Consider the following 56287-nt stretch of genomic DNA (forward strand, 5'->3'; position numbering starts at 1 on the left):
CGCGTTGGTCGGCGCTGGCGATCACCAGATGACGATCCCACCGTTCACGCCGAGAGCACGCCCTACCGCAATCTGGATGTGCGCTAGACGGGACGCGACCGCATCCATCACCATCAGATGTGTCGCATCTGGCCACGGCGGATACGGGAACGGGGCGATCACGCTGAGGTTGTCGCTGAGCCTGGCACATTCACCCGCGAACTGCAGTACCTCCTCAGGCTCGACCCACAGATTGTCCTCGGCCAGGATCGGAAAGAACCGCGCGCCCAGCTCGCGGACGGCCGCATTACCCCACACCTCGGTGCGCCAGCGCTCGAACCCGGCCAGGTCCATCCAACCCTCCGGCGCGTCGAGCAACAACGTCTCGCCGTCCTGGCGAACGAAGACGTGCACGGTCAGGCTCACGGAGGCCACTGAATCACACCCGCAGGTATCGGTCCAAAGAGGTTTTCGGTTTTGGCCGCCTTACGATCTAGATGAGGCGACATCCGAAGCTCCCTCTGCTTACGCGAACATCCTGTGCCGCAATGGCACTCGTGCTGTCGACCGACCCGTAAGCGGCAAGAGCGGACGTTTCAACTAAGTGCCACTGACCGCTAGCTCAGGGAATCCGATATCCAATGCTGCCGATAGGCTCCAGCAGCATGGACGTCTACCTGCTATGGCACATCCATCATGCGCGCCCGTCGGACGGGTCTCCGGTACGTCATGTCGACGAGGATGGAGATCTTGAGTGGGATGAGCAGGAGGGCGATCAGATCAAACTTTTGGGTGTCTACTCGACTGAGCAGCTCGCAGAGGAACGGATTCGCACGGCGCGAAGCCTCCCAGGCTTTCGAGACGAACCCGACTGCTTCCAAATCGCGAGGAGCGTGGTCGACAAAGACGAGTGGACCTCGGGCTACTTCACCTATCACTACTGAGCCACTGTTCTCCGCAAGTTGAGTGCTCGACATTCGGCAGTTCAGTGCGTTCGGCGAGGTACAGATGACCTCGGTTCGATGATCCTCGGCTGCGCCGGGTCGACGGCTTCGAACCGTCTGCCACGCGGCGTGACCGGATGCCTGAGCCTCCCTTTTCAGTCGAGTTTTACCAGCACACACTCGTCCAGATCAGCTGCGAGTCGATACAACTGTGCGTACTGAGTCAGCAGTTCAAGGAGGTAATCGAGCTCCCACGGACCCTTGTAAACGCCGGACGCCTCCATTGCTTCAGCATCGAACAGCTGGGCAGCGCTCCCAAGGCTGTTCTCAACGAACTCCGCCGCAGTCCGAGCAATCGGCGGCCGGACAAATCGGAGCGGAATCCCTTGCGTTGCAGTCGCGCCCGAAGCAAAGGGCTCAGCTCCGAACACTGCAATCTCGGCCAATCCGCTCGGATTGCGCCCCTCCTGGTTCCGGCGGTTGGGCGCGAGCAACCAGTACACCGCATCCCAAGCGCGGGTGGAGAAGGTCCGGTCCAGAATGCCAGGCCGTTCGGTCACGATCTGGCGAGCGACCGGTGCCAGCTCTAGCCAGATCGGGTCGTCCCAGTACGGCGAGTTCGCGACATCGTCGGTGGCCAAGCGACCGAAACTCTGAATGGCGTCCTCGGCCGCCTCGCGATCCCGCATCGCGCGCTCCAGCAGCGGTTCGTAGGGAATTGCTCGGTATCGAGCATCGAGGGACATCCCAAGATCATAGTATTCGCTGGTAGAGCGGTACCGTCACCACCGTGTCATCGGCAGTGCAGTGCGTACGGCCCGCTCGGTAGGGCCCGGTGTCGAGGTTCATCGCTTCGGCCGAGCAATCGAGCAGCGCGCCCGCAGGGGCCAATTCGAACTATGCCTCTGGGATCGACAGTCATCACTGGTCGTGTTCAGCGTCCTCAACCCGGCGTGGCATCTAATACCGAATACCGCTGCAGCACAGCAGGTTCGGCGGCCGATCCGAGTTCGAGACCGTCGTCGATCAGTGGGAAACCGTCCTCGCCGATCGCGACGATGCCGTCGGCGGTGTGCTGGAATGCGATGGGTCCGCCCTCGCGGCCCGGATTCTTATCTGGCGTGCGTGTGGGCCGCCGCGGCTGTGCGGTCATCACTGCGCCTCACCTTCTACGGCAGGGACGTCAATGCGCGGGAACGTCTGCTCGGTGTCGACCGCGACAACGGCGACCAGGCGCGCGAGTTCGGGCGGCACTTCGCCATTGTCGAAGTGGCTGACGCTCGGAACGAACACGGCCTGAGCTTCAGCGCGGCTTATGGCGATTCGCAAGCGGTACATCGGACGGTCCGTGTAGGGGCCGAGTACCAGCGTCTTGCACAGGTCGTATCCGAATCGTGCTGAGAGACTGCGGAGTTGGGTCTCGTCCCGATCTTGACGTGAGCCTGAAATGTCCGATCGCAGATATCCGATTGCCCGCCTTTTCGACATCTTTACCCCTTCGGCGTGAGGGTTCCGCTGCCGGAAGGACCTGTAGCCAATCCAGCGGCGTCGCCCGTTGTGCAATTGCCACCGCTGTAGGCAGATCGGCCCCACGATGGCGAACCGGCACGGGGTACGAACCGCCTGGCAGCGGGTGTGATGCCGACCGTATGGCCGACACGGGGGCCGCTTCATTCCGTCATACTGAGAACCAGAGGCGATATACGGAAACCGGTATAGAGTGCGTGCTACAGCGAAACTCGCTGGGGCCCAACAGCCAATCTCGGATCGACCGCCAAAGCAACGCTGACGTAGCGGAGTACCGAATGCCGACGACGACCGGGACGACCATTCGACGGATACGGCTGTCGAATGGAATGACTCAGGCCGAACTCGGCGCGCTCATCCACTTCACACAGCCGGGCGTCTCCCAACTCGAGCACGATGGGCCCGCGGTGCACGATCTCCGTGTTCTGCGTCGGGTGGCGAAGGCGTTGCAGGTACCGCTGTCCATGCTCGTTGCGGAAGACGAGGAAGTCGAGGCCACCCACCGCACGTTCGTCACAGCGGGCCCGGGCGGTGCAGGCGCGGGTGCTGCCACAGGGCACCGGCCGACGACTCCGGTCGCTCCGGGTGGCCGGGTGGCGGTCGGGATCACCGACGTCGAGCGAATCACCAAGGGCATAAACCAAATTCACAAGACACAGTTGATGGTCGGCGGTGACCAGCTCTGCGAACTGGCCGTCAACGAAGCGCGATATGTCGAGCACCTTCTCGACCATGGCACCTATACCGACAAGGTCGGGAAAGCGCTGACCAGCGCAAGCGCGGAAATGATGACGGCCGCGGGCTGGATCCACTACGACGCGGGCAGATCGAGCGACGCCAATCGCTACTACGCCGATGCCGCCAAGGCAGCGACGGCCGCGGGTGACGGCATCGCCGCCGCGCACGCTTGGATCAATGCGTGCCTGCTGTCGTATCGCGAAGGGGCGCGTCCGAAGGAAGGGGTGAAACTGGCAGAGGCCGCCCAGCTCGCCGCTAGACGTGAGGGCGGCCCGAAGTTGCGTGCACTGGCCGCAATCCGCGAAGCGGAGGCGTACAGCGTGATCGGCGACCGCTCTGCCATGGCGGCCGCGGTCCGCCGCGCTCATCGGGCATTCGATTCGACGCGCGGCCTCGATCCGGGATACCTCGAATTCCTGTCCGCGGCACAACTGAGCGGCCTGACCGGGCTGGCCTTCATGAGGATCGGCGACTACGCGGAGGCGGCGAACTACCTGAAATCGGCGATCAAAGGCACCAGCGCCTACCCCCGGGAGCGGACAGCCTGGCAAATCCGGTTGGCGCAGAACTACGTACGCGCTGGCGACGTGGCCGACGGGTGCGCAGTGCTGATCGACAATCTCGACGAGATCAGCACCGTGGAATCGGAACGTCTACAGACCGCGATCGCCGAATTCGTGTCGGAGGTACGGTCCCATCCCGCCGTACCCGAGGTGTGCGAGTTCCTGGAACGTTGGACCGCGCTTTGAGCGGTCTATCTCCCGGTGCCCAGGTAGCGCGCGGTGCGCTCTGCGAGCGTGCGATATCGCCGCACCATGTCCTCGTACGACAGGCAGTATTCGCGGGTCGACGGGTAGCCCTTGGTCTTCGGCGCTGGCTCGGTAAATGTTGTGCCGGAGGGGAATTGCTGCTTCGTGAGGTCGACGCTTCGACCGTCGATCACATTGAAATAGTGCGAGAAGGTCTCACCGCCGGGCAGGGTAGCCACCGAGTGGTAGATCTCGCCACCGAGGTAGTCCTGAACCACGCACGCCGTCACCGCGCACTGCCCCTTCGCGCGATTGCTCGCACTCCACACTCGAGATCTGCTCGTATCTGCCGCCCAAGACAGCTCGAGCGCGTCCCGGAGAGCCTCCACGGTAACGGTGCCGCCCACACCCACGAGGATACTGAGGGCCGTGCTTCCTCGAACGAGACGATTCAGCCAGCGATCTCGAAGGCTATGACGCTCCTGAGGTCCTGGCGGCCTTGTCGAGGATCGCAAGTACCGACGATGACGAACTCGTCCTGGCATCGGCGGGTGAGTCGTTGGCCGGATTGGCTGGACACTTAGCTCTTGGCGGGCGTGCGAGAGGTCGAGAAGACCCCAGTCCCTTGATCTTCGGCTGCGCCGAGTCGATGCCTTCGAACCGCCCGGTTGCGCCGTAATCTCCTGCGTTCGGCGGCGAGGCCGATTTGGTCAGTGCGGGATGCAGCCGATAGTGCATTGCGGTTTCCGTATATCTCCCGGTTTGGGCGGGATCGGACCGGCCATAAGCGTTTCGTATCTCTAACCTTCTCCTATGGTGTCGATTGACCGGCTGGTTGCATTCGCAGCGATGTCGTTTGTGCTGCTTGTGATTCCGGGGCCGAGTGTGTTGTTTCTCGTTGGTCGGGCGTTGGCGCACGGGCGACGGGTGGCGTTGGCGACTGTGGCGGGTAGCGCGATCGGCGCGTATGCCCTGGTGACGGCGGTGGCCTTTGGTGTGGGGGTCGTCGTGGAACGGTCTGCATTCGTGTTCACGGTGCTCAAGCTGGCCGGTGCGGGGTATCTGATCTATCTGGGGGTCCGGGCGTTGTGGCAGGGCCGGTCGCTGCGGGAGACCGTTGCGGTGGAGGGGGTCTCGCGGTCGGTGGCGCGTTCGTTGTGGGAGGGCTTTGTTGTCGAGGTGAGCAATCCGAAGACGATCGTGTTCTTCGTGGCGGTGCTGCCGCAGTTCGTCGACCGTGACCGAGGGTTTGCGGCCGGTCAGATGCTGGTTCTCGGTGTGGTTTTCACTGTTCTTGGTGTCTTTACCGACAGTGTGTGGGGATTGGCTGCCTCGAGGGCGCGGGTGTGGTTCGGTCGCTCGCCGCGTCGGTTGTCGGTCGTGGGCGGTGTCGGCGGACTCACGATGATCGGTCTCGGTGTTACCGTCGCCGCGACCGGCCGCACAGACTGAGGCTCTCGCGGCTGATCACGTTGTGCGGGCGGGTTGGGGATGTCTCACGCGAGCACTCGTGGGGCACGGGGGGCGGGTGGGGCGGTTAGCATGTGTCGGGATTGGGTCTCGAGGGGGGCGGATGCGGCAGATTTTGGTGGCGGCGATGGTGGCGTTGGCGGTGTCGATTTCGGTGACGCCGTTGCTTATTCGGGTGTTCACTCGCCGACGGGTGGGGCAGCCGATTCGGGAGGATGGGCCGCGGAGTCATTTGGCCAAGCGGGGGACGCCGACCATGGGTGGGTTGGCGATTTTGTTGGGGATGTGGTGTGGGTATTTGGCCGCGCATGTGATCGGGCATCGGGGCGGTGAGACCGGGCCGACGGCTTCGGGGCTGCTGGTGTTGGGGTTGGCGACCGCGTTGGGTGCGGTGGGGTTTCTCGACGACTACATCAAACTGTCCAAGCAGCGCAGTCTGGGGTTGACCGCGTCGGGCAAGTGGGTCGGACAGCTGTGTGCCGCGGTCGTATTCGGGGTGTTGGCGTTGCAGTTCCGCGGCGGGGGCGGGTTGACGCCGGGCAGCAGGCAGATTTCGATCGTGCGCGACATCTCCACGGTGTCACTGGGGTTGATCGGATTCCTGGCCGCGGCGTGCATTCTGGTGGCGGCGTGGTCGAACGCGGTCAATATCACCGACGGTCTCGATGGTTTGGCGGCGGGCTCGATGGGGTTGACGCTGGGCGCGTATGTGTTGATCACGTTCTGGCAGTACAGCCATTCGTGCGCGCTCAAAGCGGTGCCGGGCTGCTATACGGTGCGTGATCCCCTGGATTTGTCGATCGTGTGCGCGGCCGGGGCGACGGCGTGTGTGGGATTCCTGTGGTGGAACGCGGCTCCGGCGAAAATCATCATGGGTGACACCGGCGCGCTGGGGTTGGGTGGGCTGCTGGCCGGATTGTCGATCACCAGCCGCACCGAGTTGTTGATGGTGGCCGTGGGCGCGTTGTTCGTGGCCGAGATCCTCTCGGTGCTGGTGCAGATCGTCATGTTCCGCACCACACGCACCCGGTTGTTCAAGATGGCTCCGTTCCATCACCATTTCGAACTGACCGGCTGGCCCGAAACCACCGTCACCATTCGATTCTGGCTGCTGGCCGCGATCGCCTCGGCCACCGGCCTGATCGCCTTCTACGGCGAGCACCTGTCCACCACCGGCTCACAGCTGCCCTGAAACACCGTGTGGCCCACCCGGAAACGCCTTCCGGATGGGCCACACGAATTCCTCGAGTGCGCGCTCAGTGCACGACCACGGCCGCGTCGGTCGCGTCCGCGGGCACGGCGGGTTTGCTGCGCGGCAGGAAGAACGCCGGAATCAGCGTGGCCACCAGGATGCACAGCGACACCACGAAGGTGTGGGCGAACGCCCGCGCCGCCAGATCGAAACCCTCGCTGAGCAGCGACTGCGGCAGATGCGCGAGCTGCTCGCTGTGGCGCGAGCCGATGGCCGCGTTGGCCAGCGACGGATCCGCGACCCCCGGCGGCAGCGCAACCCCGCGCGAGCCGAGGGTGTCGCCCCGGTTGAGCAGGGTGGTCAGCACCACCGAAATGGTGGCCGTGCCAATGGATCCGGCGGTCTGGTTGACGATGTTCATCAGCGTCGAACCGCGCGCCACCTGCGCGTGGGTGAGGGTTTGGATGGCCGCGGTCATGGTCGGCATCATGGTGCAGCCCATGCCCAGACCCATCACGAACAGCACCGCGCACAGCATCGGATACGGGGTGCTGGCACTGACCTGGGTCAGGAAGGCCATGCCAATGGACATGACGGCGATACCGGTGAGCACGATCTTGCCCGGACCGATCTTGTCGACCAGTCGGCCCGCGATCGGCATGGTCAGCATCGCGCCCAGGCCCTGCGGGGCGATGAGCAGACCGGCCATGAGCGTGGACTCCCCGCGCACCTGCTGCAGATAGGTCGGCAACAGCAGACCGGATCCGAAGAACGCCATGGCGAAACACGTCATGGTCAGCACCGCGAAGCGCAACGACTTGTTCTGGAACAGATGCAGATCGATGAGCGGATGCTCGGTGCGCAACGCGTGGAACACGAACGCCACCAACAGGATCAGCCCGATCACCGCCGGGATGAGCACCTTGGCCGAGGCCACCGTGCCCTCACCGGGAATCGAGGACACACCGTAGAGGAACGCGGCCAGGCCCGGCGAGGCCAGCAGCATGCCGACGAAGTCGAAGGTCTGCGACGGTTCGGGGTTGTCGCGCGGGAAGACGATGAACGCCAGCGCCAGCGCGATGATGCCGATGGGCAGGTTGATCAGGAAGATCCAGTGCCAGGAGAACGAGTCGATGAGCCAGCCGCCGAGGATGGGGCCCATGATCGGGCCCAGCAGCATGGGCACGCCCAGCACCGCCATGACACGGCCGATGCGCTGCGGTCCCGCGGCGTGGGTCATGATCGTCATGCCCAGCGGCATGAGCATGCCGCCACCGAGGCCCTGGATGACGCGGAAGGCGATGAGCGACTGAATGTTCCAGGCCGTTGAGCACAGCACCGAGCCGATGACGAAGAACACCAGCGCCATCATGTAGAGGCGTTTGGTGCCGAACCGGTCGGCGGCCCAGCCGGTCAGCGGGATGACCGTGGCCAGGGCGAGGGTGTAGCCGGTCATCGACCACGCCGCGATGGCGGTGGTGGTGTGGAATTTGTCCTGGAAGGTGGGGATGGCGACGGTCACGACGGTCACGTCGAGGATCGACATGATCGCGCCGAGCACCACGACACCGGCGATTTTCAGTACGCCGATGTCCAGCTTGTCGTCGGCGGAAGCGGCCGCCGCGGTATCCGGAGGAGTGGTCACCGCTTCAGCCTGCCAGCCGGTCGGTGACGAAACCAGCACATTTTCGCATCGGCGTGAGACAGCGACGCCGCAGCGTTGCGCGCGACCTATTCATCGGGCATCCCCCACGCGCCGCCCTCGGTGTGCAATTCCTCCGCACCCGCGTCGGCCGCGGCTTCGGCGCGCAGATCGAATTCGGAAGGATCTCCCGGATTCGGTTCGCGCACATCGCTTCTGCCCTTGGAATCGGTGGGATCCACCGGGATACGCTCGCCGTCCATGCGTTGGTCCTCTCAATAGGATTGGATTACCGCCTCGAGGCCGCCACCGATCATACCGAGCGCTAGCAATCTCTCAGCAATGTATCGGCGGCGCAGGCCGATCCGCCTCGCCCGCGTACGCTGGGCTTTCTCAGCGATCGATGCGAGGAGTTCACCTGCGATGACCGACCCGGTGGTGGGCTTGACCGGTACGCTGACCTCGCCGATCCGGGGCAAGGGATCTCTCGGGGAGGTGCGCATCGCCATCCGAGGGGGAACCGAGCTCTATATCGCGCGCGCCGAGGAGCCGTTGGCGGCCGGTGTCACCGTGCTCGTGGTGGCCGCCCATCCGGGGCGCGTGGTCGATGTTGTTGCGTGGATTCCCCTTCCGGGCGATCGATAGATCGACAAGGTCCTTTTCCACCCACAGAGGGAGACAGCGATGTTGGGTTACCACGTACCGGATCCGGACGAGGCGATGCTGGTCAGCGGTGGCCGCCACGGCGTCAAGGACGGCGGCGCGCCGTTCAAGGTGATCATCGGGCACGGCACCTGGGTGATGCCGTTCTTCCGCAAGGTGCGGTATCTGTCGCTGGCCATGTTCGAGGCCGAGATCGGTGAGCGCTGCGTGACCAAGCAGGCCATCCAGCTCGATGTGCGGGCGGTGATCGCGTTCAAGGTCGCCAATGACACCCAGTCGATCGTCAATGCCGCCCAACGGTTCCTGTCCGAGCAGGAACGCGAGATGAGCGTGCTGACCGGGCGCATCTTCTCCGGTCATCTGCGCTCGATCGTGGGCTCGATGACGGTGGAGGAGATCATTCGCGAACGCCAGAAGCTCGCCGACGAGGTGCTGGTGGCCTCCAAGGTGGAGATGAGCAATATCGGGCTGTGGGTGGACTCGTTCCAGATCCAGCACATCGACGACGGCAACCTCGGCTACATCGCCGCCCTGGCCGCCCCGCACAATGCCGCGGTGCAGCGCGACGCTCAGATCGCCCAGGCCGCCGCCGCGCAGCTCGCGGCCCAGGCCGAGCAGGAGTCCCAGCGCAAGCAGGCCGAATACCAGCGTGAGACCGCGATTCTGCGCGCGCAGTACCAGCGCGATATCGACAAGGCCAATGCCGAAGCCGCGCAGGCCGGTCCGCTTGCCCAGGCCAACGCCTTGCAGGAGGTGCTCACCGCCCAGGCCGAGCAGGCGCGCAAGCAGGCCGAGCTGCGCGAGCAGCAGTTGCAGGCCGAGGTCGTCAAACCGGCTCTGGCAGAGGCGGAACGGGTGCGCATTCTGGCCGAGGCCGAGGCCGACCGCACCCGCATCCAGGCCGAGGCGGCGGCGTCGAACAATCGGATCGCGTTGGACCAGTTGCTGATCGAGCAGTTGCCCGAGATCGTCAAGCAGGCCTCGGTGGGGCTGTCGAAGGCCAATCTGACCGTGCTCAACGGCCCCGACGGGGTCTCCGAGATCGTCAACGGGATGGTGGGCCAAGGCCTGACCGTCTTCAATTCGTTGCAAAAGGCACTTTCTTCCAACAATGATCAGCCCGCGGACTAGAGTGACCGCGAGAGGGACGCGGCGACGAGGAGCGGGTGTTTAGGTGTCCATCGGGAAATTGGTGTCGTTCGACAGCTCTCGGGGTTTCGGGTTCATTCGTCCAGAAGACGGGGGGCCGGACGTGTTCGTGCACGTCAACGACATCGGGCTGGACGAGGACGAACTGCGCCAGGGGCGGGTTTTCGAATTCGATGTGACCGAGGGCGATCGCGGACCCAAGGCGATCAACCTGGCGGTGGTGCCGGGGCAGAACGCCGCGTCCACCGCCCGGCACAAGAACAAGGATCATCGCGGGAGCGGGCAGCTCACGGCCTCGGAGCATCGACGGCTGATCACGGAGTTGTTGCTGGACGCGTCGCCGCAGTTGACGGCCGGGGAGATCATCACGATCCGGGATCGGCTCACCGCCTTCGCGGATCAGCACGGGTGGCTCGAAAACTGACCGGTTCGCATTACGATCGGGTGCGGTGCCACCGCGAACCGAGGAGGTCGTGTGCAACTGCCCGTCATGCCACCGGTGAAACCGATGCTGGCCAAATCGGTCTCCGAACTGCCCCGCGAACCCGGACTGCTGTATGAGCCGAAGTGGGATGGGTTCCGCTGCATCGTGTTTCGCGACGGCGACGAGATCGAGCTGGGTTCGCGCAACGACCGGCCCCTGACCCGGTACTTCCCCGAACTGGTGGAACTACTGGGTCAGGCGCTGCCGCCCAAGTGCGTGGTGGACGGGGAGATCGTGGTCGTCACCGAGAACGGCCTGGACTTCGACACCCTGCAGCAGCGCCTGCATCCGGCCGCCTCGCGGGTCAACAAGCTGGCGGTGGAGACACCGGCCAGCTTCGTCGGCTTCGACCTGCTCGCGCTCGGCGACGAGGATTTGACCGAGCGGCCCTTCGCCGAACGGCGGGCGCTGCTGGAAACCGTGCTCGACGGCCAGTTCTCGCGCACCCACCTGACCCCGATCACCGCCGACGCCGACACCGCCGCCGACTGGTTCACCCGCTTCGAGGGTGCGGGATTCGACGGGGTGATGGCCAAGGCCGCGGATCTGCCGTATCTGCAGGACAAACGGGTGATGCTCAAGATCAAGCACGAGCGCACCGCCGACTGCGTGATCGCCGGATTCCGCTGGCACAAGGACGGGCAAGGCGTCGGGTCGCTGCTGTTGGGGCTGTTCGACGACGAGGGCAATCTGCATCATGTGGGGGTGGCGTCGAGTTTCACCGCGGCCCGGCGCAAGGAGCTCGTCGACGAGCTGGCCCCGTTGCGGGAGAACGCCCTCGAGAATCATCCGTGGCGCTCGTGGGCCGATGCGGCCGCGCAAGCCAAGGCCGAGGGGAAGATGCCCGGCGGGGTGAGCCGCTGGACCGGCGGCAAGGATCTGTCGTGGGAGGCGCTGCGCCCGGAGTTGGTGGCCGAGGTCCGCTACGAGCACGTCATGGCCGGGCGACTGCGCCACGGCGGGCGGCTGGTGCGTTTCCGCTCCGACCGCACCCCCGAATCGTGCACCTACGCCCAGCTCGACGAGGTGGCCCCGGCGGAGCTGGCCGATATCTTCGCCGAGGCCAGAGCGGGGAAAGGGTCGGCGCGGTGAGCGATTCGCTGCAGCTCGAGGTGGCCGGGCACAGTGTCACCATCTCCAATCCGGGCAAGGTCTACTTCAGCAGACGCGGGGAAACCAAGCTCGATCTGGTGAATTACTATCTGGCGGTGGCGGATCCGATCATGCGGACCATCGGCGGGCGGCCGGTGTTGTTGGAGCGCTACCCGGATGGGGCCTCGGGCAAATCCTGGTTTCAGAAGCGAGTCCCGAAGTCGGTGCCGGACTGGCTGCAGACCACGGTGGTCTCCACCCCCAACGGCACCGAAAGCGACGCGCTGGTCGCGGTCGATATGGCGCACCTGTTGTGGGCGGTCAACCTGGGCTGCTTGGGATTTCACGTGTGGCCCACCCATGCGGGCGCGGAGGCGGCCAGCACGTTTCCGCCGGTGCTCGACGCGGCCGGGAACGTGCTTCCGCCCACCGGGGTCACCGACGAGTTGCGCATCGATCTGGATCCCTCCCCCGGCATCGGTTTCGAGGATCTGCGTCGCGCGGCGTTCGCGGTGCGGGAGTTGTGCACCGAGTTGGGCATCGACGTGCGGGTGAAGACCTCGGGTTCGCGGGGCCTGCATTTGTATGCGCTGCTGCAACCGAAGTGGGACGGCTATCAGGTGCGGGCCGCCGCGGTCGCGCTGGCGCGCGAGCTCGAGCGCCGCCACCCGAGCGAGATCACCGCCGCCTGGTGGAAGGAAGAGCGCGGGTCGCGGGTGTTCGTGGATTTCAACCAGAATGCCCCGCACAAAACGGTTTTCGGGGCGTGGTGTGTGCGCCCGAAGGTGGGTGCGCAGGTCTCGACCCCGGTGTCGTGGGAGGCGTTGGCGTCGATCGTGCCCGATGAGCTGACCATCGCCACGGTGCCCGCGCGGGTCGCGGAGTTGGGTGACCCGTGGGCGGATCGGGTGCCGCAGTCGATCGCGCCGCTGTTGGAGATGTCGGACAAGGACATGGCCGCGGGGTTGATGGACGCGCCCTGGCCGCCGGTGTATCCGAAGATGCCCAATGAGCCGCCGCGGGTGCAGCCGTCCAAGGCCCGCAAGGACAGCGCCGACTAGTGCCTCGGGTGTCGGTGCGGGTGGGTAGCGTCTTCGGGTGTGGACACTGGGGAACGCATCCAAGAGCTCGCCGACCGGATCGTGACACTGCGCGAGGCCTACTATCAGGGCTCGCCGCTGGTCGCCGACGCCGAGTATGACGCGATCGAGGACGAACTGCGGGCGTTGATCGACGCGCATCCGGAGTTGACGCCGGACCCGAATCCGCTCGATCAGGTCGGTGCGCCGGGCGTGCTGCACGCGCCGATACGGCATTCGCGTCCCATGCTCTCCCTCGAGAAGGCCACCAAACCCGAACAGGTCGAGGCGTTCTTCGCGCGGTTCCCGGGCCAGTCGGTGGTGGTGATGCCCAAACTCGACGGGCTGTCGCTGGCGTTGGTGTACGAGGACGGGCGGCTGGCGCGGGCGATCACCCGAGGGGACGGCACCACCGGTGACGACGTCACGATGCTGGTGCGCGCGCTGGTCGACGGGGTGCCCGAGCGCATCGACGCGCCGGGGCGGGTGGAGGTGCGCGGGGAGGCGGTGATGCTGCGCTCGACCTTCGCCGCCTACAACCTCGCCCACCCGGACAAGCCGTTGATCAATCCGCGCAATGCCGCGGCGGGCACGCTGCGCGCCAAGGATCCGGCCACCGTCGCCGAGCGGCGGCTGCAGTTCTTCGGCTTCGACCTGGACTCCTCCCCCGAGCACGCCACCCACGATCTGGAAGAGGCGTTGGCGGGGTTGGGATTCGCGGGCGCGGCCATGCGCCACTGCGCCGATGCGGCCGAGGCTCAGGCGGCGATCACCGCGATCGAGGCGGGCCGCAATGATCTGGACTACGACCTCGACGGCGCGGTGTTGCGGCTGGCCGATCGAGAAGCCTACGCGGCGGCGGGAACTCGCTCCAATTCTCCGCGCGGGGCGCTGGCGTTCAAGTTCGCCGCCGAGGAGAAGACCACGCTGCTCGCCGATGTGGTGTGGGATGTCGGCAAGACCGGCAAGATCGTGCCGGTGGCCTGGCTCGAGCCGGTGTTCGTGGGCGGCACCACCGTCACCCGCGCCACCCTGGCCAATCAGGAGGTGATCCGCGCCCGCGACATCAAGATCGGCGACACGGTGTTGGTGCGCCGCGCCGGGGATGTGATCCCCTTCGTGGCCGGGGTTTTGGATGCTTCGCGGCGCACCGGAGCCGAACGCGAGATCGTTCCGCCGACGGTGTGTCCCTCGTGCGGGCAGCCGGTGACCGAACAGGGCAACAGTCGAGAACTGTTCTGCACCAATGTGTCGTGTCCGGCGCAGACGGTGCGTCGGCTCATTCACTGGGCCTCGCGTGCGGCGGCCGATATCGATGCCATCGGCGGGGTGTGGATCGAACGGTTGGCCGAGGCGGGCATTCTGGAAAATCCTTCGGATTTCTACGGTTTGACCAAGGAGCGCCTGCTCGAGTTCGACCGCATCGGTGAGGTGTCGGCGCAGCGCATGATCGACTCGATCGACGCCAGCCGCGCGGTCGGGCTGCGGCGCGCCTTGATCGGGTTGGCGATCCCCATGGCCTCCGACGGCACCGCCGCGCGCCTGGCGCGGGCCGGGTTCACCAGTCTCGAGGAGGTCGCCGACGCGGGCGAGGAACGTTTGGTGGCCGTCGACGACATCGGACCGAAGGTCGCCGCGTCGCTGGCCGCACATCTGACCCGGCTGCGCCCCGAACTCGAACGCCTGCGCAAGGCGGGGGTGAATCTGGATGTGCGAGAAGAAGATCTGCCTCCGGTCGTGGCGGCGGGAGCGCCCCTGGAAGGCAAGACGGTCGTCATCACCGGCGCGATCAGCGATCCGCGCTCCGGGGAGAAGGTCGCCCGTCCCACCTTCCAGCGGCTGTGCGAACGCGCCGGTGCCACGGCGGCGTCGTCGGTGTCGGCCAATACCGACATGCTCATCACCGGCGCGGGCGTCGGTGATGCCAAGCTCGCCAAGGCCGAGAAGCTCGGTGTGCAGGTCGTCGACCAGTCCGAGATCTGGCCGCTGCTCATCGAGGCCAACCTCGTCTGATCCCCGGATCGGCTGCCCCGCCGTGGCTTCGACCGTGCGGCAGTGAGTTGGCCGGTGGCCGTGGGTGTTTGCTCAGGCTGCCCCGGCGGCGGGTTGGGCGAACTCGGCGGCGGGGTGGCGGGCGGCGCGCAGGATCAGGTGTAGCAGCGGAACGACGAAGATTTGGTCGATCGCGCTCCAACCCAGGGACATGCGGTTGTGGACGAAACCGACGGAGAGACCAGAGTCCGGGTCGGTCCACCCGGTGGATCCGAACGCGCCCATATGGCCGTAACCGCGCGGGGCGCGCGGCAGGGGCAGGCTGTGGAAGCCCAAGTGCCACATGGGGATCAGGAGGGTGTGGTCGAGTTGGCGGGTGCGGATGCGTTCGAGTTCGCGTACGGTGTTCGCCGACAGGAAGCGGCGGCCGTCGACGAAACCGTCGCAGGCCAGAGCGCTGTACATCAGCGCCAGGGCACGCGCGGTGCACACGGCATTGCCCGCGGGCAGCGAGGTGGCCAGGATCGCGGGATGCTCGCCACGGAAGACCGATTCCAACCCGGGCACATACAGCGCGGCCAGCGGGTCGCGCAGCAGGTGTGGCAGGCGCGGGACGAGGGTGGCGACCGGGGTCGGAATAGTGCGTTCGGCAAGGGTTTTCAGCGATCCGACCAGGTCAGCGGCGTGGGTGGGTGATCCCGCGGGCGGGGTGCCCAGGTGGATGCCGTCGATGCCGAGAGGTTCGGCGATTTCGGTGCGATAGAGCCGGGCCATGTCGTGGCCGGTGATGGCACGGGCCAGCCCGGTCATGAGCCAACCGATGGTCAAGGCGTGGTAGATCGGGATGCCCAGCAGGTGATCGGGTTTCGCGGCGGCCAGGCGTTCTTCCATGAGTTCGTGATCGAGGACTTCGGCGGGGGTGGTGGCGGGCAGGGCCGACAGACCCGCGCGGTGGCTGAGCAGTTCGGTGACGGTGATGCGGGACTTGCCGTTCGCGCCGAATGCGGGCCAGTATTCGGCGACCGGTGCGGAGTAGTCGAGCAGGCCGCGGTCGGCCAGGCGCGCCAGCACGGTGGCCGAGACACCTTTGGACGCCGAGTAGATCATCGCGCCGGTCTCGGCGGTCCAGGGCGTGCCGTGGGCGTCGGCGCTGCCCGCCCAGATGTCGACGACGGGTTCGCCGTGCTGGTAGACCGCCAAGGCCGCACCGTTGGTGGTGCGGTGGGCGAAGAATCGGGCGAATGTGGTGACCGCGGAAGCGAATCGGGGGTCGGCGGTGCCGTGTACCCCGGTGGGCAGTCCGGCTGCGGCGGCGGAGTGCGAGGTCGTCATCGACCAACGGTAGCCGCGCCTGCACACCCACCACAAGATGTGTCTGAGACAATTCTGGTGGGTGATGTTTGGTCTGTTTGTCGGTGCCCTCTGTCACAGTGAGGGGTATGGATGCGGTGAGCTTCGCCGATGCGGCGGCCTTCGATGCCTGGTTGGCCGTCAATCACGCACGCCCGGAAGGGGTGTGGATCCGCATGGCGAAGAAAGGGTCGGGGATTGCCTCGCTCACCGAGGACGAAGCCGTCGACGTCGGATTGTGCTGGGGCTGGATCTCCGGGCAGCGCAAGGGCTTCGACGCCGATCACTACCTGCAGAAGTATGTGCCGCGCCGCCCGCGCAGCGCCTGGTCGCAGGTCAATGTGGACAAGGTCGCGCGCCTGAGCGCTGAGGGCCGTATGCGCGCACCGGGATTGGCCGAGGTCGCCGCCGCCCAGGCCGACGGGCGTTGGGCCGCGGCCTATCCCCCGCAATCCTCGTTCACCGTGCCCCCGGATCTGGCGGCCGCACTCGGCGCGAAACCCGGTGCGCGGGTGGCGTTCGAGGCGTTGGACCGGACTCGCCAGTACGCGATCGTGCTCGAGCTGTATCGGGCGGGAAGCCCGAAAACCCGGGCTTCCCGCCTACGCAAGGCCCTCGACGGCCTCGAAACCCGCGGCGAAGACGCTCAGTTGAGTCGTTCGGCCAGCAGCGGTGCCAAGGTGCGCAGCGCCGAGAGATAGTCCTCGCCGAGGATCTGGGGTGCGACGTGGTTCGCGCCCGCGCGCACATGCTCGGCCAGCCGGTCGGCGATCTGTTCGGCGCTGCCGTGGGCGACCACGGCGTCGACGAAGTGGTCACTGCCGGGTTGGGTCAGGTCGGTCTCGTCGAAGCCGAAGCGGCGCAGGTTGTTCACGTAGTTGATCAGGCCCAGATAGAACCCGGCCTTCTCCCGTCCGGCCGCTCGGGCGCGGTCGGCGTCCTCGTCGAGTGCCACCTTGTGTTCGACGGCCAGCAGCGGGTCCGGGCCGAGGATGCCACGCACTTCGGCGGTGTGCTCGGGCACCGTCAGGTACGGCAGTGCACCGGCGCTGCGGTCGCGCGCCAGTTTCGTCACCCGCGGGCCCAGCGCGGCCAGCGCGCGCCCGTGCTGGGGCACACCGTGCGCGTCGAGGACGTCGAGGTAATTGGTCAGTGCGTCATAGGGTTTGGTGTAGACGTCGGTGTGTTCGCGGTGCCCGACCCCGATGCCGAGCAGGAACCGGCCGGGGAACTTGTCCTCGAGCCACAGCCAGGTGTCGGCGGCCGTCTCCGGCTTGGATCCCCAGACGTTGACGATGCTGGTGGCCACGGTGATCGACTCGCTGCCCGCGAGCAACTGCTCGTAGCCTTCCCAGTCCGCCGGTGGCGAACCGCCCAGCCACACCGCGCCGTATCCGAGTTCTTCGAGTTCACGCACCGCTTCGGGGGTGAACTGCGTGTAGAACTGCCATGCACCGAACTTTCCCAGGTGGTCGAATGCCATACCGGCCACCAACAGTTCACGATCGCGAGTCATTCCCCGGCGGCGGTGTCGAATTCGGCGCGGGCGGCCAGCACATCGTCCATGTGACCCTCGGCCCACTGCTGTAGTTGGGACAGTACCGGCAGCAGGGTCTGTCCGAGCGGGGTGAGCGAATAGTCCACGCGCACCGGCACTTGCGCGGTCATGGCGCGGGTGACCAGGCCGTCGCGTTCGAGGATGCGCAGGGTTTGGGTGAGCATCTTGTTGCTGACCGCGGCGACGATCGTGCGGATCTCGCCGTAGCGCAGCGGACCCGGACCGAGCGCGGCCAGGATCAAACACACCCATTTGTCGCTGATGGTGTCGAGCATCTGATGGGTGGGGCAGGCCGCGAGGAAGGCGTTGTATTCGTGTTTGGCCTGTTCGCGGCGTTGTGCGGCGGTGGTGGTCGTCACGGTCTCTACAGCGATGGCGGGCGGGCCGGGCATTCCCGTTCGCGGGCATCGATTTCGGCCCGCGGGCGCGCGCGGGAGTGACCAGGGCACTTTCGGGTGCCTACTGGTCGGGGCCATTGCCCGGTTCTACGGTGAAATCACCCACCGGTGGACCTTCCTTCTCTCCCCTTTCACAGGAGCATTTGTCATGCGTGCTGTTGGTTTCTCCCGTTTCGGCGGGCCGGAGGTCCTCGAGGTGTTCGAGGTGACTGTGCCCGAGCCCGAAGCCGATGAGGTGTTGGTGAAAATCGTTGCCGCGCCGGTCAATCCGGTCGATATCGGGGCTCGGGCCGGGGCGTTCGCGGCGCTGCTGCCGCAGCGTGAGCACTATGTGCCCGGGGTGGAGTTCGCGGGCTATATCGAAGAGGTCGGCAAGCACACTTCGCGTCGTGAGATCGGGCAGCCGGTGATCGGGCTGCTGCCCTGGCTCGAGACCTTCGAGGGCTCCTATGCCGAATATGTGCGGGTCCCGGCCGATCTGGTGGCCGCGGCCCCGAGCGGCGTGGATCTGACCGCGGCGGCGACGTTGCCGCTCAATGGCATCACCGCGGATCTGGCCGTCTCCCAGGCCGGGGCCGCGCCCGGGCGCACGGTGCTCATCACCGGGGCCGCCGGCGGTGTGGGCGGGTATGCGGTGCAGCTGGCGACCGCGCGGGGCGCGCGGGTGATCGCGGTGGCCGGACCCGGCGACGACGAGCTGATCCGATCGCTGGGTGCGAGCGAATTCCTCACGCGCGGAGACGATCTGACGCAGCGTCTGGGCGCGGGCCGGGTCGATGCGGTCATCGATGCGGCGTTGATCGGGGCGGCGCTGCTGCCGGTCGTGCGCGAGGGTGGCGCGTTCGTGGCGCTGTTGCCGCCGGTCGCGCCGCCACCGCAGCGCGGGATCACGGTGACCACCGTGCAGCAGGCTCCCGATGGTGCGCGGCTGGCCGAACTGGTCGACCTGGTCGAGGCGGGCACGTTGAGCCTGCGGGTGGCCGAGACCTACCCGTTGGAGAAGGCCGCCGACGCGCACGCTCGCTTCGAGCGCGGTGGTCTGCGCGGCCGACTCGTGCTGATCCCCTAGGTTCGGCTACGACCTGTGGTCGTGGGCGAATTCGTAGGTGTGAAACACCAAGCCCGCACTCAACTGTCGGGTGTCGACCAGATGCAGCGGCGTGCGCTCGCTGCTCTGGTCGAACAGGCGCAGCCCGGTCCCGACCGCGATCGGGAACACGACCAGGCGCAGTTCATCGGCCAGATTCTCTGCGATCAGGGTGCGTGCGAGCTGGTAGCTGCCGTAGACGAGGATTTCCCCGTCGATTCTGCGCTTCAGCTCCGAGATCTCTTTGGCCGCATCACCGTTGAGGACGGTGGTGTTGTGCCAGCGCGGCTGTTGGAGAGTCGAGGACACGACGTATTTGGGCAGGCTGTTCATGCGTTCGGCCCAGTCGTGGCTGACGCGGGCTCCGAATTGCGGGGTGCGGGATTCGAACCACTCGCTGCTGCGTCGGCCCAGCAGCAGTGCCTCGGCGGCGAGTGCTTCCTGGGTTTCGCGGGCGGCCCAGGCCGCGAGGTCGGCGGGTGTGGCGGCTTGGTGGAACCAGCCGCCGTGCTCGAATCCTTCCGCGCCGTCGGGGTCTTGGACCACGCCATCGACGGTGGTGTTCGAGGTGATGACGATCTTTCCCATTTTTCGTGCTCCTTCGACGAGGTTGTCGGTCAGCACCGAGATAGACGTCGCGGCATCGGGAAAGGGGGCGCGCCCCCTTCGCGCCCGAGTCGACGTCCATACAGGATGGAATGGGACACGAGGAACGGGGTGGCGGGAGTGACAGTGGCGCGCACGGACCTGATCTCGCGGGCGCGAGACGGTGACGGCGAGGCGTTTCGGGCCTTGACCGAGCCGCATCGACGCGAGTTGCAGGTGCACTGTTATCGGATGCTCGGGTCGTTTCAGGATGCCGAGGACGCGCTGCAGGACACGATGGTGGCCGCGTGGCGGGGCCTGGACGGATTCGACGGGCGTGCCTCGGTGCGCACCTGGCTGTATCGCATCGCCACCAATCGGTGTCTGGATGTGTTGCGGGCCGCGCGCCGCCGACCCGCCAAGGCGTGGGATGTCGCGGGTGTCGACCTGCCCGAACCCAGCGGGCTCGGGGAAATCCCATGGCTCGAGCCCTATCCCGACGCGCTGTTGGACGGGGCGATCAGTGTGCCGTTGGGGCCGGAGGCGCGCTATGAGCAAACCGAATCGATTTCCCTGGCCTTCGTGACCGCCCTGCAGATCCTGCCGCCGCGCCAGCTCGCCGTGCTGATCCTGCGTGACGTGCTCGGCTTTCACGCCAACGAAGTGGCCGAAATGCTCGACACGACGGTCGAATCGGTGAAGAGCGCGCTCAAACGGGCGCGGGCGGGCATGGCTCAGCGGCTACCGATGCGCGCTGAGCGCGACCAGCCGGGTGACTCGACGGCCGAAGAGGCGATCGTGGCGAAGTTCGTCAGCGCCTACGAATCCGCCGATATCGACGCACTGGTGGCCTTGTTCACCGATGACGTGTTCATGTCGATGCCACCGATCCCCCTGGAATACCGGGGCCGCGACGCCGTGGCCCGGTTCTTCACCATGGTTTTCGACTCGGCACGCCGATTCGAGCTGATACCGACCCGCGCGAATGGCCAACCGGCCTTCGGGATCTACCGCTACCCCAGCCTCGGCAGCCACGGATCGGGCCTGTTCGTCCTGGCCGTCACCAGTGAGGGGATAGCCGCCATGACGCGCTTCGACAGCACGGTTCTGCCCGCATTCGGTCTGCCGCAATCGCTTCCGCAGGCCGAGTAATCACTCTCAGGCCGCCTCGGTGCGCCCTTGGCTGCGGAATCGTCCCGGTGCCACCCCGAATTCGCGTTTGAACGCCTTGGCGAACGCGTATTCGGAGGTGTACCCGGCCTTTTCGGCGACCACCCGCAGCAGCACGTCGGTGTCGCGCAGCAGCCGCGCCGCGCACGTCATGCGCCACCAGGTCAGGTAGGTCAGCGGCCCGGTACCCAGGGTGGCGGTGAACCGCTGCGCGAACACCGACCGCGACAGTCCAGCCCGCGCGGCCAGCGACCCCACCGTCCACGGTGCGCCCGGTTCGGCGTGCATGGCCGCTAGCGCGGCATGAATGGCCGGATCCCGCAGCGCGGCAACCCATCCAGAGTCGGCCGGATGCGCCTCGTGCCAGGCGCGCAACATGAACAGCAACAACACCTCCAGCAGCGGCGCGATCGCCCCGGACCCGTCCCGGGTGTCGACCTCGTGGCCCAGCAGATCGATCGCGGCACGCAGCGGCGAATACTGTCCGACGCGAGCGGGCAGATGGATCACATCGGGCAGCTCGGCCACCGCGGGATGCTCGCGGGCGGAGTCCAAAGAGTATGCGCCGCACAGCAACACCGTCTCGGCCCCGATCTCGCCGGTCGCGTGTGCGCCGCCCGGGCTGTCGGCGATGGCGTGTCCGCGACTGCGCGGCAGGAACGTCACATCACCGACCTGCAGGTGCACTGGTTCGCCCGCATCGGGCAGCAGCCAGCACGAACCCTGCAGCACCACATGGAAACCGGCACTGTTGCCCGCCGCGGGGAAGTGCGTGCGCCAGGGCGCGCGGGCGACGGTGCGATTGGAGTGCGGGACACCGGTGCGCATGGCCGCGACCGCGTCGCTGAGAACATCCACCACCTCACCGTACCCTCGCCGCCCACCGGCCCGGACGATCGGACATCGGGACCGGAGTATCGAGCATGGATCGTCCTGGGAGCCGCTCATAGCGTGAGACACGGGCCGATTCCCGGCCGACTACCTACCCAGTGGAGTTGTCTCCCATGCGTATTGCCGTTCACGGCGCGAGCGGTTTCACCGGCTCCCTCATCGTCACCGAACTCGTGCGTCGCGGCCTGACTCCGGTGCTCGTCGGCCGCGACGCCGACCGCCTGCACCGGGTCGCCGAGCGGGCGGGCCGCCCCGACGCCGAGGTGCGGGTGGCCGCCCTCGACGATATCGACGCCCTCGCAACCGCTTTCGCCGACACCGACGTGGTCATCAATGCCGCCGGACCGTTCACCCTGTGGGGCGAGCCGGTCGTGCGCGCCGCCATCACCGCCGGTCGCCCCTACCTCGACACCACCGGTGAGCCCGCCTATCTGCACAAGATCCTGTCCACCTACGACGAACCGGCGAAAAGGGCTGGTGTCGCGGTGGTTCCGGCCGTCACCGATGACGGCGTGCCCGGGGATCTGATCGCCGCGCTCACCGCCGCCCACCTGCACGCCCCGATCCAGGAGGTGGTGATCGCCGACCTGCGCCGCCCGGGCGCGGCCTCGCGCGGCACCGGTCGTTCGATGGCCGCCATCATGGTCCTCGACCAGGTCGAATACCGCGACCGCGCATGGCAATCGGTGCGGTTGCCGGACACCACACTCACCGAGCCCGGCGAACCCGACCCGGTGCCGGTGAGCGCCCTGGCCCTGCCGGGGGTGTACACGATCCCCCGCCACGTGGAAACCCCGCACGTGCGCGGGGTGATCCGCGGTGAGGCCGCGGCCCTGTTCGCCTCGCTGACCGCCGAAGTGGCCGAAACCCTGCCGGAAATCCCGGATTCCGACGTACTGGCGGCATCGAAGTGGTTGATGCTGGCCGAGGCCACCGCCGTCGACGGTCGCCGCGCCCGCGGCTGGGTCACCGGTTTCGACCCCTACGGCTCGACCGCGGTCATCGCCGTAGAGGCCGCCCGCCGCCTCGCCACCGACGGCGCCCCCGCCGGAACCTTGGCCCCGGCACAGGCTTTCGACCCGGCCAGCTTCCTCGACCACCTCGCCACCACCGGCGTGAAATGGCAGGTCGAGGAGCTCCCCGCACGAAACTAGTGGCCCGCGTCGACCTTCGGGAAGGTGTCGGTCACCAGCGTCAGCAGAGCGTCGGCGAGCAGGTGGTGCACCTGCTCGCGGGTCAGGCTGCCGCGCACGATCCATTCGCGCCCGGCGGCCTTGACCAGTCCGCCGTAGCAGCGCACCAGCGCCCGCAATTCGCCCGAGTGCAGCGAATCCGACAGCCCCATCATGGTGACCATGCGGTCGGCGGCGGCGTAATCGGCCTCGTCGAGGATGCGCTGCACTTCCGGATCGTCGCCCACACCCTCGTGCCCGGTGACCTTGACCCAGGTCGACCCGTGTTCGGAGATGGTGTCCAGCAGCCAGGACACGCTGGCGTCCACCCGATCCCGGGTCGATCCGTCGGGCACGACCATCTTCTCCGGCCGCGGCAGGGTCACCATGCGGCGTACCACCGCCAGATACAGGTCGCGCTTGTTGCCGAAGTAGTGGTTGATCAACCCGCGCGCCACCCCGGCCCGCTGGGCGAGCTCGGCGGTCGACACCGCCGCGTAGGGGCGTTCGCCGAACATGTCGATCGCGCAGGACAGGATCTGCGCGCGACGTTCGTCGGGTTCGAGCCGACGCCGACGCGACGGGGCGTCCGCGGTGTCCTCGGACACGCTCGGCTCGATGGTGGTCTCGATATCAGAGTGAGCGGGCAATGAGATCCTTCATCACCTCGTTGGCTCCCGCGAGGATTCGCAGGACCCGAGCGCCGGTGTACAGCTGGGAGATCGGGTATTCGGTCATGTATCCATAGCCGCCGAAGAACTGCAGGCAGCGATCCACCACATTACCGAGCTGATCGGTCAACCAGTATTTCGACATGGCCGCGGTGGGGATATCGAGCTCCCCGCGCAGGTGTTTGGTGATGCAGTCGTCGAGGAACACCCGCCCGACCTTGGCGACGGTCGCGCACTCGGCCAGCTCGAAGCGCGTGTTCTGCATGGCGAACAGCGGTTTGCCGAACGCTTCGCGGCCCTTGGTGTAGTCGATGGTCAACTGCACGGCCTTCTCGGTCATGGCGACCGCCAGAATCGCGGTCACCAGGCGTTCCTGGGCCAGCATCTGCATCATCTGATAGAAGCCCTGGCCCTCGACCCCGCCCAACAGGTTGGCCGCGGGCACCCGCAGTCCGTCGAAGAACAGCTCCGCGGTGTCCTGGGCCTTGCCGCCGATCTTGGACAGGATGCGGCCGCGCTTGAACCCGGGCACGTCGTCGCCGACCTCGGCGAAGATCAGCGACACACCGGCCGCGCCCTGGGTGGGGTCGGTCTTGGCGGCGATGATGATGCCGTCGCACAGCCAGCCGTTGGAGATGAAGATCTTCGAGCCGGTGATGACGTACTCGTCGCCCTCGCGCACCGCGCGGGTCTTGATGTTTTGCAGATCCGATCCGGTGCCCGGCTCGGTCATGCCGATCGAGAGCACCATCTCACCCGAGGCCGCCTTGGGCAGCACCCGCTGCTTGAGCTCCTCGGAGCCGAAGTGGTGAATGTAGGGCGCGATGATCGAGGAGTGCACCGACATGCCCAGTGAGCCGTCCCCGGCGTGGGTCTGGGCCTCGATAATGGCCGCCTCGTGGGCGAAAGTGCCGCCGCCACCGCCGTATTCGGTGGGGATGGCCGCGCACAGCAGGCCCAGTTCCCCGGCGCGGTTGTAGAGCTTGCGGTCCGGGTGGCCCTGGGCGATGAACTTCTCGGTGTGCGGGATCACCTCCTTCTCGAAGAAGGTGGTGGCCAGTCCTCGTACCGCCTCGACCTCGTCGTCGCTCCATGCGGGGCGTGCCATGGTGTGTTCCTTCGCTTGCCTTCGGGGTGCGCCGCAGCGCCTCGCCCCTCAGCGTGCACGGCTATTGGCGAAGTGTCAACAATGCGTCAATGGTCGGTCGACCGGGACCGACCCACCTCGGCGAACGCCGTGAAGATCGGCGTGTCCGCATCCGCCTCGATGCCCTGACGCCGCAGGAACCCATCGATCAGACCCCACACCAACTCCGTGGCCTGCCCCACGAACTCCGCGGTCTGCTCCGCCGACGGGGTATCGGAATCCGCGAGCCACAGATCGGTCATCGACACCACCGACCCGATCAACGCCCGCGACAGATAATCCAACCCCGCCGTCTCCAGGGGCACCGCCTCGGCCACCGACCGCGCCAACTTCTCCAACCGCCGCGCCGCCTCCCGACCCAGATCCAGTTGCAGCACACCGGCACCCGACTGCTGCACCACCGGCGCCTGCCCCAGATACCGGAACACATTAGGATGCTCCAGAATCCCGGCCGCGTACTCGGAGAAGATGCGCCGCAACGCCGTTCGCGGCGGCTGCAACAGCAACGTCATATCCGCGCCCGCCGCCGCGAACGCCTGCCGAGACATCCGCGCCGCGATCTCGGTGAACAGATCCCCCTTGTCCGCGAACTGCCGATACAACCGCGGCTTGGTGATCCGCGCCTCCCGCGCGATGTCCTCCATGCTCGGACGCGGACCCGCACGATCGATCACCCGAATCGCCGCGTCCACGATGTCCTCGCGGGTCACCGCCGCCGCACCGGCACTGCTCCGAACCACCTGCGCAGCATACACGTACCTTCGGTACGGCAGGTAGGTTGCTGTATTCCGGGCTTGATTTCCGACATAACGTACTGCCAGTATCGATGACTGTACCGGCAGTACGCACAACCGGAAAGACGACGATGTCCCACGCAGCAGACCAACTCCGCGACACCCTGCGCGCACCCCTACCCGAGGCCTTCGACCAGCTCACCGACACCGACCTGGCCGACCTCGACCGCCTCCTGCGCGAAGCCCTCACCCGCCGCGGCCACCACCTCGACGCCGCCATCACCAACTCCCTCGACATCGTCCCGCGCCTCATGCGCCCCGCCATCAAGAAAGCACTCGGACTATGAGCGACCACCTCACCGCCGTCGCCGAAACCACCAAACTCGCACGCGTCCTGGGCATTACCGACCCCACCGAGTTGGACTTCCTCGTCGACCTGCCACCCGCCGCCATTCGCGCATACCGCGAACGCGTCACCGACCGACTCTTCGACCGAGACACCAAGCGACTCAAGGGAATCGCGGCCGCCAGCAAAATCGTGCCCGTCGCCCTCAGCGCCAAAATGGCCGAACGCGCCTTCGGACCGGTTCTGTGCGCCGCCGTCGCCAGCGCCGTCGAACCCCAACGCGCCGTCGAGATCGCCAAGAACCTCTCCCCCGCCTTCCTGGCCGAATGCGCCGTCCAACTCGACCCGCGCCGCACCGCCGACATCATCGCCGCCGTCCCACCCACCATGGTCACCGACGTTGCGCGCGAACTGCTTTCCCGCGGCGACCACATCACCATGGGCCGCTTCGTCCACGTCGTCCCCGAACCCGCCCTGCGCGCGGCCGCACCCGTCATGAGCGACCCCGACCTGCTGCGCATCGGCTTCCTACTCGAGGACAAATCCGCCATCGACAACGTCCTGCACATCGTCGCCGACCGCGTCGCCGGAATCATCCGCTCCGCCTACGACCAGAACATGTGGGCCGAAGGCATCGACCTGCTCGACTCCATCGCACCCCACAACCGCGCCTGGATCGGCGACATCACCGCCGGACTCGGCGGCGACGTCCTCGACGCCCTCATCACCGCCGTCGCCGAACTCGACGCCTGGGCCACCCTGCTGCCCATCACCAGCGCCATGAGCGAACACAACCTGCGCCTGTTCGCCGAACGACCCGTCGTCCACGACGAAACCATCCTCGCCGCCATCATGGACGCCGCCCTCGACGGCGGCCAATGGGTCAACCTGCTACCCCTCGCCTCCCACCTGCCCACCGAACAACTCGCCTTCATCGCCACCCGCGTCGCCGACCAGACCGACGAACGGCTGCGCGAACTCATCGACCAGGCCCACACCGCCGGACTCTGGTCCGCCCTGATCCCCCTCGCCCAGGCCCTGGAACCCCAGGCCCGCGCCCGCGTCGCCGAGCGCGCCCGCGAACTCGGACTCGACGACGACGCGGGCGAACTCGAGCTCCTCGCGGCACTTTGAGACAATTGCTCGTCCACCACCCCCGCACGAAGGATCACCCCAGCTTCCGATGGCCGAGCAGACCACCCAGGCAGCACCCACCGACGCACCGGCCATCGACCCCGACGAGCTGGCCATCTGCCTGCGCGTCCTCGAACAGGCCGGACAGCTCGACAAGGAGCACCCGGACTCGGTCACCGTGCAACGCGCCGTCGGCCACATGTTCAAGAAGTTCAAGCGCAACAAGCGCATTGCCGCCCGCGACGCCGTCGCCACCGCCGACAAGCAGGTGGTGGCGGCCACCGCCACCGGCTCACCCAACCGGATCGACGACGAAACCGCCGGAATCCTGATCAGCTCGCCCACCACCGGGGCCAGCGCCGGAACCCTGCTCAAACCGCGCCCCTGCTACATATGCAAACAGCGCTATACCCGCGTCGACGCCTTCTACCACCAGCTCTGCCCCGACTGCGCCGCCAAGAGCCACGCCAAACGCGACGCCGCCACCGACCTCACCGGCCGCCGCGCCCTACTCACCGGCGGCCGCGCCAAGATCGGCATGTACATCGCCCTACGCCTGCTACGCGACGGGGCACACCTGACCATCACCACCCGCTTCCCCAACGACGCCATCCGCCGCTTCACCGCCCAACCCGACAGCGCCGACTGGCTCCACCGCCTCCGCATCGTCGGTATCGACCTGCGCGACCCGGCCCAGGTCGTCGCCCTCGCCGATGACGTTGCCGCACAAGGCACCCTCGACATCCTCATCAACAACGCCGCCCAAACCGTACGCCGCAGCGCCGGGGCCTACAGCGCCCTCGTCGAGGCCGAGAACGGACCGCTGCCCGCGGGCGAACTACCCGACGTGGTCACCTTCGGCAAGACCATGCAGGCCCACCCGACCGCGCTCACCGCCTCGCTCACCCCGGGCCTCACCGCGGCCGACATCACCGACCTGGCCCTGGTCGCCGGATCGGCCACCCCCGAACGCATTTCGCAGGGCGTCGCCATCGACGCGGGCGGCCTGGTCCCCGACCTCGCCCACACCAACAGCTGGGTGCAGAACGTCGGCGAGGTCGACGCCACCGAACTCCTCGAAGTGCAGCTGTGCAACTCGGTCGCGCCATTCATCCTCATCTCGCGCCTGCGCCCGGCCATGGCCGCCGCACCCGCCCGCCGCAAATACGTCGTGAACGTCTCGGCCATGGAAGGCGTCTTCGCCCGCGGCTACAAGGGCCCCGGCCACCCCCACACCAATATGGCCAAGGCCGCGCTGAACATGTTGACCCGCACCAGCGCCCGCGAAATGTTCGAGACCGACAACATCCTCATGACCGCCGTGGACACCGGCTGGATCACCGACGAACGCCCGCACTACACCAAGATCCGCCTCGCCGAGGAAGGCTTCCACGCGCCCCTCGACCTGGTCGACGGCGCGGCCCGGGTGTACGACCCGATCGTCCGCGGCGAAGCGGGCGAAGACCTCTTCGGCTGCTTCCTCAAGGACTACGAACCCTCCAATTGGTAACCATCCCAACGAGACCGGCCCCCTCCTCTCTGAGCTGCTTTTGAGGTGAGGGGGTCGGGTCGTAATGATGTCTGAAAAAGGTGATTAATGTTTAGATGCGCATATTTCCGTAACGGTATGTTTGTTTCAGCTATCTACCCCGGACCCACTGCTCAGGGCCATAATCGACCCACCCTGCCTCGACGAGAACCCGGCGGAATCTCATGAGTGGACGATCCTTCGCCTCGACGCTGCGTGAGCGGCTCCCCTTCCTGCGCTGGTCGGTGCTCCGATTCGCGCTGGGCGGGCGGACTTTCGTGAAGACGGGGCAGGTGGGCGACGGTCGGGAGCGGGTGGCCCGCGATTTCGTGCTGGCCCTCTCCCCCACCGGCGACCCGGACGCCGTGCTCGCGGCCTTGGACGACTTCGCGCGCAATCACAGCCTGCTGGTCAATGTCGGGGACGAGAAGGGGCTGATTCTCGATGCGGCACTGCGGAAGGCGGCACCCGGGCTGCTGCTCGAGCTCGGCGGCTACTGCGGGTACAGCGCGATCCGCACGGCGCGGTTGTTGGGCGCGGACGCCCGGCTGGTGTCGGTGGAGATGAATCCCGAGAATGCCGAGATCGCCCGCACGCTGCTGGCCCACGCCGGGTTGGCCGATCGGGTCAGCGTGGTCGTCGGGACCATCGGCGATGGCGGGGATACCGTCAAGCGGCTGATCGAGGAGCATGGATTCGGGCCCGGCGCAGTGGATTTCGTGTTCTTGGACCACGACAAGAGCGCGTATCTGCCCGACTTGAAGACCATTCTGGAGGCGGGCTGGCTGCATCCGGGCAGCGTGGTGGTCGCCGATAATGTCGGGATTCCCGGCGCGCCCGACTACCGGCGCTATATGAGGGAGTCCGAGGGCACGAGCTGGCGCACCGTCGAGCACCACACCCACACCGAGTACCAATCGCTGCTGAAGGATCTTGTCCTGGAATCGGAATACCTGGGCTGATCGCTCCTATTCTGGGTGCATGGGCTACCGGCTTCTCGCCGATGCGACCGCGGTCGTGCACTTTCTGTTCGTGGCCTATGTCGTGCTGGGCGGGTTCATCGCGTGGCGGTGGCCGCGGACCATCTGGCTGCACGTGCTGGCCTTCGCCTGGGGCTTCAGCACGGTCCTGTTCAAATTCGAGTGCCCGCTGACCGATCTGGAGAACTGGGCACGGCATCGCGCGGGTGAGGCGGGGCTGCCGTCGAGCGGGTTCATCGATCACTACATCACGGGGGTGCTGTATCCGCGCAGTGCGCTGGAGGAAGTCCGGGTGCTCGTTGTGATCTGTGTCGTCGTGTCGTGGGTGGGTCTCTACATGTTGTCCCGGCGGCGGGCGGTCACGCAGCGGTCTTGATCGCGCGGATCGGCGTGGTCAACGCCGTCGTGAGCGCGGCCACGGTCAGGATCAGCAGTACCAGAAGCGATTTCGCCGCGTCGCCGAATGCGAAGCCGGAGGCGTCGATGGTCGGTTGCAGGGCGGTGGTGGGCAGGTACGGCTGGATCTTGGGAACCGTCGAGATCAGCAGGCAGAGCACGTAGATCCCGGCGGTGACGCCAGCCGCCGCGCCCGCCGAGCCGAGTCGGGCGGCCAGGGCCGCCGCGAACACGGCGAACAGGACCACCGCGAGTGCCTGCACCGCAAGCGAACCCGCTCCGGACGCCAACGGGAACGATCCGAACAGGGCCCAGCATTCGTAGAGTGAGACCGCGGCCCCGACCAGTGCCGCCACGGCTATCAGACCGGCCGCGACCAGAATTCGCGGCAGGAACAGGCGTACGGGCGAGACTTCCCGGCTGAGGTAGTAGATGCCGATCGGCTCGGTATTGCGCAGTGCGCACGTTTGCGCGGCGAGCACCATGGCCACGGCTGCCGCCAGCAGGCCCGTGTTCTTCACGTACTGTTGCAATCCATCTCGCCAGTCGGGCTGTCGAAGCAGTTGGATATCGCCGGACCGCCCGATGAGCTCCGGCAGGTACTTCGCGCCCAGCAGCGAGACGAAGCCGAACAGCGCGAAGGCGGCCACCAGCGCGATCAGACGCCGGGTACGCAGCCACCGATACCATTCGACGCGGAACACGGTGCGGTTCATGCCTTCTCCCCTATCGCGGTGAAGAACGCGTCGGTCAGACTCGGCCGGGTCAGCCGGATATCGGCGATCTCGCCACTGTGCGCGGCGGCGTCGGCGAGGGCCGGGCCCCACGCGGCCGGTTCGGCCTCGACGATCCGACCGCCGTTCATGGCGATCCGCAGGGTCGGCGCACCGGCGTGCAGGTCCAGGAATTCGGCTGTCGGACCGGCGAATACCGTGCGCCCGCGATGGAGGACCAGCAGCCGGTCGGCGAGATCCTCGACATCGGCGAGCAGGTGACTGGAGAACACGACGGTCATCCGGCCGCCCAGGTCCCGGATCAGCGCCAGCACGGCGGCCCGGCCTTCGGGATCCAGGGCGCTGGTGGGTTCGTCGAGTATGAGCACCTCGGGTGCGCGCACCAGTGCGGCCGCGATGCCCAAGCGCTGCAACATGCCCCGGGAGAATCCCCCGGTGCGGCGATGGGCGTGCCGCTGGAGATCCACTGCCTCGAGCGTGGCGTCAACAGACCACGCGCTCGTCGGCCGGGCCGGTCCGATGGCCCGCGACTGTTCGAGCACCTCCCGCGCCGTGAGCCAGGGCTCGAAACCCGGTGTGTCCGGACAATATCCGAGGGCATCCAGCCCGATGGGTACGCGCACGCTGCCCGCGCTGACCGGTTGCAAGCCCAGCACGGTTCGGATCAGGGTGGTCTTGCCCGCGCCATTGAGCCCGATCAGTCCGATGACCCCGGGTCCATCGACGCTCCAGCCGACGCCGTCCAGCGCCGTGAAGTCGCCGAAACGCACCGAGACATCGTGGACTTCTAGGTAGTGCTCAGCCACGGTCGGCGACACCGTCCCGGCCGACCACCAGGTAGATGATCCCGCCGAGCGGAATGCTGATCAGGCAGATGATCGCCCACACCCACTTCGGCAGGTATTTGACGCGGGCGCGACTCAGGTCGTACCAGCAGAACCCGACGAAAGCCAGCCCCACCACGATCAGCGGTATCAGCGCGGCGACGGGAATGTTCGACACTGCGGTTCCTCTCCTCGTCCCACCCCCATTCCATTGTTCTCACTATCGTGAACATTATCAATAGTGAGATCAAAGCTGCTACGGTCGACACCGTGGATTCCGTCGAACTGCTGCTGCACCCGGTTCGGCTCCGGATCGTGCAGGCCTTCCTGGGCGAACGGACCCTGACGACCGCCGAGCTCAATGCCGAACTCGACGACGTCCCACCGGGCAGCCTCTACCGGCATATCGCCCGGTTGGTGAATGCCGAGGTGCTCGAGGTCGTCGCCGAGCGTCGCGTGCGCGGCACGGTCGAACGGACCTATCGGCTGCGCCAGGCCGCGGCGCGGGTCGATCACGAGGCCCTGGCCGCCATGAGCACCGAGGAGCAGCGCCGCGCCTTCATGGCCTATGTGGCCGGACTCGTGGGCGATTTCGACCGCTACCTCACGCGCGACGATATCGACTATGTCCGCGACGGCGTCGGCTACCGGATGATCGGATTGTGGCTCGACGACGCCGAATTCGCCGACTTCGTGGGAAAGCTGGGGCAAGCGGTCGCGCCGTTCCTCGACAACGGCCCCGCCCCGGGGCGCACGCTGCGGCTCCTGCGCACCGTCATCCTTCCCGCTGATCGCGCCTCGGAGCATCCGAGCTGATCGACCCGGGGCGTCCGGGCGTCAGCTCGAGCGGCCCGGCACCGCCGACAGGGTCCGCGTGATCAAATCGACCAGGGCGGGCTGGTTTTCGGGCAGGTCGAGGTAGAAGTGACCGCCGTCGAAGGTGGCCAGCTCGAAATCCGCGGCGGTGTAGGCACGCCACCGCTCGGCCTGTTCGGCGGTCGTGGTCGGGTCGGCATTGCTCACCAGCGCGGTGATCGAGGTGTGTAAGGGCTCGCCGGGTCGATGCCGGTACGTCTCGACGGCGCGGTAGTCGTTGCGCAGGGCGGGCAGGACCAATTCGGCCAGGCTCGGTTCGTCGCGCAGGATGCGCACGGATTCCGGGTCGTTGGACAACAGTTCGAGCTGGGCGATGAGGCCCTCGTCGGGGCCCGCGTGCAGGCGACCGGTCTCCTCGAAATCCGGTGCGGGACGCCCCGACACGAACAGATGCGACACCGCGCGCCCGCCCGCCTCCACCCGCCGTGCCGTCTCGTAGGCGACGATCGCGCCCATGCTGTGCCCGAAGATGGCCGGGCGCACATCCTTCGGCCAGGCCAGCAGGTCCGCGGCGATGCGGTCGGCCAGTTCGGTGAGCTCCGGGACGAGGGCGTCGCCGAGGCGGTCCTGCCGCCCCGGGTACTGGACCCCGAATACCGCTGTGCCCGAGCCGAATCGTTGGGCCAGGGCTCGATAGGCGGTGACCGAGCCGCCGCCGGGCGGGAAGCACACCAGCACGGTGCGCGGGTTCGGATCGGACTTCAGTTCTCGCAGCCAGGTGGTTCCGGTGGGATCGGTGACAGTCACCCGAACGAGTATGCCGTGAGAATCGCCACGGCGGTGCCGCCCGGTCCCGGCGATACAGTCGGACGGTGGCTACCTATGACGAGCTGGTCCGCGCGTACGAAGCCGGTGTCGGGGTCGACGGGACACCGTTGCCGCCGGTCGATCCGGGCACGAATCTGGCTGCGACACTGCCGGTTTGGGCCTTGGCGGGCGGGGCGGTCGCGGCCTTCGCCACCGCCGCCGACCGCTGGCGCGAGACGATCGGGCTCGAACCGCTGCACAGCGTCATCGATCCGGGCCGCGTCGCCGCCGCGTTTTCCAGCGAGCGCCTGTTCCGAATCGACGGTGAGCGGCCGCATATCTTCGCAGAGTTGTCCGGATTCTTTCGCGCTGCGGACGCATGGGTGCGCACGCACGCCAACTATTCGCACCACCGCGACCGCCTGCTGATGGCCCTCGCGCTGCCCGCCACCGCGAGCCGGGCGGATTTCGTCCGCCGCGTCGCGACATTGAGCGCCACCGATATCGAACAGCGCGCGGCCGAGCACGGGGCCCTCGCGGTGCGGGTCCGTTCGGAGCGGGAGTGGGCCGACAGCCCGCAGGGCAAGGCGGCGGCGTCGGGTCCCCTCGTCGCCCTCGAACCGCGCGCGGATCGGGGCGCAGTCGAATCCCCCACGGCGGCAACACGGCTGCTGCCGTTGCGCGGTCTGCGCGTGCTGGATCTGACGCGGGTGATCGCCGGACCCGTGGCGACGCGGGCATTGGCCCTGCTCGGAGCCGATGTGCTGCGCATCGACCCGCCGTTCCTGCCCGAGATCGGATGGCAGTTCCTGGACACCTGCCAGGGGAAGCGGAGCACTGTAGCCGATTTGCGTACCGAGCTTCCCGTTTTTCGCGAATTGATCAGCAATGCGGACATAATCATCTCTGGTTACCGACCGGGCAGATTGGAACGGCTCGGCGTGCGGCCCGGGGAAATGCGGCCGGGAATTGTCTACGGCCGAGTTTCGGCGTGGGGCGAAACGGGTCCTTGGGGCGATCGGCGCGGTTTCGACAGCATCGTGCAAGCAGCTTCGGGAATTTCGCTCATCGAAGGCACACAAGGTAATTCGCCTGGCGAACCATCTGTTGGCGCGCTGCCCGCGCAGGCGCTCGACCATGCCAGCGGCTACCTGCTCGCCGCGGGCGTGCTCGACGCGCTGCGCGCCCGGCGAGCCGACGGACGCGGCCGCGATGTCCGAGTCGCCCTGGCCCGTACGGCATCCTGGCTGCTCGCGGCGTCGGGTCGAACCCCAGAACACGATCCCGCGGCGGATCCCGATCCCCGGTATGGCGTCAGGCATGGCGCGGTGACCACCGCGGGGCCCGCACTGACCGAGTATCCGGACTACCCTTGGCCCGCTCGGGATTACGGAATGGACACAACCGAGTGGAAAGACCGACCGTACGGTTCATAGCTCGACCGTATGTATACAACCTGATGCACGTACACCCGCAATTGCATTCGCGAATTAGGCGAATTCCCTTGCAATTGAAGCCTTTCGACACGCCGTACTTGTCCCCCGCGTGACGTTAATAAATGAGACCCTGAAACCGACACCTATATTGTCGACCCCTATGTCGACATGTGGATGGAGGACGTCACCGTGGACACACCTACTCCCTTGCTCACCGCTGCCGATGGCGCCGGTACGGCGGTAGGGAGAAGGGAATGGGCCGGTTTGGCGGTGCTGGCGCTGGCCTGCCTGGTGTATTCGATGGACCTCACCGTCCTGCACCTGGCGGTACCCCAGATCAGCGAGATCCTGCGCCCCACCAGCTCCCAATTGCTCTGGATCATCGACGTTTACGGGTTTCTGGTGGCGGGTCTGCTGCTGACCATGGGGACCATCGGTGACCGCATCGGACGCCGACGACTCTTGATGGTCGGGGCCGCCGCCTTCGCCGCGGTCTCGGTGATCGCGGCCTTCGCGCCCTCGGCCCCCGTGCTGATCGGCTGCCGCGCACTGCTGGGCGTGGCCGGGGCCACCCTCGCGCCCTCGACACTCTCGTTGATCTTCACCATGTTTCGTAACGCGAATCAGCGATCGGTCGCGGTCGGGGTGTGGGTCGGCGCCTACTCGGTCGGCGGCTCGATCGGCCCGCTGGCGGGCGGCATCATGCTCGAACACTTCTGGTGGGGTTCGGTTTTCCTGCTGGCCGTGCCGGTCATGCTGCTGCTGATCGTGCTCGCCCCGAAAGTGCTGCCCGAATACCGCGATCCGGACGCGGGGCGACTGGATCTGATCAGCGCGGCGCTGTGCACCTGCGCGGTGCTGCTGGTGGTCTTCGGCATGAAGAAGGCGGCTCAGGACGGGCCCGGACCGGCCGCCATGTCGGCCCTGATGGTGGGTATCGCGATCGGCGCGGTCTTCGTCAAGCGCCAGCTCAATACCGACGAGCCCATGCTGGATCTGCGGTTGTTCCGGCTGGGCAGCTTCCGGACCGCGCTCACCATCAATATGGTCGCGATCTTCGTGGCCTTCGGGTACGCGCTGTTCGTGGGGCAGTATTTCCAACTGGTGCTGGGCATGTCGCCGCTGCGCGCCGGAATCGCCACCATCCCCGCCGGGCTCGGATTCATGATCGGCTCCCAGGTGGGCCCGCGCATCATGAAATTCGTCCGACCCGCGTACATGATCGGCATCGGCATGGCCATGGCGGCGGCGGGCCTGCTGCTGCTCACCCGGATCACGGCGACCGGAGGTGTAGAACTCACCATCGCGGCCTCGCTGCTGGTGTCCTTCGGTCTCGCACCGGTTTTCGGGATCACCACCGAACTCATCGTGGGCACCGCGCCCCCGGAGCAGGCCGGGGCGGCCTCGGGGCTCTCCGAGACGGGGGCCGAATTCGGTGGCGCGCTGGGGATCTCGATCCTCGGCAGCATCAGCATCGCGATCTACCGCAGCCAGCTCAATGCCACGCTGCCCTACGGGCTGGAGGGCAACGACGCGAACGCGGCGCGCGACACTCTCGGCGCGGCAATGGAAGTCGCGCGGACCCTGCCGGACAAGGTGGGCAATGCGGTGGCCCTCGCGGCCAAGCACGCGTTTCTCACCGGCATGCATTTGACCGCGGCCATTGCCGCCGGGGCCGCGCTGCTGCTGGCGGTCATCGCCATGACCCGACTGCGGCATGTGCCGCCGGGCTAGGTGGCGACTACTTGCCGCGCATCGCCTCGACGGCGGTGCGCAGGGAATCACCGTCCAGCAGTTCGGCATCGGGGGCGACCAGCTTCTGTATAGCCAGTCCCTGAAAGAGCAGGAACAACAGCTGGGCCACCGCCGACGCCTGTTCCTCGCTCAATTCCGGGTGCGCCGCGCGCAGGCTGGTGGCGATATCGCGGTGCGCCACCGCGCTCGCCTGCACCATGAAGGCCTGGCGTTCCGGATCACGGGCGATCTGAATGCCGTTCTCGGTGCTCAGCAGCAAGCCATCGCGATTGCGCTGCGCGACCTCGACGAAACCGTTCCAGATACCGGCCAGCGACTCCCACAGGGACGTGCCCTCCCCCGCCTCGCGGATGGCCGCCTCCATGTCGTCACCGATCCGGGTGCCGATACCGATGGTGATGGCCTCGGTGACCAACTGATCCTTGGACCCGAAGTGATAGCCGATGGCGGCCAGGCTCACCCCGGCGGCGGTGGCGATATCGCGGGCGGTCACCTTGGCCAGCCCGCGAGCCAGGACCGCTTGGCGAGCGCCTTCCAGGAGGTCTTCTCGATTTCCCATAACCCCACCCTACCAGCGTCTTAGACATTTGTTCTAGACAAGCGTGTCAGCGTCTGTTAGACATATGTCTTAGACGGACGTACACGCCACACCTTGGAGATCGACATGACCGGCAACCCCACCCCCCGCATCCTCGTCGTCGGCGGCGGCATCGCGGGCAATACCCTTGCCCTGCAACTGCTTCAGGCCGGAATCGCCACCACCGTCGTCGAACGGGCCACCGCTCCCCGACCGGGCGGCCAGGCCGTCGACCTGCGCACCGCCAGCCGCGAGGTCGCCGAGCGCCTGGGTCTCATGCCCGGCATCCGCAAGCTGCAGGTCGACGAGCGCGGCTGGGCGTTCGTCGACGAGAGCGGCAGGACCTACGCCCGCGTCGACGTGGCCACCTTCGACGGCGAGGGACCCGCGGCCGAGATCGAGATCTCGCGCGGCGACCTCAACCAGGTGCTGCTCGACCGGATCACGGAGGTCGGCGGGCCGCTGGACTACCGCTACGGCGACTGGGTCGAGCACATCGCTCAGGACGCCACCGGAGTCGATGTCAGCTTCGCCTCCGGCGGCACCGAACGCTTCGATCTGGTCGTGGCCGCGGACGGCGTGCACTCGGCCACCCGGCGCATGGTCTTCGGCCCCGAGGAGCAGTTCGCCGCCCACCTCGGCGGCTACATGGCCTTCTTCACCATGCCCACCCCCGACGACGCCGAGGAGGGCTGGCTGACCGGATGCTCGATTCCCAGCGCCTCCTTCGCGATTCGCCCCGACCGCGACCCGGCCACCTCGAAGGCGATCATCACCCTGCGCCAGGACTACGACCCGGCGCTGCGCCGGGATCCGGCCGCGCAGCAGGCCCGGATTCGCGAAATGCTCACGGGGGCGGGCTGGAAGGCCTCGACCATTCTCGAGGCCATGGCCACCACGCCGGACTTCTACTTCGATCAGCTGGCGCGGATCGATGTGCCGGAACTGTCCTCGGGCCGGGTCACCCTGCTCGGCGACGCCGGATACTGCGGGTCGCCGCTGACCGGGATGGGCACCGCCATGGCGATGGTCGGCGCATACCTGCTCGCGGGTGAAATCGCCGCCACCCCCGGCGATCTGGGTCGCGCGCAGGCCCGCTACCAGGAGCTGATCACGCCGTTCCTGGACAAGGCCAAGGAGCTGCCGGGCGGCGGGATCAAGATGATGCTGCCGACCACGCGGTTCGGGGCGGCGATGGCGCGGATGAACTGGCGGCTCATGACCTCCAAGGCGATGCTGCCGCTCACCAAGAAGCTCTTCGCCCCCGCCACCTCCGACTACGTCCTGCCGACGTACTGAGAATCCGGTGCTGTCAACGCCGCCAGCAGCGTGCCCGCTACCCTCGACACCGTGCGGCAGAAGATCCTCATGGACAACGACACCGGCATCGATGATTCCCTGGGCCTGCTCTACCTACTCGCCTCCCCCGAGGCCGAGATCGTCGGAATCGCCTCGAGCGCGGGCAATGTGCCCGCGCCGCAGGTGGCCGCGAACAATCTCGCCCTGCTCGACCTGGTGCGAGCCCCGGAGCTGGAAGTGGCCCAGGGGGCGCTGACCCCGCTCGCGGTGCCGCTGCGGACCACCGAGGACACCCACGGTCCGCAGGGCGTGGGCTACGCGGAGCTGCCGCCGACCACCCGGACCCTGTCCGATCGGTCGGCGGCGCAGCTGTGGGTGGACCTGGTGCGCGAGCATCCCGGCGAGATCGTGGGCCTGTGCACCGGCCCGCTCACCAATCTCGCGCTGGCGCTGCGAATGGAACCGCAACTGCCGCAACTGTTGCGGCGGCTGGTGATCATGGGCGGCGCGTTCAACCATCCCGGCAACACCACCCCCACCAACGAGTGGAATGTGCACGTCGATCCGGAGGCGGCCAAGGAGGTCTTCGACGCCTTCTCCGCGGCACCGGCGGATCGGCGGCCCATCGTGTGCGCGCTCGACATCACCGAGACCATCGAGATGCGGCCGAAACACCTGGCGCTGTTGGCCGAACGAGCCGGGAGCACACCGGTGGAGCTCGTCACCGAGAACGACCCGCCCGAACAGCGGTCGGCGGCGAGCAATCCGCTGGTCCGGTATCTGACCGATGCGGTCCGGTTCTACTTCGACTTCCACAAGCTCTACGACCAGGGCTATCTGGCGCACATGCACGATCCGTTCGCGGCGGCCGTCGCGCTGGATCCGAGCCTGGCCGTCACCAAGCCCGCGACCGTGGATGTGGAGCTGGCCGGGACCATTACCCGCGCCACCACGGTCGCCGACTGGGCGGGCATGTGGGGTCGGGAACCCAACGCGGACATCGTGGTCGCGACCGATCCGGAGGCGTTCTTCGACCGGCTCATCACTCGGGTCGGCGATTACGCGCGGACGGTGTTCGCCGACCAGGATCCGCGCGCGTGACCGACGGGCACGATCTGGATTACGTCACCGGTTTCCGGACCCGACTCGGGCTGCCCGGAATCATCGACGTCCACACCCATTTCATGCCCGAACAGGTGCTGCGCAAGGTGTGGGGCTATTTCGATGCGGCCGGGCCGCTGATCGGCCGCCGCGAGTGGCCGATCACCTACCGCGACGAAGAGCAGGTGCGGCTGAAGACCCTGCGCGGCTTCGGGGTTCGCGCGTTCACCTCGATGGTCTACCCGCACAAACCGGACATGGCGGCCTGGCTCAACGAGTGGTCGGCCGATTTCGCCTCCCGCACCCCGGATTGCCTGCACACCTCGACCTTCTACCCCGAACCCGGCGCGGCCGAGTATGTGCGCGCCGCCATCGAGGGCGGCACCCGAATCTTCAAGCTGCACATCCAGGTAGGCCACTACCACCCGGCCGACCCACTCCTGGACGAGGTCTGGTCCATGATCCAGGACGCCGCCATCCCGGTGGTCATGCACTGCGGATCCGGACCCGCCCCAGGCGAATTCACCGGCCCGGGGCCGATGTCCCAACTGCTGCACCGCTTCCCCCGACTACGCCCCATCATCGCCCACATGGGCGCCCCCGAATACAGCGACTTCCTGGACCTGGCCGAGTCCTACGACGGCGTCCTCCTGGACACCACCATGAACTTCACCGACTTCTTCGACGCCGCCGCCTTCCCCAAAACCGAACTCCCCCGCCTCCGGGCCCTGGCCGACCGCATCCTCTTCGGCAGCGACTTCCCGAACATCCCCTACCCGTACGGCCACGCCCTGTTCGCCCTGGAACGCCTGGATCTCGGCGACGACTGGCTGCGCCAGGTCTGCCACGACAACGCCGCCGAGCTGTTCGGCCTCGGGTAGCGCCCACGACACTCCCTCGCGGGCTGCGGGATCCGGGTCGGCGCGCGCGAGGTCTGTCACGATGGACCGAATTCGGCGCGAACCCTCACGAAAGGCGGGTCGGTCATGCGGTTGGTCGCGGAGATCCTGGTTGGATTGCTAGCCGCGTTGCATGTGTACATCTTGGTGTTGGAGATGTTCTTGTGGACCACGCCGCGGGGGCGGGCGGCGTTCGGGACCACGGCGCAGTTCGCCGAGGAGACCAAGGCGTTGGCCGCGAATCAGGGGTTGTACAACGGGTTTTTGGCGGCGGGGCTGATCTGGGGGTTGATCGCGTCGGATCCGACGGGGCAGGCCGCGAAGATCTTCTTCGCGGCCTGCGTGGTGGTGGCCGGGCTCTATGGCGCGGCGACCGCCAATCGTCGGATTCTGTTCGTCCAGGCGCTGCCGGGGGCGATTACCTTGATTGCCGTGTTGATTGCCGGTTAGCGCGGCGGTTAGCGTTCGGCGCTGAGGGCGATCTTGGCGTTGCGGCCGGGGCGCTCGCTCGCGGCGGCGGCCTCGGCCGCTTCCTCGAGCGGGTAGGTGCCCTCGACGGGCAGGTCCAGGACGCCCTGGGCGGCCAGGGTGACGAGCTCGGTGATGAGGCGGCGGCGCTCGTCGCCGCCGATCTCCTCGGCGCGCTTGGAACCCCAGAAGCCCTTGACCACGGCCTGTTTGAAGATCAGCGGGCCCGGGTTGAGCACCATCGGCTGGCCCGAGAGCGCGCCGAAGGTGATGAGTTCACCGCGCGGGCCGAGCAAAGAGAGCAGATCATTGGCCGCCTTGCCGCTGACCTGGTCGACGCCGCGAACGATGGGTTCACCGCCGGTTAGTTCCGCCGCGCGCTCCTGCCAGCCGTCGGACTCGGTGTCGAGCACCGGTTCGAAACCCAACTCCTGCAAGGACTTCGCGGACGCGGCGCTGCGCACGAGGTTCAGCACCTTCACCCCGCGAGCCCGCGCGAGCAGGTTCAGCAGACGACCGACCGCGCCATTGGCGGCATTGATCGCAATCCACTGCCCGGCTTCGACATTCAGATCCTCGAGCAGCATCAGCGCGCTCAAGGGCATGGCCAGCAGCTGGCTGGCGGTCGCGTCGGATACCGAGTCCGGCACCGGCACCACGCCGCCCGCCTTGGCCACGAAGTATTCCGCCCACGCGCCCTGCACACCCGAAACCGTCACGCGCTGACCGACTTCCAGGCCCGTGACACCCTCGCCGAGGGCATCGACGCGGCCGACGGCCTCGGTGCCCGGCACGGCGGGCAGTTCCGGCCGATAGCCGTAGATGCCGCGAATAATGGCCAGGTCGTGATTGTGGATCGGGGCCAGCGTGGTGGCGATGCGCACCTCGCCCGGGCCGGGCTCGGGCACGGGCCGCTCACCGGCCGTCAGCACATCCTTGGGCTCGCCGAACTGTTCGATGACTACCGCGCGCATGCTCATCCTCCTCAGTCCTCGACCACGATGACGTCGACGTCGATGTTCCCGCGGGTGGCATTGGAGTACGGGCACACCTGGTGCGCCTTGTCCGCCAGCACCCGCGCCTCGTCGAGCGGCAGATGCGGCAGCGACACCTCGAGGGTGACGGTCAGGCCGAAGCCGCCGGTCTCGTTGGGGCCGATGCCGACCTTCGCGCCGACGGCCGAATCGTCGACATTCTCCTTGGTGGCACGCGCGACGGTGCGCAGCGCGGAGTGGAAGCAGGCCGCGTATCCGGCGGCGAAGAGCTGTTCGGGATTGGTGCCGATGCCGTTGCCGCCCATCTCCTTCGGGATCGACAGGTCGAAGTCGACCTTGCCGTCATCGGTGCGGACGTGCCCGTTGCGGCCGTCACCGGTCGCCAGGGCCTCTGCGGTGTAGAGCACGCTCATCGGTCGTTCTCCTTCTGTCGGGTGTGGCTGGTCAGCGCCTCGGTGAGTCGGCGCAGGGTGGTACGGAGGTCGGACAGTTCGTCCAGGGACATGCCGGTGATCTCCTCGGACTGCCCGGGGATATGGCATGCGGCCGAGCGCAATTCGCGGCCGCGGTCGGTCAGGGTGATCTCGACCCGGCGCTCGTCGGCCGTCGAACGACGCCGCTCGACGAAACCGGCCGATTCGAGCCGTTTCAGCAAGGGCGAGAGGGTGCCGGAGTCCAATTCCAACGCCGCGCACAGATCGCCCACGGTTCGGCCGTCGCGCTGCCAGAGCGCGAGCAGGACCAGGTACTGCGGATAGGTGATGCCGAGCGAGTCGAGCTTGGGTCGATACATGGCCGTCATCGCTCGCGATGCCGCGTAGAGCGCGAAGCACAGCTGGTTCTCCAGCGCCTGCTCTTCTGCCATGTCCAACAAAGTAGCCAACAATTAGATTGTGCACAATGTATCTGGCCGTCTCGTCCGTCACACCCCGCGACGACCGGGACAAGGACCGGTACCGATCAGCGGGAATCCCCCTCGCCAACGGTCGAATTGGCGCTACCTTCCACTAGAACCCGTTCCAATAGCGGAGTCAGGAGTGGCGATGACGCACGAGGTAGTGAGCCGGGTCGAGAAGCTGTCGGGGCAGCTGGCGGCGACCGCCGACGAGACCGAGCGGCTGGGCAAGCTCTCCGACGAGAGCGTGAAGCTGGTCCGGCAGGCCGGGGTCATGCGACTGCTGCAGCCCACCGATTTCGGCGGGTACGCCGCGCATCCGCGCGACTTCGCCGAGGCGGTCATGGCCGTGTCCCAGCACTGCGGTTCGACCGGGTGGGTGTGCGGCGTGGGCGGGGTGCACCCGTGGGAGATGGCCCTCATGGACCGGCGGTTGCAAAACGAGGTGTGGGGCGAGAATCCGGACACCTGGATCGCCTCGCCGTACGCGGCACAGGGTGTCGCGACACCCGTCGACGGCGGGTTCACCCTGCGCGGGCGGTGGCAGTTCTCCTCGGGCACCGACCATTGCGACTGGATCTTCCTGGGCGCGTTGACCGGTGACGCCGAGGGCAATCCGCTCATGCCGCCGAAGGTGATGCACGTAGTGCTGCCACGCAGGGACTACACGATCGTGGACGACTCGTGGGATGTGATCGGGCTGCAGGGCACAGGCAGCAAAGACATCATCGTCGACGGGGCGTTCATCCCCTCGTATCGGACCATCGAATTCGACGCGGTCGCCGAGGGCGAGATCGCCGCCGAGCGGGCCGGGCGCACCGACACCGTCTATAAGCTGCCGTTCTGGGCCATGTTCCCGCTCGGGATCACCGCGGCGGTGATCGGGATCGCCGAGGGGGCACTCGCCGCGCATCTCGATTACCAGCGCGATCGAGTCACCGCCATGGGCGTCCGGATCAAGGACGACCCGTACGTGTTGTCGGCCATTTCGGAGGCCGCCGCCGATATCGCGGCGTCGCGCACCCAGTTGATCGACGGCGTCAGCCGCCTCTACGACAAGGCCGAGGCGGGCGAGGAGATCACCTTCGCCGATCGTTCCCTGGTGCGCCGCAATCAAGTTCGCTGCGCCTGGCGGGCCGTGTCGGCGGTGGACGAGATCTTCGCGCGATCGGGCGGCAATGCGGTGCGGCGGCAGAATGTCATGCAGCGGTTCTGGCGGGACGCGCACGTGGGATTGCAGCACGCGATTCACGTGCCCGGATCGCTGTATCACTCAGCGGCATTGACCATCATGGGCGTCGAACCCGAGGGCCTGCAGCGCACCATGATCTGAAAACCAATCGGTTCAGCCGCTTCCGCGTCCCGGCGTCCGAACCACGCCCGACGGCCCTGCTTACGGGCCGTCGGTGTGGTTGATGCCGTAGGTTTGCCACCGAACGAGTCCTGGTAGGCGTTTCGGGAGGCGAGGAGGCAGGGTGGCGCGGGCCGACGGTGGTGCGGGCGGGACGGCGCTCTGCACTGACCTGCCGTTGTCGGCGGCCCAATTGCGCTGGTGGGTGGCCCAACAGCTGTTCCCGGCGGTGCCGAACACCGTGGCCATGTACATGGACCTGACCGGGGCCCTGGAGCGGGAGTTGCTTCAGGAGTGCGGGGCGCGGGCGGCTCGGGAGCTGGAATCGCCGCTGCTGCGGTTCCGACTGGTCGAGGGGTACCCGCGGCAGTACGCGGACCCGGATGCGTTCGAGCCCGCGCCCTTCGTGGATCTGACCGATCGGCCGGATCCGCTGGCGGCCGCGCAGGAATGGATGGAGCGGGACTACGGCTCGCCCCTGGATCTGCTCGCGGATCCGCCGACCGTGGCCAGGGTGTTCCGGCTCGGGCCGCAGCGGCATCTGCTGTACCTGCGCAGTCACCACATCGTCCTGGACGGATTGGGCGCGGCCGCGCTGCTGCGTCGGACAACCGAGTTGTACAGTGCCACACTCGAATCCGATCCGATAGTCAAAAGCGAACCGTCCTTCTTGACGGTCGCCGAGATCCTCGACGACGAGCGCGAATATCTCACCTCCGCGCGGGCTCGCACCGACCGTGAGTACTGGTCGGCGGAACTGGCCGGAATGGGTGAGCCCGCGCGCCTGGTCTCGTCCTCCGCCGCCCCGGCTCCCCGGCCGCATCGGGTGGCCGCGGAGGTGCCGGAGGCGACCGCGACCCGGCTGCGAGAGTTGCGTCAGGACGCGGGAATCGCGTTTCCCGAGCTCACCATCGCGGCCTTCGCCTGCTATCTGGCCGGGATGACCGGCTCCGACGAGATCGTGCTGTCGCTGCCCGTACCCGCGCGGCCGACGGCGGCCCTGCGGCGCTCGGCCGGGACGGTATCGAATGTGGTGCCGTTGCGGCTGACCGGGATTCGTACCGCGACCGGCAGCGATGTTATCGAGCAGGTGCGGGCCAAGGTGGTCGGGGCGCTGCGGCATCAGCGGTATCGATACGAGGACATGCTGCGCGACCGCGGGGAAAACCATACGGTGCGGGGCAGTTTCGGGCCGGTGGTGAACATGCTGCGGTTCGTCGAGCAGCCGCGGGTCGGGCCGTTGAGCGCCGAGGTGCGGTTGTTGTCGCTGGGGCCGGTGGAGGATCTGCTGGTCAACGGGTATCAGCTGGGGCCCGACGAGCGGACGATCACGCTTGATATGCAGGCGAATCCGGAGCTGTACAGCCGGGAGACGCTGGCTTGGCATCACGGGCGGTTTCTGGAGTACCTCGAGCGGTTCCTGGCGGACCTGGGGCAGCCGGTGCCGGGCATCGAACTGCCGGGGGCCACGCCGGTTGCCGCGCCGGATCGCACGTATCGGCTACTGCCGGACCTGCTGCGGTCGGCCCTCGTCAGCTGCCCCGGTTCGGAGGCGGTCGCACTCCAGGACGGCACGCGCACCTGGACGTACCGCGAATTCGACGAGCTGTCCTCGCGCTGGGCTCGCGCTTTGATCGAATACGGTGTCGGCCCTGGCGAATTCGTGCTCGTTGCCGTGCCGCGCTCGGCCGAATCGGTGCTGGCGGTCTGGGCGGTCGCGAAGACCGGGGCGGCCTTCGTGCCGATCGATCCCACCGATCCGGCACGGCGTTTGCAGACGGTCGCGGCGGATTCGGGTGCGCGGGTGGGTATCACCGTGTCCTCGGTGCACGCCGATCTGCCGGAGGAACCGATCTGGCTGGAACTCGATGACCCGGAACTCGGTGCGCGCGTCGCACAGCGGTCCGGTTCACCCCTGAGCGACGGTGATCGGACCCGGCCGCTGCACGCGGAGCATCCGGCGTATCTGATCTATACCTCCGGGACCACCGGAACGCCCAAGGGGGTTGTGGTCGATCATCGGGGGCTCGGATCGCTCACCGACTACATCGTCGACCACTATGCGGTAGATGCGAATTCGCATGTGCTGCATGCCCACGCGCCGTCGTTCGACGCGCACCTGCTGGAGTTGCTCGCCGCTTTCGCGGCGGGGGCACGGCTGATCGTCGAGCCCACGGGTGTGGTCGCCGGGATCGAGCTGATGCGATTGCTCAATGCCGCGCGCATCACCCATTTCCTGACCACCCCGGCGGTGCTGGCGACGCTGAATCCCTCGGATGTGCCGACACTGCGGACCGTCGTGGTCGGCGGTGAGGCCTGCCCCGCCGAGCTGGTTCGGCGGTGGGCACCCGCCGTGAGTCTCTTCAATGGCTACGGACCGACCGAAACCACCATCATGGCAACGCAATCGGCGGCATTGAGCCCGGAACGATCGGTCACCATCGGCCCGGCACTGCCCGGTGTGCGGGCGCTTGTCCTCGACTCCCAGCTGCGCCCGGTTCCGCCCGGCGGCCACGGCGAGCTCTACTTGGGCGGTCCGGGTGTGGCGCAGGGGTATTTGCGGCGGCCTGGTGCGACCGCCGAGCGATTCCTTGCCGATCCGTTCGGGGTCGGCGAAAGGCTGTATCGGACGGGCGATCTCGTCAGCACCGAAGTGGATGGCAGCCTGGTGTTCCTGGGCCGCGCGGACGATCAGCTGGCGGTGCGCGGGCGGCGGGTCGAGGCGGGTGAGGTCGCGGCGGCGCTCATGACCCTGCCGGAGATTTCGCAGGCGGTGGTGACCGTGGACGACGCACCGACCGGGGCACGACTGATCGGCTACGTCGTTGCCGCACAAGATGTTCGCTTGGACACCAAGGCGTTGATTCGCCGCCTGCGCACCCTGCTGCCCGCCGCCCTCGTGCCCGCGCAACTGGTGGAACTGGACCGTCTCCCGGTCACCGCGCACGGCAAGGTCGACCGTGCCGCACTGCCTCCGCCGCCGATCGCCCACCGCGAGTACCGTGCTCCCGAAACCGAGTTGCAGCGATTGGTCGCCGACCATTTCGCCTCGGCCACCGAGACCGAGCGCGTCGGGCTCGACGACGATTTCTTCGAACTCGGCGGCAACTCGCTGCTGGGCGTGGCGGTTTCGGCCGAACTGTCGGCGGCGACCGACCTGCCGGTCACGGTGCGCTGGCTCTACACCGCCCCCACCGTCCTCGAGCTCGCCGAACGGATGGCCGCCTACGACGGCACCACCGCCTCTGATGATGCCCTGGGCCCGGTACTCACCCTGCGCCGCAATGGCTCCGGCGCTCCCCTGTTCTGTGTGCATTCGGCCGTCCCGCTGGCCTGGTGCTACGCGGGCCTGGCCCAATATGTCCGCGACAGGCCGGTATTCGGCCTCCAAGCCCTGAATTCGAGTGGCGATCCGCAGCCCGCCGCCTCCATCGATGAGCTCGCCGGTGGCTATGTCGAGGAGATCGTGCGGGTCCAGCCGGAGGGGCCGTACCACCTGCTCGGCTGGTCGCTGGGTGGGCAGATCGCGCACGCCATCGCCGTCCGATTGCGCGCCCGGGGTGCGGAAGTCGCCACCCTGGCCATGCTCGACAGCATCGTCTTCCCCGACGACATGCCGCCCCCACCTGTGCCGCGCATGCGTGACCTGCTCACGCACCTGCTCGGTGACGAGCCCGAGGACGGCGACGAGCTCCCCGAAGTGACCGCCGAGCAGGCGGCCGCCGAATTGGCCACCTCCGGAGCATCTTTCGGTTCCGGCTTGACCGCCGAGCAGCTGACCCGCCTGCATCGCGGCTACGTCGACGGCGTCCAACTGTCGGCTCGATACCGACCGGCCGTCTTCGACGGCGACCTGCTCTACTTCTCCGCGACCCGCGGCATGACCGAGTCCATCGACTCCAGCATCTGGCGTCCCTACGTCACCGGAACTCTGACCGAGCACCCGGTCGCCGCCACCCACGCCCAGCTCACCAATGCCGATGTCGTCGCGATCATCGGGCCGATCCTGGCCGCCCACCTCGAGGGCCGCGCGTGAGGGCCGGATCCCGCACGGACGTGCGCTGGTTCAACGTCTACGAGGACCCGGAGCAGTGGGATCGCCAGGGTGTCGCGGCCGGAATCCTCACCCGGTGGGTGACCGACCACCTCATGCGCCCGCATCCCGACCTCGGCCGTCCGGGGCCGGTTTGCCCGTTCGTGCGGAGCAGTGTGGGACGGCACCTGTTCTGGGCCGGGCTCGTCGATGGCGGTGACGAGCTGCCCCTCGAGCGCATGAACCTCATCATCGAGGACGCGTTCGAGCTGTATCGTGCGCTGCGGCAGGCGAATCCGGCCGATGCTCGCGGTTTGACGCTCGTCACGGCGTTCCCCGGGCTCACCCGCTACGACCTGATCGATGCCGTCCATCAGCGTCGCAAGACCGAAGTGGTGTCCCAGGGCATGATGCTCGGCCAGTTCTATCCCGGCTGCGCGGTACCCGGCTTGTGGGACCGCGACTTCCATCCCCTCGACGCCCCGCTCCCGATGCTGGTGCTGCGAGCGATGATGAGCACCGACTTCCCGTTCCTGGCGTCCCGCTCGGACTGGCTCTACGCCTATTTCACTCAGCTTGCCCCCGACCTCCCCCGCAACCTCCGCCGGTCGATAGCTGAAAGGATGCGAGTATCCGAGTCAGAGGCGGGTGAGATCACCGCACTGCGGGCACATTCCGCCGATGAACACGCGCGGTGATGACGGAAAAAGCGCGTTAGCGGCGAGATACTCGATTCATGCATCGGCTGTCGCGTTCCCTCGTTGCCCTGATCGCTGCATTTGCTGCACTAATGCCCGTTACCGTCGGCACCGCTTTGTCGGCCCCGGGCGACGGTGCCGCCATTCTCGATGTGCGTCCGCTGGGCGGCCGCCTGTACGAGGTGACCGTCTACTCCCCGGCCATGAACCGGGCCATCCCCGTGTGGGTTTCCCACCCCGACTTCCCCGCCCCGGCCCTCTACCTGCTCAATGCGGTGGACGGCGGCGAGAGTGGCGGCCCGTGGTCCAACCGTACGGACGTCGCACAGTTCTTCGCGGACAAACCGGTCAATGTGATCACACCGGTCGGCGGCCGAGCCAGCTTCTACACCGATTGGATCGCCGACGATCCCACCCTGGGCCGGAACATGTGGTCCACCTTCCTGATTCACGAACTTCCGGCGCTGTTGGAATCGCGCTTCCAGATGACGGGACGCAATGCCGTGGCGGGTGCGTCGATGTCGGCCACGTCCGCGTTGGATCTCGCGCTCGACGCACCGGGCATGTACCAAGCGGTCGGCTCCTACAGCGGCTGCCCACGGACGAGCGACGCGCTTGCCCGCACCTACGTCCGCTCCGAGCTGGGAACGTTCGGCGCGAATGCCACCAATATGTGGGGCGCGGACGACAATCCGGCCTGGGCCGCGCACGATCCGGTGCTCAATGCGGAGCGGCTGCGGGGCGTGGCGCTCTATGTTTCCGCGGGGAACGGGAGTCCGGGAGTGCATGAAGGGCTCTTCGATCCCTCGATCGCTGGGGATGTGGGGAGGTTGGCGGATCGGATGGCGGTTGGTGGGGTTATGGAGTCGGTAGTTAGGGAATGTACGGATTCGCTTGTCGGGCGGTTGAATTCATTGGGGATTCCAGCACAGGTTGCTTATCGCAATGGGACTCACGCCTGGCCATATTGGCAAGATGATTTGCATGATTCTTGGCCACTATTCGCGGCGGCACTGGGGGTGTAATTGAAAATCCTTGTATCACTTTATAATTCGATCGAAATGGCGTTCGAATTGCGGTAGAATAGTGGCATGACCAGGGGTGGAGCGGTTTCCGAAGACATCACGATCGCGCAAGCGGTCGCCATGATGTCGGGCGCGACCGATACCCTGCTCGGGGATTCGCTGGACGCGATCGGCGATGACGAATTCATTGCGGTGATGCGCGATTACGAGACCAGCAAGCGGCGCATGGCCGCGGTCGAACACCGGTTCATCGACCAAGTCATTGCGCGGGCCCTGCCGGAGAAGGCTGGATACAAAAACCACACCGCCACCTACCTGCAGGCCCTGCTGCATTTGAGCAATGGCGACGCGCGCGCACGCGTCAATGCCGCCCAGTTGTTGGGGGTGCGCCAGGAAGGTGGGCAGCTGGTCGAGCCGTGGCTGGCGTGGACGGCCGCCGTGCAGGAACAGGGCATGATCTCGCCCGACCACGCCCGCGCCATCGGCAAGATCATGCGCCGCATCCCGACCAAGGTCGACCCCGCCCTGCGCGACGAAGCCGAATACCAGTTGGCGCACTTCGCGACTCGGTCGACACCGGATGACCTGCCCAAGGTCGGCGATCGGATCTTGGCCTACCTCGACCCCGACGGCACCCTCACCGACGAAACCGACCGCCAAGCCCGCCGAGGGTTGACCCTCGGCAAGCAGGGCGTCGACGGCATGTCCACCCTGACAGCCGAACTCACCCCGCAACTGCGCGCGGTGTTGGATCCGATCTTCGCCAGCCTGGGACGGCCCGGCATGTGCAACGCCGACGACCCCCAAAGCCCTTGGCACACCGACGGACTCGACACCGACGCCTTGAAGGAAGCCGCGCGGCGCGACAACCGTTCTACCGCGCAGCGCAACCACGACGCACTGCTGGCATTCCTGCGCCCCGAGCTGGCCCCCACCCCGGGGTCGCATCGCGGGTTGCCCGTCTCCACCATCATCACCATGAGCCTGGCCGAGGTCGAGGCCGCCGCCGGAGTGGCGACCACCGCCTCCGGAGGCACCGTGCCTATCGAGGAAGCGTTGCAGTTGGCGGAGAAGTCGCATCCGTTCCTGGCGATCTTCGACCACCACGGCCGCCCCCTGCATCTGGGTGACACCAAGCGGATGGCCAGCTCTCACCAGCGCATGGCGTTGATCGCCGCCGAACGCGGCTGCACCCGCCCCGGCTGCAACGCCCCCGCCACCCTGACCGCCGTCCACCACGTGACCGAATGGTCCAAGGGCGGCCTCACCGACATCGAAAATCTCACCCTTGCATGCGATTCCTGCCACGCACTGGTCGGCGACGGGCCGAAGCAGTGGAAGACGGTGGTCATGCCCCCGGACTCCGAACACGCCGGACGCATCGGCTGGATCGCCCCACACCATCTCGACCCAACCGGCACCCCACGGGTGAACGACCGCCACCACGCCGGAGAACTCCTCGCCGCCTCCCTGGCCAAGACCCGCACCCGCGCGCGCCCACGCCCACCGGTCCGATGGTGGTCCCGCCCCTAACTCCAGCCCGAGCCTCACCCAAGGTGGGGCCCTTTGGGCTGCTTGCACCCCGGCTGCTCATGTCGCGCTGGCGTGCGCAAAGCAACGAGGAAGCGTGGTCACCTCGCCTGCCCTACCGCACTTGGGCTGACGCCAAGTCGGGAGCCGCCACCTCACGTCCCAGCCCACGGACTGCACGCATCACCTTCTCCAGACAACCCACCCCATCCCCTGCCCACACTGGGGCCGCTACGCGGCCGAGCCGCAACTGGGGCTGGAAGGCGAGAGGGCCTCGCAAGCTCGGCCACCCTCTCTCCCCCTCCAGGCGTCCTTTGTCTTTGTCTTTCGGTGAGCAGGCTGGGACGTGAGTGAGGCGCTATAGGTGAGGGGGCTGGTAGGTGCGGTTCTTGCGGGAGGGCGCTGGTAGGTGAGGGGGCCTCGCAAGCTCGGCCACCCTCTCTCCCTCCTCCTGGCGTCTTTTGTCTTTTCTTCTTTTTGTCTTTTCTTCTTTCTTGCCCTGCTACCAGGTGATTTCTAGTTCCGGAAGTTCGAAGCCCTGGGTGAAGTGGGCGATTCGGGGGGCGCTTGGGCGGCCGCCGTGGCGTTCGTAGAAGGCTATGGCGGGTTTGTTGGCTTGTAGGACTTCTAGGTAGACCGAGCGGCCGGGGTATTCGGTGGCGGCCCAGTCAAATCCGTAGTGGAGGAGGCGGCTGCCGATGCCGCCGCGTTTGAGGGTTGGGTCGACGTGGAGGTTGTCGATGAGGATTCGGCCGTCTGGGGTGGGGGTCAGGTAGATGAAACCGACCACGTCACCGGCGGATTCGGCGACGAAGAGGTTGCCTTCGGCCAGGCCCACGGTGAGGCGGGTGAGCCAGACGACCTGGTGGTCGTGTTCGAGGGGGCCGTGGAGGTAGTCCTCGGGCATGATGCCCGCGTAGGCGGTGCGCCAGCTGGCGGTGTGTAGGGCGGCGACCGCTTTCGCGTCGGCGTCGGTTCCTGGGCGGATTCGGATGTCCATGGGGCTCAGTGCCGTTCGTCGAAGGCTCGGAGGATTTCTTCGGCGGCCAGGGCGGGGGTCAGGGAGCCGTCGCGGACCTGTTTTTCGATTTGGGCGCGCATGCCCTTGACCGCGGGGTTGTCGGTGAGGCGGCGGAGCAGGTTGTCGTGGACCATGGTCCAGGTCCAGTCGACCTGTTGGCGGCGGCGTTTCTCGGCGAATTCGCCCGCCTCGGTGAGGACTCGGCGGTGGGTCAGGACCGTGTCCCAGAATGTGTCGAGGCCGGTGCCGTTCAGGCCGGACATGGTGAGAACGGGTGGCCGCCAGAGCGATTCGCGCGGGTGGATGAGGCGCATCGCGCCCTGGAGTTCCCGCGCCGCCGCTTTGGCCTCCAGCTCGTGCCGACCGTCCGCTTTGTTCACGGCGACCAGGTCGGCGAGTTCCAGGACACCCTTCTTGATGCCCTGGAGCTGGTCACCGGTGCGGGCCAGGGTGAGGAAGCAGAAGACGTCGACCATATTGGCGACGGTGACCTCGGATTGGCCGACGCCGACGGTCTCCACGAGGATCACGTCGTAGCCCGCCGCCTCCAGCAGGACGATGGTCTCCCGGGTCGCTTTCGCCACGCCGCCGAGGGTTCCCGCGGTCGGCGAGGGGCGAATGAACGCATCCCGCTCCACCGACAGCCGGGCCATGCGGGTCTTGTCGCCGAGGATCGAGCCGCCGGTCCTGGTGGAGGACGGGTCGACCGCGAGCACCGCCACTCGGTGGCCCTGGCCGATGAGATACATGCCGAGCGCGTCGATGAAGGTCGACTTGCCGACACCTGGAACACCGGTGATGCCAACGCGATTCGACAGCACCTTCCCCGATTCGGGTGTCAGCTTCAGCAGCAGCTGTTGGGCCAGGTCCCGGTGGTCCGCGCGGGTGGATTCGACGAGGGTGATGGCGCGGGCCAGTCCGGCCCGCTCCCCCGCCGCCACCTGTGCGGCCAGTTGATCCACGTCGATGACTCGGCGGGCGCCCGCGACGGCGGGCTGGGCGCCGGGGCGGGCGGTGCCGACCCCGGCGGTGGTGCCGAGCCGAGGGTGGAGGTCTCCACCCTCGGTTCCGCGTGCGGCGTCGCTCATTCGCCCGCGCCGGTGCCGATCTCGTGGCCCAGCTGTGCGGCCAGCTTCTGGATCAGGTCGATCGCGGCGTCGGCGATGATGGTGCCGGGGCCGAAGATGCCCGCGGCACCGGCCGCGTACAGCTCGTCGTAGTCACCGGGCGGGATGACGCCGCCGACGGTGACCATGATGTCGGGGCGTCCGACATCGGCCAGTGCCTGCCGCAGGGCGGGCACCAGCGTGAGGTGGCCTGCGGCCAGCGACGAGACGCCGACGACGTGCACGTCGTTGTCGGCCGCCTGCTGCGCCACCTCTTCGGGGGTCTGGAACAGCGGGCCCACATCGACATCCATGCCGAGGTCGGCGAACGCGGTGGCGATCACCTTCTGGCCGCGGTCGTGGCCGTCTTGGCCCATCTTCGCGATGAGGATGCGGGGACGACGGCCCTCGGCCTCGGCGAACGCCTCGACCAGCTCGATCGCCCTACTGATATTGGTCACCTTGCCAGCCTCCTCGCGGTAAACGCCGGAGAGCGTACGGATTTCGGCCTGGTGGCGGCCGTAGACCTTTTCCAGTGCGTCGGAGATCTCACCGACGGTGGCCTTGGCGCGGGCCGCGTTGATGGCCAGGGCCAGAAGGTTGTTCTCCATGCCGCCTTCGGACGAGGCTGCGGCACGGGTCAATTCGGCCAGCGCCTTCTCGACCTCGGCCGAATCGCGTTCCGCCCGCAGCTTTTGCAGCTTGGCGTTCTGCTCGGCACGCACGCGTGAGTTCTCGACCTTGAGCACCTCGATCGGGGTGTCTTCCTCGACCAGGTACTTGTTCACGCCGATCACCGGCTGCTGCCCGGTGTCGATGCGCGCCTGGGTGCGGGCCGCGGCCTCTTCGATGCGCAGCTTCGGGATGCCCTCCGAAATCGCCTGCGCCATTCCGCCGTGCGCCTCGATCTCGGCGATGTGGGCGCGGGCCCGCTCGGCCAGCTGGTGGGTCAGCCATTCCACGTAGTACGAGCCGCCCCACGGGTCGGCCGGACGGGTGGTGTTGGACTCCTGCTGGATCAGCAGCTGAGTGTTGCGGGCGATGCGGGCGGAGAAGTCGGTCGGCAGGGCCAGGGCCTCGTCGAGGGCGTTGGTGTGCAGCGACTGGGTGTGGCCCTGGGTGGCGGCCATGGCCTCGACGCAGGTGCGCGCGACATTGTTGAACACGTCCTGCGCGGTCAGCGACCAACCCGAGGTCTGCGAATGTGTGCGCAGCGCAAGGGACTTGGAGTTCTTGGGCTCGAACTTGGCGACCAGCTCGTTCCAGAGCAGGCGTCCCGCACGGAGTTTCGCGACCTCCATGAAGAAGTTCATGCCGATCGCCCAGAAGAACGACAGCCGCGGCGCGAACTTGTCGACCTCCATCCCCGCGGCGAGACCGGCCTTGATGTACTCCACGCCGTCGGCGAGGGTGTAGGCCAGTTCCAGGTCGGCCGTGGCTCCGGCCTCCTGAATGTGGTAGCCGGAGATGGAGATCGAGTTGAACTTCGGCATCTTCGCCGACGTGTAGGCGAAGATGTCGGAGATGATCCGCATCGAGGGCTTGGGCGGGTAGATGTAGGTGTTGCGGACCATGAACTCCTTCAGAATGTCGTTCTGAATGGTTCCGGCCAGCTGTTCGGGCTTGACGCCCTGTTCCTCGGCGGCGACGACGTACAAGGCCAGGATCGGCAGCACCGCGCCGTTCATGGTCATCGACACCGAAACCTGGTCCAGCGGAATGTGATCGAACAGCTCCCGCATGTCCAGGATGGAGTCGATGGCGACACCGGCCATGCCGACGTCACCGGTCACGCGCGGGTGATCCGAGTCGTAGCCGCGGTGGGTGGCCAGGTCGAAGGCGACCGACAGGCCCTTCTGGCCCGCCTGCAGATTCCGGCGGTAGAAGGCGTTCGAGTCTGCGGCGGTGGAGAAGCCCGCGTACTGTCGAATCGTCCACGGCTGGTTCACGTACATGGTCGGGTACGGGCCGCGCACGAACGGGGCCACACCCGGCACGCTGTCGAGGGGGTAGCCCTCGGCGACGATGGCGTCCCGGTCGGCCTTGGTGAACACCGGCGGCACGTCGATGCCCTCGGGCGTCGACCAGGTGAGCTGTTCGGGCGCATAGTGATTCGCGGCCGCGGCCTCGGCGACGAACTCCTCGACCTGCGCGGCGCTGACCTCGGCGGGCTTGGTCTCCCCGTCGGTCAGCGGTACCTCGGCGAAACTGCCGATGCGATGCTTGATATCGCTCATCTCTACGCTCCCAGCTTTTCGAGCAGGCCGGACAGAGCCGCCACCGCATCCATGCGCGCCGTCACGAAGCCATCCGGGCGATCCGCCCCGGAAAGCTCCGCGACCGCCTTCTCCGGACCGGCCAGCAGCACGGTGGTCACGCCCGCCGCACGCAATTCCTGCACCGCCGCACCGGCATCGGTGCCGTAGCGGGTGTCGGAGCCGCACAGCACGGCGATCGACGGACCGGCCTCGGTGACCGCCTCGATACCGCCGGAGGCCAGCAGGTTGGTGGTGAAGGTGACACGAACATTGTTCTCCGCCACCGGACCCAGCGGTACCAGCCGCACCCGGGGACGCACCCCGTTGGCGGCCAGGTAGGCGTCGGACCGGTTGCGCAGCGCTTCGAAGGCCGTGCCGTAGCGGGCGGTGCCGTTGGTGGCGCGGGCCGCCTCCGACAGCGGCTTCTCGCTCAGGTTCGGGAATTCGTTGACGCCGGTGACGGCCGTCTTGCGGTGCGCCACATCGGAATCGCGCTTGGCTTTGGTCTCGGCGATCCGCTCGGCCAGCAGACCCTGCTGCAGTGCGGCCAGGTACCCGCCCGCGGCCTCGATTTCCTGCATGAACTCCCACGCCTTGGCGGCGAGTTCCTCGGTCAGCGACTCCACGTACCAGGAGCCCGCGCCCGGGTCCTGCACGTGGCCGAGGTGCGATTCCTCGAGCAGCAGCAGCTGGGTGTTGCGGGCCATGCGCTCGGAGAACGCCTTGGACACGTCGAGTTCCCCGGCGGGCAGGGCGTCGTCGAAGGGCAGCACGGTGACGATGTCCGCGCCGCCGACGCCCGCGCCGAACGC

The 56287-nt window shown here is 67.2% G+C and carries 58 protein-coding genes (1 of these 58 running past the window's edge); 31 read left to right on the forward strand and 27 right to left on the reverse strand.

The features are described from left to right. Positions 1–21: 21 nt before the first annotated feature. Positions 22–405, reverse strand: a complete 384-nt coding sequence (locus VMT40_RS24105; protein ID WP_326360962.1) for a hypothetical protein — start codon at positions 403–405, stop codon at positions 22–24. Positions 406–644: 239 nt separating this feature from the next. On the opposite strand from VMT40_RS24105, the gene VMT40_RS24110 reads away from it, so the two are divergent. After that, on the forward strand, positions 645–923 hold the full coding sequence (locus VMT40_RS24110; RefSeq protein WP_326360963.1) for a DUF7336 domain-containing protein: 279 nt from the start codon (positions 645–647) through the stop codon (positions 921–923). Between the two features lie 155 nt (positions 924–1078). Here the strand turns inward: VMT40_RS24110 and VMT40_RS24115 are convergent, their stop codons facing one another. The 3 genes from VMT40_RS24115 to VMT40_RS24125 all read right to left on the reverse strand — a co-directional run bounded on the left by VMT40_RS24115 (position 1079) and on the right by VMT40_RS24125 (position 2216). Further along, positions 1079–1669, reverse strand: a complete 591-nt coding sequence (locus tag VMT40_RS24115) for a DUF1877 family protein (RefSeq protein ID WP_326360965.1) — start codon at positions 1667–1669, stop codon at positions 1079–1081. A gap of 197 nt (positions 1670–1866) precedes the next feature. Continuing rightward, positions 1867–2076 carry a hypothetical protein gene (locus tag VMT40_RS24120; RefSeq protein WP_326360967.1) on the reverse strand — a complete coding sequence of 70 codons (210 nt, stop codon included), beginning with the start codon at positions 2074–2076 and terminating at the stop codon, positions 1867–1869. Beyond that, positions 2076–2216, reverse strand: a complete 141-nt coding sequence (locus VMT40_RS24125) for a hypothetical protein (protein ID WP_326360968.1) — start codon at positions 2214–2216, stop codon at positions 2076–2078. The genes VMT40_RS24120 and VMT40_RS24125 overlap by 1 nt, the downstream gene beginning before the upstream one ends. A 512-nt stretch (positions 2217–2728) precedes the next feature. On the opposite strand from VMT40_RS24125, the gene VMT40_RS24130 reads away from it, so the two are divergent. Then, a complete protein-coding gene (locus VMT40_RS24130; RefSeq protein ID WP_326360969.1) occupies positions 2729–3937 on the forward strand; it encodes a helix-turn-helix domain-containing protein in 1209 nt (402 codons plus the stop codon). A gap of 5 nt (positions 3938–3942) precedes the next feature. On the opposite strand, the gene VMT40_RS24135 is transcribed toward VMT40_RS24130, so the two are convergent. After that, positions 3943–4344 (reverse strand): YunG family protein, encoded by a 402-nt coding sequence (locus VMT40_RS24135; protein WP_326360970.1) that lies wholly within the window; start codon positions 4342–4344, stop codon positions 3943–3945. 406 nt (positions 4345–4750) lie between these two features. Here VMT40_RS24135 and VMT40_RS24140 point away from each other — a divergent pair, with 406 nt between their 5' ends. Continuing rightward, positions 4751–5389 (forward strand): LysE family translocator, encoded by a 639-nt coding sequence (locus VMT40_RS24140; protein WP_326360971.1) that lies wholly within the window; start codon positions 4751–4753, stop codon positions 5387–5389. A gap of 121 nt (positions 5390–5510) precedes the next feature. After that, a complete protein-coding gene (mraY, locus tag VMT40_RS24145) occupies positions 5511–6599 on the forward strand; it encodes a phospho-N-acetylmuramoyl-pentapeptide-transferase (RefSeq protein ID WP_326360973.1) in 1089 nt (362 codons plus the stop codon). Positions 6600–6663: 64 nt separating this feature from the next. Here mraY and VMT40_RS24150 read toward each other — a convergent pair whose 3' ends face one another. Together VMT40_RS24150 and VMT40_RS24155 are read right to left on the reverse strand one after the other, a co-directional pair. After that, positions 6664–8244 (reverse strand): DHA2 family efflux MFS transporter permease subunit, encoded by a 1581-nt coding sequence (locus VMT40_RS24150; RefSeq protein ID WP_326360975.1) that lies wholly within the window; start codon positions 8242–8244, stop codon positions 6664–6666. 86 nt (positions 8245–8330) lie between these two features. Further along, on the reverse strand, positions 8331–8504 hold the full coding sequence (locus VMT40_RS24155; protein ID WP_326360977.1) for a hypothetical protein: 174 nt from the start codon (positions 8502–8504) through the stop codon (positions 8331–8333). A gap of 160 nt (positions 8505–8664) precedes the next feature. Here VMT40_RS24155 and VMT40_RS24160 point away from each other — a divergent pair, with 160 nt between their 5' ends. The 6 genes from VMT40_RS24160 to ligA are packed head-to-tail and all read left to right on the forward strand — an operon-like array spanning position 8665 to position 14721. Next, on the forward strand, positions 8665–8886 hold the full coding sequence (locus tag VMT40_RS24160; RefSeq protein ID WP_326311124.1) for a hypothetical protein: 222 nt from the start codon (positions 8665–8667) through the stop codon (positions 8884–8886). Between the two features lie 39 nt (positions 8887–8925). Next, complete coding sequence (locus tag VMT40_RS24165) at positions 8926–10035, forward strand: SPFH domain-containing protein (RefSeq protein ID WP_326360979.1); 1110 nt, start codon at positions 8926–8928, stop codon at positions 10033–10035. A gap of 43 nt (positions 10036–10078) precedes the next feature. Continuing rightward, the gene (locus VMT40_RS24170; RefSeq protein ID WP_326360980.1) at positions 10079–10477 is read left to right on the forward strand and encodes a cold-shock protein; all 399 of its coding nucleotides are present in this window, start codon (positions 10079–10081) and stop codon (positions 10475–10477) included. Between the two features lie 51 nt (positions 10478–10528). Then, the gene (locus VMT40_RS24175) at positions 10529–11629 is read left to right on the forward strand and encodes an ATP-dependent DNA ligase (protein WP_326360981.1); all 1101 of its coding nucleotides are present in this window, start codon (positions 10529–10531) and stop codon (positions 11627–11629) included. Further along, positions 11626–12690 carry a DNA polymerase domain-containing protein gene (locus VMT40_RS24180; protein ID WP_326360982.1) on the forward strand — a complete coding sequence of 355 codons (1065 nt, stop codon included), beginning with the start codon at positions 11626–11628 and terminating at the stop codon, positions 12688–12690. The genes VMT40_RS24175 and VMT40_RS24180 overlap by 4 nt, the downstream gene beginning before the upstream one ends. A gap of 39 nt (positions 12691–12729) precedes the next feature. Beyond that, positions 12730–14721, forward strand: a complete 1992-nt coding sequence (ligA, locus tag VMT40_RS24185) for an NAD-dependent DNA ligase LigA (protein ID WP_326360984.1) — start codon at positions 12730–12732, stop codon at positions 14719–14721. A gap of 72 nt (positions 14722–14793) precedes the next feature. On the opposite strand, the gene VMT40_RS24190 is transcribed toward ligA, so the two are convergent. Next, positions 14794–16032 carry a serine hydrolase domain-containing protein gene (locus tag VMT40_RS24190; RefSeq protein WP_326360985.1) on the reverse strand — a complete coding sequence of 413 codons (1239 nt, stop codon included), beginning with the start codon at positions 16030–16032 and terminating at the stop codon, positions 14794–14796. A 107-nt stretch (positions 16033–16139) separates the two neighbouring features. Here VMT40_RS24190 and VMT40_RS24195 point away from each other — a divergent pair, with 107 nt between their 5' ends. Beyond that, positions 16140–16751, forward strand: coding sequence for a YdeI/OmpD-associated family protein (locus VMT40_RS24195; RefSeq protein ID WP_326360986.1), 612 nt, complete (start codon positions 16140–16142; stop codon positions 16749–16751). Here VMT40_RS24195 and VMT40_RS24200 read toward each other — a convergent pair. Both VMT40_RS24200 and VMT40_RS24205 read right to left on the reverse strand, forming a co-directional pair. Beyond that, positions 16697–17533, reverse strand: coding sequence for an LLM class F420-dependent oxidoreductase (locus tag VMT40_RS24200; protein ID WP_326360987.1), 837 nt, complete (start codon positions 17531–17533; stop codon positions 16697–16699). The two genes, VMT40_RS24195 and VMT40_RS24200, sit on opposite strands and share 55 nt — an antisense overlap. Positions 17534–17562: 29 nt before the next feature. Then, positions 17563–17967: a winged helix-turn-helix transcriptional regulator gene (locus tag VMT40_RS24205; protein WP_326360988.1), complete on the reverse strand. Its 405-nt coding sequence runs from the start codon at positions 17965–17967 to the stop codon at positions 17563–17565. Between the two features lie 187 nt (positions 17968–18154). Here VMT40_RS24205 and VMT40_RS24210 point away from each other — a divergent pair, with 187 nt between their 5' ends. Further along, on the forward strand, positions 18155–19075 hold the full coding sequence (locus tag VMT40_RS24210) for an NADP-dependent oxidoreductase (RefSeq protein ID WP_326360989.1): 921 nt from the start codon (positions 18155–18157) through the stop codon (positions 19073–19075). A gap of 6 nt (positions 19076–19081) precedes the next feature. On the opposite strand, the gene VMT40_RS24215 is transcribed toward VMT40_RS24210, so the two are convergent. Beyond that, positions 19082–19681 carry a dihydrofolate reductase family protein gene (locus VMT40_RS24215; RefSeq protein WP_326360990.1) on the reverse strand — a complete coding sequence of 200 codons (600 nt, stop codon included), beginning with the start codon at positions 19679–19681 and terminating at the stop codon, positions 19082–19084. 144 nt (positions 19682–19825) lie between these two features. On the opposite strand from VMT40_RS24215, the gene VMT40_RS24220 reads away from it, so the two are divergent. Then, positions 19826–20830, forward strand: coding sequence for a sigma-70 family RNA polymerase sigma factor (locus VMT40_RS24220; protein ID WP_326360991.1), 1005 nt, complete (start codon positions 19826–19828; stop codon positions 20828–20830). Positions 20831–20836: 6 nt separating this feature from the next. Here VMT40_RS24220 and VMT40_RS24225 read toward each other — a convergent pair whose 3' ends face one another. Then, positions 20837–21706: an AraC family transcriptional regulator gene (locus VMT40_RS24225; RefSeq protein ID WP_326360993.1), complete on the reverse strand. Its 870-nt coding sequence runs from the start codon at positions 21704–21706 to the stop codon at positions 20837–20839. 146 nt (positions 21707–21852) lie between these two features. On the opposite strand from VMT40_RS24225, the gene VMT40_RS24230 reads away from it, so the two are divergent. After that, on the forward strand, positions 21853–22893 hold the full coding sequence (locus tag VMT40_RS24230; RefSeq protein ID WP_326360994.1) for a saccharopine dehydrogenase family protein: 1041 nt from the start codon (positions 21853–21855) through the stop codon (positions 22891–22893). On the opposite strand, the gene VMT40_RS24235 is transcribed toward VMT40_RS24230, so the two are convergent. The 3 genes from VMT40_RS24235 to VMT40_RS24245 form a co-directional block, all read right to left on the reverse strand. Next, positions 22890–23561 carry a TetR/AcrR family transcriptional regulator gene (locus VMT40_RS24235; RefSeq protein ID WP_442790040.1) on the reverse strand — a complete coding sequence of 224 codons (672 nt, stop codon included), beginning with the start codon at positions 23559–23561 and terminating at the stop codon, positions 22890–22892. The genes VMT40_RS24230 and VMT40_RS24235 overlap by 4 nt on opposite strands. After that, positions 23545–24690, reverse strand: coding sequence for an acyl-CoA dehydrogenase family protein (locus VMT40_RS24240; protein WP_326360996.1), 1146 nt, complete (start codon positions 24688–24690; stop codon positions 23545–23547). Before VMT40_RS24240 ends, VMT40_RS24235 begins: the two co-directional genes overlap by 17 nt. An 86-nt stretch (positions 24691–24776) precedes the next feature. Next, on the reverse strand, positions 24777–25469 hold the full coding sequence (locus VMT40_RS24245) for a TetR/AcrR family transcriptional regulator (RefSeq protein WP_326360997.1): 693 nt from the start codon (positions 25467–25469) through the stop codon (positions 24777–24779). A 125-nt stretch (positions 25470–25594) separates the two neighbouring features. On the opposite strand from VMT40_RS24245, the gene VMT40_RS24250 reads away from it, so the two are divergent. The 5 genes from VMT40_RS24250 (at position 25595) to VMT40_RS24270 (ending at position 29827) form a co-directional block, all read left to right on the forward strand. Continuing rightward, a complete protein-coding gene (locus tag VMT40_RS24250) occupies positions 25595–25810 on the forward strand; it encodes a hypothetical protein (protein WP_326360999.1) in 216 nt (71 codons plus the stop codon). Further along, a complete protein-coding gene (locus tag VMT40_RS24255; RefSeq protein ID WP_326361000.1) occupies positions 25807–26943 on the forward strand; it encodes a hypothetical protein in 1137 nt (378 codons plus the stop codon). The genes VMT40_RS24250 and VMT40_RS24255 overlap by 4 nt, the downstream gene beginning before the upstream one ends. 49 nt (positions 26944–26992) lie before the next feature. Then, positions 26993–28453 carry an SDR family NAD(P)-dependent oxidoreductase gene (locus VMT40_RS24260; RefSeq protein WP_326361002.1) on the forward strand — a complete coding sequence of 487 codons (1461 nt, stop codon included), beginning with the start codon at positions 26993–26995 and terminating at the stop codon, positions 28451–28453. 203 nt (positions 28454–28656) lie between these two features. Next, positions 28657–29433 (forward strand): O-methyltransferase, encoded by a 777-nt coding sequence (locus VMT40_RS24265; RefSeq protein ID WP_326361003.1) that lies wholly within the window; start codon positions 28657–28659, stop codon positions 29431–29433. A gap of 19 nt (positions 29434–29452) precedes the next feature. Further along, positions 29453–29827, forward strand: coding sequence for a DUF2784 domain-containing protein (locus tag VMT40_RS24270; RefSeq protein ID WP_326361005.1), 375 nt, complete (start codon positions 29453–29455; stop codon positions 29825–29827). Here VMT40_RS24270 and VMT40_RS24275 read toward each other — a convergent pair. The 3 genes from VMT40_RS24275 to VMT40_RS24285 are packed head-to-tail and all read right to left on the reverse strand — an operon-like array spanning position 29811 to position 31583. After that, entirely contained in the window at positions 29811–30563 is a 753-nt protein-coding gene (locus VMT40_RS24275; RefSeq protein ID WP_326361006.1) for a hypothetical protein, read from the reverse strand. The genes VMT40_RS24270 and VMT40_RS24275 overlap by 17 nt on opposite strands. Then, positions 30560–31387, reverse strand: coding sequence for an ABC transporter ATP-binding protein (locus VMT40_RS24280; RefSeq protein WP_326361007.1), 828 nt, complete (start codon positions 31385–31387; stop codon positions 30560–30562). The genes VMT40_RS24275 and VMT40_RS24280 overlap by 4 nt, the downstream gene beginning before the upstream one ends. After that, positions 31380–31583, reverse strand: coding sequence for a hypothetical protein (locus VMT40_RS24285; protein ID WP_326361008.1), 204 nt, complete (start codon positions 31581–31583; stop codon positions 31380–31382). The genes VMT40_RS24280 and VMT40_RS24285 overlap by 8 nt, the downstream gene beginning before the upstream one ends. 92 nt (positions 31584–31675) lie before the next feature. Between VMT40_RS24285 and VMT40_RS24290 the strand changes: the two genes are divergently transcribed. Then, complete coding sequence (locus VMT40_RS24290; RefSeq protein ID WP_326361009.1) at positions 31676–32221, forward strand: helix-turn-helix domain-containing protein; 546 nt, start codon at positions 31676–31678, stop codon at positions 32219–32221. Positions 32222–32242: 21 nt separating this feature from the next. Here VMT40_RS24290 and VMT40_RS24295 read toward each other — a convergent pair whose 3' ends face one another. Then, positions 32243–33028 carry a thioesterase II family protein gene (locus tag VMT40_RS24295; protein ID WP_326361011.1) on the reverse strand — a complete coding sequence of 262 codons (786 nt, stop codon included), beginning with the start codon at positions 33026–33028 and terminating at the stop codon, positions 32243–32245. Positions 33029–33093: 65 nt separating this feature from the next. Here VMT40_RS24295 and VMT40_RS24300 point away from each other — a divergent pair, with 65 nt between their 5' ends. After that, positions 33094–34464 carry a CoA transferase gene (locus tag VMT40_RS24300; RefSeq protein WP_326361012.1) on the forward strand — a complete coding sequence of 457 codons (1371 nt, stop codon included), beginning with the start codon at positions 33094–33096 and terminating at the stop codon, positions 34462–34464. A gap of 189 nt (positions 34465–34653) precedes the next feature. Continuing rightward, positions 34654–36198: an MFS transporter gene (locus VMT40_RS24305; protein WP_326361013.1), complete on the forward strand. Its 1545-nt coding sequence runs from the start codon at positions 34654–34656 to the stop codon at positions 36196–36198. 7 nt (positions 36199–36205) lie between these two features. Here VMT40_RS24305 and VMT40_RS24310 read toward each other — a convergent pair whose 3' ends face one another. Then, a complete protein-coding gene (locus tag VMT40_RS24310) occupies positions 36206–36778 on the reverse strand; it encodes a TetR/AcrR family transcriptional regulator (RefSeq protein ID WP_326361014.1) in 573 nt (190 codons plus the stop codon). Positions 36779–36883: 105 nt separating this feature from the next. On the opposite strand from VMT40_RS24310, the gene VMT40_RS24315 reads away from it, so the two are divergent. From VMT40_RS24315 to VMT40_RS24330, 4 genes are all read left to right on the forward strand, one after another. After that, a complete protein-coding gene (locus tag VMT40_RS24315) occupies positions 36884–38095 on the forward strand; it encodes an FAD-dependent monooxygenase (protein ID WP_326361016.1) in 1212 nt (403 codons plus the stop codon). 69 nt (positions 38096–38164) lie between these two features. Beyond that, entirely contained in the window at positions 38165–39196 is a 1032-nt protein-coding gene (locus VMT40_RS24320; protein WP_326361740.1) for a nucleoside hydrolase, read from the forward strand. After that, positions 39193–40077 carry an amidohydrolase family protein gene (locus VMT40_RS24325; protein WP_326361017.1) on the forward strand — a complete coding sequence of 295 codons (885 nt, stop codon included), beginning with the start codon at positions 39193–39195 and terminating at the stop codon, positions 40075–40077. Before VMT40_RS24320 ends, VMT40_RS24325 begins: the two co-directional genes overlap by 4 nt. A gap of 105 nt (positions 40078–40182) precedes the next feature. Further along, the gene (locus VMT40_RS24330) at positions 40183–40545 is read left to right on the forward strand and encodes a DUF1304 domain-containing protein (RefSeq protein ID WP_326361019.1); all 363 of its coding nucleotides are present in this window, start codon (positions 40183–40185) and stop codon (positions 40543–40545) included. An 8-nt stretch (positions 40546–40553) separates the two neighbouring features. On the opposite strand, the gene VMT40_RS24335 is transcribed toward VMT40_RS24330, so the two are convergent. From VMT40_RS24335 to VMT40_RS24345, 3 genes are read right to left on the reverse strand one after another with little or no spacing between them, the layout of a single operon-like run. Further along, complete coding sequence (locus VMT40_RS24335) at positions 40554–41537, reverse strand: zinc-binding dehydrogenase (protein ID WP_326361020.1); 984 nt, start codon at positions 41535–41537, stop codon at positions 40554–40556. A gap of 11 nt (positions 41538–41548) precedes the next feature. Further along, the gene (locus VMT40_RS24340; RefSeq protein WP_326361022.1) at positions 41549–41971 is read right to left on the reverse strand and encodes an organic hydroperoxide resistance protein; all 423 of its coding nucleotides are present in this window, start codon (positions 41969–41971) and stop codon (positions 41549–41551) included. Continuing rightward, positions 41968–42423: a MarR family winged helix-turn-helix transcriptional regulator gene (locus tag VMT40_RS24345; RefSeq protein ID WP_326361023.1), complete on the reverse strand. Its 456-nt coding sequence runs from the start codon at positions 42421–42423 to the stop codon at positions 41968–41970. The genes VMT40_RS24340 and VMT40_RS24345 overlap by 4 nt, the downstream gene beginning before the upstream one ends. A gap of 178 nt (positions 42424–42601) precedes the next feature. On the opposite strand from VMT40_RS24345, the gene VMT40_RS24350 reads away from it, so the two are divergent. The 5 genes from VMT40_RS24350 to VMT40_RS24370 all read left to right on the forward strand — a co-directional run bounded on the left by VMT40_RS24350 (position 42602) and on the right by VMT40_RS24370 (position 51093). Then, positions 42602–43786, forward strand: coding sequence for an acyl-CoA dehydrogenase family protein (locus tag VMT40_RS24350; protein WP_326361024.1), 1185 nt, complete (start codon positions 42602–42604; stop codon positions 43784–43786). Between the two features lie 142 nt (positions 43787–43928). Further along, entirely contained in the window at positions 43929–47840 is a 3912-nt protein-coding gene (locus tag VMT40_RS24355; RefSeq protein WP_326361025.1) for an amino acid adenylation domain-containing protein, read from the forward strand. Further along, a complete protein-coding gene (locus VMT40_RS24360; RefSeq protein ID WP_326361026.1) occupies positions 47837–48535 on the forward strand; it encodes a DUF6875 domain-containing protein in 699 nt (232 codons plus the stop codon). Before VMT40_RS24355 ends, VMT40_RS24360 begins: the two co-directional genes overlap by 4 nt. Before the next feature lie 92 nt (positions 48536–48627). Beyond that, positions 48628–49560: an alpha/beta hydrolase gene (locus VMT40_RS24365; protein WP_326361027.1), complete on the forward strand. Its 933-nt coding sequence runs from the start codon at positions 48628–48630 to the stop codon at positions 49558–49560. 66 nt (positions 49561–49626) lie between these two features. Further along, positions 49627–51093 carry an HNH endonuclease signature motif containing protein gene (locus VMT40_RS24370; protein WP_326361028.1) on the forward strand — a complete coding sequence of 489 codons (1467 nt, stop codon included), beginning with the start codon at positions 49627–49629 and terminating at the stop codon, positions 51091–51093. 499 nt (positions 51094–51592) lie between these two features. Here the strand turns inward: VMT40_RS24370 and VMT40_RS24375 are convergent, their stop codons facing one another. The 4 genes in view from VMT40_RS24375 to VMT40_RS24390 are tightly spaced (at most 5 nt apart) and all read right to left on the reverse strand, a layout consistent with a single transcriptional unit that may run on beyond the window. Further along, positions 51593–52090, reverse strand: coding sequence for a GNAT family N-acetyltransferase (locus VMT40_RS24375; RefSeq protein ID WP_326361029.1), 498 nt, complete (start codon positions 52088–52090; stop codon positions 51593–51595). Positions 52091–52095: 5 nt separating this feature from the next. Beyond that, positions 52096–53199 carry a methylmalonyl Co-A mutase-associated GTPase MeaB gene (meaB, locus tag VMT40_RS24380; protein ID WP_326361031.1) on the reverse strand — a complete coding sequence of 368 codons (1104 nt, stop codon included), beginning with the start codon at positions 53197–53199 and terminating at the stop codon, positions 52096–52098. Further along, a complete protein-coding gene (gene scpA / locus VMT40_RS24385; RefSeq protein WP_326361032.1) occupies positions 53196–55454 on the reverse strand; it encodes a methylmalonyl-CoA mutase in 2259 nt (752 codons plus the stop codon). Before scpA ends, meaB begins: the two co-directional genes overlap by 4 nt. A gap of 2 nt (positions 55455–55456) precedes the next feature. Continuing rightward, on the reverse strand, positions 55457–56287 hold the end of the coding sequence (locus VMT40_RS24390; protein ID WP_326361033.1) for a methylmalonyl-CoA mutase family protein. It continues 1011 nt past the right edge of the window; the window shows 831 of its 1842 coding nt (coding positions 1012–1842); its start codon lies beyond the right edge, outside the window; its stop codon occupies positions 55457–55459.

It is taken from the genome of Nocardia sp. CDC160 (assembly GCF_035818795.1).
Classification (GTDB): domain Bacteria; phylum Actinomycetota; class Actinomycetes; order Mycobacteriales; family Mycobacteriaceae; genus Nocardia.

Coding starts and splice junctions, on each gene's coding strand:
- VMT40_RS24210 (WP_326360989.1), top strand. CDS start 18,155: ATGCGTGCTGTTGGTTTCTCCCGTTTCGGCGGGCCGGAGGTCCTCGAG.
- VMT40_RS24260 (WP_326361002.1), top strand. CDS start 26,993: ATGGCCGAGCAGACCACCCAGGCAGCACCCACCGACGCACCGGCCATC.
- VMT40_RS24365 (WP_326361027.1), top strand. CDS start 48,628: ATGCCCGTTACCGTCGGCACCGCTTTGTCGGCCCCGGGCGACGGTGCC.
- VMT40_RS24345 (WP_326361023.1), bottom strand. CDS start 42,423: ATGGCAGAAGAGCAGGCGCTGGAGAACCAGCTGTGCTTCGCGCTCTAC.
- VMT40_RS24340 (WP_326361022.1), bottom strand. CDS start 41,971: ATGAGCGTGCTCTACACCGCAGAGGCCCTGGCGACCGGTGACGGCCGC.
- VMT40_RS24160 (WP_326311124.1), top strand. CDS start 8,665: ATGACCGACCCGGTGGTGGGCTTGACCGGTACGCTGACCTCGCCGATC.
- VMT40_RS24110 (WP_326360963.1), top strand. CDS start 645: ATGGACGTCTACCTGCTATGGCACATCCATCATGCGCGCCCGTCGGAC.
- VMT40_RS24230 (WP_326360994.1), top strand. CDS start 21,853: ATGCGTATTGCCGTTCACGGCGCGAGCGGTTTCACCGGCTCCCTCATC.
- VMT40_RS24310 (WP_326361014.1), bottom strand. CDS start 36,778: ATGGGAAATCGAGAAGACCTCCTGGAAGGCGCTCGCCAAGCGGTCCTG.
- VMT40_RS24120 (WP_326360967.1), bottom strand. CDS start 2,076: ATGACCGCACAGCCGCGGCGGCCCACACGCACGCCAGATAAGAATCCG.
- VMT40_RS24265 (WP_326361003.1), top strand. CDS start 28,657: ATGAGTGGACGATCCTTCGCCTCGACGCTGCGTGAGCGGCTCCCCTTC.
- VMT40_RS24115 (WP_326360965.1), bottom strand. CDS start 1,669: ATGTCCCTCGATGCTCGATACCGAGCAATTCCCTACGAACCGCTGCTG.
- VMT40_RS24315 (WP_326361016.1), top strand. CDS start 36,884: ATGACCGGCAACCCCACCCCCCGCATCCTCGTCGTCGGCGGCGGCATC.
- VMT40_RS24130 (WP_326360969.1), top strand. CDS start 2,729: ATGCCGACGACGACCGGGACGACCATTCGACGGATACGGCTGTCGAAT.
- VMT40_RS24350 (WP_326361024.1), top strand. CDS start 42,602: ATGACGCACGAGGTAGTGAGCCGGGTCGAGAAGCTGTCGGGGCAGCTG.
- VMT40_RS24165 (WP_326360979.1), top strand. CDS start 8,926: ATGTTGGGTTACCACGTACCGGATCCGGACGAGGCGATGCTGGTCAGC.
- meaB (WP_326361031.1), bottom strand. CDS start 53,199: ATGAGCGACGCCGCACGCGGAACCGAGGGTGGAGACCTCCACCCTCGG.
- VMT40_RS24255 (WP_326361000.1), top strand. CDS start 25,807: ATGAGCGACCACCTCACCGCCGTCGCCGAAACCACCAAACTCGCACGC.
- VMT40_RS24335 (WP_326361020.1), bottom strand. CDS start 41,537: ATGCGCGCGGTAGTCATCGAACAGTTCGGCGAGCCCAAGGATGTGCTG.
- scpA (WP_326361032.1), bottom strand. CDS start 55,454: ATGAGCGATATCAAGCATCGCATCGGCAGTTTCGCCGAGGTACCGCTG.
- VMT40_RS24200 (WP_326360987.1), bottom strand. CDS start 17,533: ATGGCATTCGACCACCTGGGAAAGTTCGGTGCATGGCAGTTCTACACG.
- VMT40_RS24320 (WP_326361740.1), top strand. CDS start 38,165: ATGGACAACGACACCGGCATCGATGATTCCCTGGGCCTGCTCTACCTA.
- VMT40_RS24270 (WP_326361005.1), top strand. CDS start 29,453: ATGGGCTACCGGCTTCTCGCCGATGCGACCGCGGTCGTGCACTTTCTG.
- VMT40_RS24375 (WP_326361029.1), bottom strand. CDS start 52,090: ATGGACATCCGAATCCGCCCAGGAACCGACGCCGACGCGAAAGCGGTC.
- VMT40_RS24140 (WP_326360971.1), top strand. CDS start 4,751: ATGGTGTCGATTGACCGGCTGGTTGCATTCGCAGCGATGTCGTTTGTG.
- VMT40_RS24190 (WP_326360985.1), bottom strand. CDS start 16,032: ATGACGACCTCGCACTCCGCCGCCGCAGCCGGACTGCCCACCGGGGTA.
- VMT40_RS24250 (WP_326360999.1), top strand. CDS start 25,595: ATGTCCCACGCAGCAGACCAACTCCGCGACACCCTGCGCGCACCCCTA.
- VMT40_RS24370 (WP_326361028.1), top strand. CDS start 49,627: ATGACCAGGGGTGGAGCGGTTTCCGAAGACATCACGATCGCGCAAGCG.
- VMT40_RS24155 (WP_326360977.1), bottom strand. CDS start 8,504: ATGGACGGCGAGCGTATCCCGGTGGATCCCACCGATTCCAAGGGCAGA.
- VMT40_RS24275 (WP_326361006.1), bottom strand. CDS start 30,563: ATGAACCGCACCGTGTTCCGCGTCGAATGGTATCGGTGGCTGCGTACC.
- VMT40_RS24240 (WP_326360996.1), bottom strand. CDS start 24,690: ATGGCACGCCCCGCATGGAGCGACGACGAGGTCGAGGCGGTACGAGGA.
- VMT40_RS24195 (WP_326360986.1), top strand. CDS start 16,140: ATGGATGCGGTGAGCTTCGCCGATGCGGCGGCCTTCGATGCCTGGTTG.
- VMT40_RS24215 (WP_326360990.1), bottom strand. CDS start 19,681: ATGGGAAAGATCGTCATCACCTCGAACACCACCGTCGATGGCGTGGTC.
- mraY (WP_326360973.1), top strand. CDS start 5,511: ATGCGGCAGATTTTGGTGGCGGCGATGGTGGCGTTGGCGGTGTCGATT.
- VMT40_RS24330 (WP_326361019.1), top strand. CDS start 40,183: ATGCGGTTGGTCGCGGAGATCCTGGTTGGATTGCTAGCCGCGTTGCAT.